Genomic DNA, 56,721 nt, shown 5'->3' on the forward strand with positions numbered 1-56,721 from the left:
ATCTTCGATTCCCTCGCGCACGGGCTTCGCCCTATAGACACAAATGAAAAGGACCCTGACCGAACATAAATGCTCGGCAGGGTTCTTTTATTTGCGTCTGCACGGCTCATTGCCAGCGTGACTATTTATCAGACATTTCTTTCAAGCGTTCGTATTTAGCTTCTGCGTTTGCTTTAGACTCTGCGAACAGCTCTTTAGCTCTTTCTGGGTTCTGACGAGACAGAGCGTTGTAACGAACTTCTCCCATCATGAACTCTTCGTAGTCTGTTGTAGGTGCTTTAGAATCTAAGTGGAATGGATTCTTTCCTTCTTCTGCGAGTGATGGATTGAATCTGAAGAGGTTCCAGTATCCAGATGTTACTGCTTTCTTCTCTTCTGTCTGAGCGATCTTCATTCCGCCCTTGATTCCGTGGTTGATACATGGAGCGTATCCGATGATCAGTGATGGTCCTGGATATGCTTCTGCTTCAGCGATTGCTTTTACAGTCTGGTTGTAATCAGCACCCATAGCAACCTGTGCTACATATACATAACCATAGCTCATTGCCATTGCTGCAAGGTCTTTCTTCTTAGTTCCCTTACCAGCTGCCTGGAACTGAGCGATTGCTCCAAGGTTAGTAGCTTTAGATGCCTGTCCACCTGTGTTAGAGTAAACTTCTGTATCGAATACGAATACGTTTACATCTTCTCCAGATGCTAATACGTGGTCAAGTCCGCCGTAACCGATGTCGTATGCCCATCCGTCACCACCGAAGATCCACTGTGATTTCTTAGACAGGTAATCTTTCATCTTAAGGATTTCTTTTGCTTCATCACATCCGCATGCTTCAAGAGCTGCAACTAATTTTTCTGTAGCTGCTCCGTTCTTGCTTCCATCTGCGTATGTATCAAGATATTCAGCTGCTGCTGCTTTTACATCTTCATTATCTGCAGAATCTGCTAATGCAGCAACTTTTTCTTTTGTCTGTTCTCTTAATGTGTTCTGTCCTGTGAACATACCTAAACCAAACTCAGCATTGTCTTCGAACAGTGAGTTAGCCCAGGCTGGTCCCTGTCCTTTTGCGTTTGTTGTGTATGGTGTAGCAGGTGCAGATCCACCCCAGATAGAAGAACATCCTGTTGCGTTAGCGATGTACATTCTTTCACCGAATAACTGAGTGATCAGTTTAGCATATGGTGTTTCACCACAACCAGCACATGCTCCTGAGAACTCAAGTAATGGCTGTCTGAACTGGCTTCCTTTAACAGATTCAGCTTTGAATTTAGCAAGAACGTCTTCTTTTGCAGGTAATTTCTGACCATAGTCGAATACTTCCTGCTGATCTCTCTGGCTGTCTAATGACTGCATAGAAAGCGCTTTCTCGCCTTTCTTTCCAGGACATACATTGACACAAGATCCACATCCAAGACAGTCAAGAACTGTAACTGTCATAGCGAATTTGTAGCCAGGCATTCCTGTCATATCAGCTGTCTTTGCAGCTGCAGGAGCTGCTGCTGCTTCTTCTTCTGTCATTACAACCGGACGAATTGTTGCATGAGGACATACATATGAACAGAAGTTACACTGGATACAGTTATCTGGATTCCAAGAAGGAACGTCTACTGCAACTCCACGTTTTTCAAATGCAGATGCTCCAAGAGGCATATGTCCGTCTGCATATGGAAGAAGGTCGCTGACTTTCAGTGAGTTACCAACCTGTCCGTTAACCGGATTCTGGATGTTGTTGATGTAGTCAACCAGTTTCTTATCGCCTTCTTTAGCTTCAACGAATAAGCTTTCTTCTTCACAGTCAGCCCATTCTGCTGGAACTGGCACTTCTACGATTGCTTTTGCACCAGCATCGATAGCTTCATGGTTCATCTTAACGATGTGATCACCCTTCTTGCTGTAAGAAGCTGTTGCCGCATCTTTCATATATTTGATTGCATCTTCCTCAGGGATGATTCCTGATAATTTGAAGAATGCTGACTGAAGGACTGTATTGATACGTCCGCCAAGTCCGATTTCTTTACCGATCTTAATACCATCAATGATGTAGAATTTGATGTTGTGTTTTGCAAGGTAAGCTTTTACCTGTCCTGGCAGGTGATCGCCAACTTCTTCCGGAGACCAGCTGCAGTTAAGCAGGAATGTTCCGCCGTCTTTCAAATCCTGAACCATGTTGTATTTTGTTACATATGGTGCACAGTGGCATGCAACAAAGTCAGCCTTGTTGATCAGGTATGTAGATTTGATCGGGTCATCTCCGAAACGTAAGTGGGACATTGTAACACCACCGGATTTCTTAGAATCATAATCAAAGTATGCCTGAGCGTATTTGTCTGTGTGGTCACCAATGATCTTGATAGAGTTCTTGTTGGCACCAACTGTACCATCGGCTCCAAGCCCCCAGAATTTGCAGGATACGATGCTGTCTGGAGCTGTTACAGGAGCTTCTCCTCTTTCAAGAGACAGATTTGTAACATCATCCACGATACCGATTGTAAATTCGTTCTTGTCAACATTATCAAATGTTGCAATGATATCTGCTGGAGTTGTATCGTTGGAACCTAATCCGTAACGTCCTCCGTTGATTGTGCAGCTTTCGAATTTTGTTCCTCTTAATGCGTTAACAACATCAAGGTATAATGGCTCTCTTGCACCAGGCTCTTTGGATCTGTCTAATACGTTGATCACTTTTGCAGTTTCAGGGATTGCTTCTACTAATTTTTCAGCAACGAATGGTCTGTAAAGACGAACTTTAACAACACCGACTTTCTTGCCCTGTTTCATTAAGTAATCGATTGTTTCGTCAATTGTTTCACAAACAGATCCCATAGCGATGATGATGCTTTCTGCATCTTCAGCACCATAGTAGTTAAACAGTTTGTAGTCTGTACCGATCTTAGCGTTTACCTGGTTCATGTAATCTTCAACGATTGCCGGGAATGCGTTGTAAGCTGAGTTACAAGCTTCTCTTGCCTGGAAGAAGATATCTGGGTTCTGTGCGGAACCACGGAGAACCGGATGTTCTGGATTTAATGCTTCTGCTCTGAATTTCTCAACAGCGTCGAAATCAACCATATCTGCAAGATCTTCATTATCCCACATTTCAATCTTCTGGATTTCATGAGAAGTTCTGAAACCATCAAAGAAATGAAGTACTGGAACTCTTCCTTTGATTGTTGATAAATGAGCAACTGCTCCTAAGTCCATAACTTCCTGAACGCTGGAACTGCAAAGCATTGCGAAACCTGTCTGACGACAAGCGTAAACGTCGGAATGATCTCCGAAGATGTTCAGTGCATGAGATGCAAGCGCACGAGCAGATACATCAAATACACAAGGCATCATTTCACCAGCAATCTTGTACATGTTAGGGATCATAAGCAGCAGACCCTGAGATGCTGTGTAAGTAGTTGTTAATGCACCAGCTGCTAAAGCACCGTGAACTGTTCCGGCAGCTCCTGCTTCAGACTGCATTTCAACTAATTTTACAGGATGTCCGAAGATATTCTTCTTACCCTGTGTTGCCCACTGGTCAGTAACTTCTGCCATTGGTGAGGATGGTGTAATCGGATAGATCGCAGCTGTTTCTGTAAACGCATAGGATACGTGAGCAGCGGCTGTGTTACCATCCATGGTTTTCATTTTTCTTGCCATGTTTCTCTTCCTCCTAAAAAATCTCGTATGACGTTTATCACACATTGGTTAATCTCTGCTTCGATACCTCGCATATTTCCGCAGAAAATATTATAACAACTACACAAGTTGCATAAAACATAAACAAAGCTGTATACACTAATTACTGTATACAGCTTTTATTTTACAATATTTGCACAACTTTTTAAAGGTGTTTTTCATATTTTTAGGTATTTTTTTTCGTACGTTATAAAAATAACAATCCCTGGAAACCAAAGAATTATCAGGACTTATCGTCTGTTATGATTCTTGTGTCCTGGTGTTCCTGATAAGTTTTTGTAAATATGTGCGTCTTCTTATTTCCATCTGTATGATAGTAAAGATAATCATTCTTCTGCGGATTCATCGCAGCGCTCAGAGACTCATTGCCCGGATTACAGATTGCTCCCACCGGAAGTCCGCTGTTTCTGTAAGTATTATATGGTGATTTTACTTTCAGATCCTTATAGTATACCTTATTTGCATCATACATTCCATCTGTAGTCACATAAAGCACCGTCGGACACATCTGCAGGCGCATCTTCTTTGCCAAGCGATTTTCAATTACCCCAGCTATAGTTGGTCTTTCGCTGGCAACTGCGGCCTCTCGTTCTACGATAGACGCAATGGTTACGATATCATACATGGAACGTTTTCCTTTATAATTCTTAGCCAGAGCCTGATATTTCTGTTCGAAATTATCCAGCATCTTCTGCACCAGATCCTCCGGATCCGCATTTCGATAAATCTCATAGGTATCCGGATACAGGAATCCTTCCAGCTGATACTTCACACCATCTTTTTTCGGAAGATCCTTAATCCAGCTGTTGGTATACTTACTGGTGTCCTTCACAGCAGCTATAAAATCATCCGCTTTGAAAATATTTTCATCTTCCAGATGTTTGGCCATCATATCAACTGAGTAGCCTTCCGGAAATGTCACATCCACAATCTGCTTTTCCAGCGCCCGCTGTCTTGCTTCTTCTGCTTTCTGCGCTCTGTACTGCCGGAAAAAATGAATGCCGACAGCTGCCGCAGCGGCAATTATGATAAGGATGATCAATCCAATGATCAGCGGTTTCTTTGATCCTCTCCTGTGATTTCTCTTCCAGCCTTTCCTTCCATGTCCGGGCTTCTTATTAAAATCTAAATATAGGTCGTTCATTCTACTCCTCCAGTTTTCGACAAAATTCGTTTATTGCCATTATACTAGTATTTTGTAAAAAAAACACCCTTTTTATTAAATTTTGTTCATATTTTTAATACATTTGTAATTTTATTTATATGAAACAGAAGTTTTCCTTCTATGCAAGAACACCACAAATAAAAAGGGGTTATTTTCTTTTCCAAAGCCTCCGCCTGTACTTTTCCCGGACTTTCGATTATAATCAAATCATGGCCGGAATCTGCCCGGCAGACAATAAATTTGTAAAAGAAAGGAAAGAATATCATGGCAAATCCAATCGTTACGATTACAATGGAAAACGGCGATGTAATGAAGGCGGAATTATATCCGGATATCGCCCCGATTACAGTAGAAAATTTCGTAAATCTTGTAAAGGACGGTTTTTATGACGGACTTACATTCCATCGTGTGATCGAAGGCTTTATGATCCAGGGCGGGTGCCCGAACGGTGACGGAACCGGCGGCCCAGGTCACACAATCAAAGGGGAATTTACAGGAAACGGCGTTCCAAATCATTTAAAACACACAGCCGGGGTTTTATCTATGGCTCGTTCTATGATGCCTGACTCCGCCGGATCTCAGTTCTTTATCATGCACAAAACTTCTCCGCATCTTGACGGACAGTATGCTGCTTTTGGAAAGATCATTGAGGGAATGGATGTTGTGAATAAGATTGCAGAAACACCAACGGATTATTCTGACAAACCTCTGACACCTCAGGTTATGAAGAGTGTTACTGTAGAAGAGTAATTTCCATCTGATATACAAAGGAAAGTTGATATGAGTGTAAAATTAATTTTTGTTGATGTGGATGACACCCTGTACAGCAAACGGACCCGTCATGTACCGGATTCTGCCCGGGCAGCGCTTCAGGAAGCCCAAAGAAACGGCCATAAGATCTTTGTAAATACCGGCCGTCCTCTGGCATATTTTGAACAGGAAATCCTTGACATTGGTTTTGACGGAATGATTTGTTCCAATGGTGTATATATTTTAATCGAAGACAAACTGATCTATCACAAGACGGTTCCGAAAGATGTGCAGAAAGCCGTGATGGACGCCTGCGTCCGCCACCATATTTTTGGAACTCTGGAAGGAGAGAAATGTTCCTATTTTCGAAACCATGATGTAAACTTCCATCCTCATTATGGTTTTATGATCCAGGCCTTTGACCTGGCGCCGGATATGCCGCATGAATTTTCCTGGGATCATGCGGATACCTGCGAAAAGATCATTGTTTTCAGCGGAGAAGGCAGTGATATGCCAGGATTTCTGAAAGAACTGGATCGGTTAAATGATGTGCTTGATTATATCCGCATAACCGATGATCAGTATGAGATTCTTTTAAAAGGTCACAGCAAGGGAACCGGACTTTTGAATGCTGCACAGTATTATCACACTTCAGCAGCCAACTGCTATGCCTTTGGAGACAGCAATAATGATGCCGAAATGATCAAAGCTGCCGGACACGGTATTGCCATGGGCAACGCCTGTAATGAACTAAAAGCGATTGCAGACTATGTTACCACGGATATTGATGAAGATGGTATCATGAATGCTCTAAAGCATTTTGAGTTGATTTAATAACAGCAAGACCCGGAAATTCAAAAAATTTCCGGGTCTTTTTCTTTTCCTGCGATATCACTTTTACTATGCGGTCTCCAAAGTTCCACCGATCCTTTTCTTCATGCGGAACCGATAGAGAAGAATTGTTAAAGCCGTAAACACAATCAAAATTCCTGCAAACACAGCCACATCCTGTCCGATTGCTCCATCCATGGAAAGCGTATGCCGGAATGCATGAACTGTGTAGGTAAACGGCATAAAGTTATGAAGGATTTTATAGAATTTTGGCGCCATGTCCAGCGGATAGGTTCCTGCCGCTGCTCCCAGCTGGAGCACCATAAATACCAGCACCAAATAACTTCCAATCCGATTAATGAACATTTCAAAGAAACAGATCATCGCCATAAATGCCATAGATGCAAGAATTGCCATTCCAAAGGTTTTTCCCACATAATCCGGCCGCATTCCATTGACTCCCATTAATACGCCTACCATAACGACCGCCTGTAAAACAGAGATGACTGCCATCACTCCGGCTTTGCTAAGCCACCACTGAAAACCATTTTTTACCTCTTCATTTTTTTCCATTAAAGGATACATGACAGTAAAAGCGATACAAGCCACAAAAAGTCCTACAGACATCATATACGGTGCCATGGCATGACCATTGTTTTGAACATGAGAATATTCAACATTCTCAGTTTTAACCGGCGCCGCCATCATCTCATTCGTTTTTTCACTGGTCTTTGTATGATTGATCTGATCTGCCCCGTCTTTTAGACTGTCACTGAGTGTTTTGCTTCCATCCGCAAGTTTCGTAATCCCTGTTCCAAGTGTCTGGGAACCTGACGCCAGCTGGCCGGCTCCGCTGCTGATCTGTCCGGCTCCGGACGATAACTGGGCAGCACCGCTGTTCAGCGTCTGATTATTGGATATAAGAGTCTGCAGACCGCTTCCCAGAGAATTTGTTCCCTGATACATCTGATTCATACCGGAAATAAAAATCGGCAGGTTTCCGCTGACACGGGAAATTCCCTGATTCAGCTGTGTGGCTCCACTGTTTAAAGCACCAGAACGGCTCTGCAGTGTCCCCAGACCTGTATTTACCTGTGAAACACCAGAGATATATGTTTTCACGCCATTTTTCAGTCCATTGGTTCCATCAATGCCATTCTGGAGACTTTCAATTCCCTTTTCCATAGTCTCAAGGCCCTGAATCAGACCCATATCAGAAGCCGTTGTTCCGTTCCGGTCAAGACCATTCTGGATTTTCTCCAATCCAGAGTACATCTGACTGACAGCGGTTTCACTCTGAGGAAGCAGCTGAGCAGAAGACTTCGCCAGTGCTGCTGTCTGCTGCTTCAGCTGTGCGATCATCTCGTCAGAAGATGTATTTTTTAAATTGTCATCTTCTGTATCCTTTGCGGAAGCATAAACTGCATCCACATCATTTTTCACATCACCTGCTGCTGTCTCGACCTCTCCAATTTCTTCCATCAGCTGATTCTGCTCCTCTTCCGAAAGGCTTTCAAAAACAGAAGATTGTTTTAACTGACGGATTTTCTCCTGAAGCTGTGCAGTATCTGTTTTGGCCGAAGCCGCCTGCTGTGCTGTCTTTTCATTCTGACCGCTTTCAGATGTACTTTTACCTGCGGAGTCTGCCTGTGAAACCGCCTGGTTCAATGCCTGGATTCCCTGGTTTAGCTGTTCCATTCCCTTAGTCAGCTGATCAATCTGTGACTGTGACGGCATAGTCTTATCAATCTGAGATGACATTTCCTGCGCTCCGTTTAAAACCTGACTTGCTGCCGTTTTAAGCTCCTTTGTGCCGGAAGAAAGAGCCTGAACTCCCTGGTTTAGCTGACCGCTTCCTGCAGCGATCGTTCCGGTTCCTGCAGCCGCCTGACTAACTCCTGCAGTATACTGAGAAATTCCAGAAGCCAGAGATTTAGAACCATCCTGGAGCTGTCCTGCACCCTTTTGCAGAGAAGCAGCCCCATCCTTCAGGCTGACAGCACCGGATTCCAGCTGCGCCGCTCCTGACGCTGCCGCCTCTGTACCGTTCGTATACTGCTTTAATCCAACTTTCAGAGTCTCCGCTCCATTTTGAAATACCAGAGAACTGGACGATAATTTTTCCAGATTCTTCTCAATTTCTGTGTTTCCGTCACTCAGAGCCTGGGTGCCGTCTTTTATCTGTTTGGCTCCATCTGCCGCCTGAGCCATTCCGCTGCCGGCTTTTTTGATTTGGGCGAAGATTGTCTGTGCATAAGTTTCTGTTACTTGTTCTGACACAGACTTCTCAATCTTTGCCATAGCACTTTCATCCATTTTGGAAGCAATATAATTGGTTCCAGGATTGGTCTTATATATCAGTTTCATCTGTTTTGGATTCTCATCCATCAGCGTTGCCGCATTTTTCGAAAAATCTTTTGGAATGGAAATGATCATATAATAGGTCCCATCTTTCAATCCATCTTCTGCTTTCTTATCGCTGACAAAATGGAAATCCAAAGAACCTGATTTTTTTAAATTATCTGCCAGAGCATCTCCCACTGCCAGTTCCTTTCCTTGATAGTTCGTTTTCTGATCATGGTTCACCACAGCTACGGGCAGCTCATCCACATCCCCATAAGGATCCCACATAGATCCAAGAAAAATAGATGTATAAACTGCCGGAATCGTAATAATGGCCAGCAGAATCACGATCATCCATTTGTTTTTCATAATTTTCTGCCATTCCCGTTTCAGCATAAAAGTTTCCCTTCTTTCTTCTTATTTATGGATAATAAATATCCACATTTTGTATTCATAGATATTGAATATCCACGATTAAAGTCATTATAAACTTTTTTTCTCAAATGTCAATGATATCTTTTGTTTTCTTTCGGAAATTTTTACTGCTCTCATATTGAATCCTATGAAACATCTAACGTATAATATACTTAAATTGAACAGAAATGGAGAAATAAAATGAAAAGCAAAAAGAGCCTGGAACAGGGAATCTGCATTCTCCTGATCATTGCACATGCGCCGGCTGATCAGTGTATTACCAGTGAACATTTAAGCCGCCGCCTGGGAGTATCCGATTCCTATTTAAAAAAAATTACCCGCCGTCTGGTTCTGGCAGGACTGATTCAGTCTAATTTTGGGAAAAAAGGTGGATTTACGATGAACCGTACGCCAAAAAAAATATCTCTTTTGGATATTTTTAATGCCATTGAGGGGGACGAGCCATTTGTCAATGCCACCGGGCTGGTAGAAAAAGTTTTTTATCATAACCCGCCGCTGGCTCAAAAAAGAGAAAAAGAAGTCCTGAACATTTTTAAAAATGCAGAACTTCTTTATAAAAATCATTTAAAACAATATACACTGGATCAGTTTCTGGAGGACATTAAAACTAATTATCCTCTCTGATCCCTCTTTAAAATTTATAAGCACACTTTCAGCATCGCTTCTACTTTTTCCGGAGAGACATGTCCATAAGACAGATTCTCTCCTCCATCAGCAGCAAAAGATACCTTCTCTCCCGCTGTCGTTGGATCTTCTGAAATTCCTTTGCAGGAACTGTGCACCTGGCTGACGCCGGCTTCCTGCATGATGCGCACAGCGTTTTCCTCGTTAATCCCGGATCCCGGCAGAATCTCAATTCTTCCTCCATACCGGCTCTGGAGTTCCCGAAGCAGCGGAAGTCCTTCTTCCGCGGTCTTTTCCATTCCGCTGGTCAGCACCCGGTCCACACCAAGATCGATCAGCGTTTCCATTGCCTGATATGGATCCTTTACACAATCAAATGCCCGGTGAAAGACTGCCTTTGCACCTTCATCATGAATAATCTGGACAAATTCTTTTGTCCGCTGCTCATCAATTTCTCTGTCTTCCGTCAGAAATCCAAAAACTGCTCCATCGGTTCCGTATGCCAGAAGAAGTTTCAGATCTTCCAGCATCTGTTCATACTGATACGGACGGTAGCAGAATCCTGCCTCTCTGGCCCGCACCATAGATACCACTTCCAGATCCGTGTACTGTTTTACCAGGATCAGGCTTCCAAGAGACGGCGTCAGCCCGCCCAGAGGCAGGGCGCTGTTCAATTCGATTCTTTTGCCGCCGCATTCGTGAACAATCAGAGCATCTTCAAAACTTCCGCAACATACTTCCAGCATTTGCTTATCCTCCTGTTAGAAATTAAATCCTCTTAATGTAGCGAAATAATCTTCCGGTGTCTCTGCACGGCGGATCATCTCTGTGGTTCCGTCTTCTTTCAGAAGAATCTCGGCAGATTTCAGTTTTCCATTATAGTTATATCCCATTGCGAATCCATGAGCTCCTGTATCGTGGATTACAAGCAGGTCTCCCATATCAATCTTCGGAAGCTTACGGTCAATGGCGAATTTATCATTGTTCTCACACAGAGATCCTGTAACATCATATACATGATCTGCCGGCTCATTTTCTTTTCCCATCACGGTGATATGATGATATGCTCCGTACATTGCAGGACGCATTAAGTTCACTGCGCAGGCATCTACACCAATGTACTCTTTATAGGTATGTTTTTCATGGATTGCTTTTGTTACAAGATGTCCATTTGGAGCCAGCATGTAGCGTCCCAGCTCTGTATAAATGCTGACATCACCCATTCCTGCCGGAACTAAGACTTCATCAAAGACTTTGTGAACGCCTTCTCCGATCACTGCAATGTCATTTCCTTCCTGATCTGGAAGATAAGGAACTCCAATTCCTCCGGACAGGTTGATAAATCCGATATGAACTCCTGTCTTTTCTTTCAATTCAACAGCCAGTTCAAACAGCTGTTTTGCCAGTGTAGGATAGTACTCATTGGTTACTGTGTTGCTTGCCAGGAATGCATGGATTCCAAATTCTTTTACACCAAGCTCCTTCAGAATTTTAAAGGCTTCAAAAATCTGCTCTGTTGTCATTCCATATTTGGCGTCACCTGGGTTATCCATGATATCTGTTCCAAGAGCAAACACTCCGCCCGGATTATAACGACAGGAAATCTTCTCCGGAATCCCTGCGGTTTCTTTCAAAAATTCAATATGTGTAATATCATCCAGATTGATCGTAGCTCCCAGCTCTTTTGCCATAATAAATTCTTCTGCCGGTGTGTCATTGGAAGAGAACATGATCTCATCTCCGGAAAATCCACATCTTTCAGACATCATCAGCTCTGTCTTGGAAGAGCAGTCTGTTCCGCATCCCTCTTCTTTTAAAATCTTAAGAATCGTCGGGTTTGGGGTTGCCTTTACTGCAAAATATTCTTTAAATCCTTTGTTCCATGAAAATGCTTTGTATAATCCTCTTGCAGTCTCACGGATTCCTTTTTCATCGTACAGATGAAACGGTGTCGGATATTTCTTTACAATCTCATCTAATTGTTCCTTCGTTACAAATGGTACCTTTGCCATGTTACTTAATTCCTTTCTTCATATTTAATAGTTGTATTTCATTCGCCAGGGCATCTTTAAATACCTCGACGAGATTACTGTTGCTTGAATACAGGCATGTGGCCTCATACCGGTTGGTAATCTCTCCGGTCAGAACATCATTGGAGTCTGTGATCAGACGAATCTGCTCCTTCCTGCATTCCGTCAGATACACTGTCGCTCCCGGAAGATCAAATGGTTCATTGGTAATGATCACTACCTTCTTTCCCTGAGCGGCCATCTGCTCTAAGTATTCCCGAAACGTTTCCAGCCTTTCATTGTATATGGAAACATATGCCCGTTCTCTGGCATGGGTCAGCATCTCAATGATCTTATCACAAATATGTTCTTCCCCTTTGATGGTAAGATATCCGCCCTCATTCTTCCTCTTGGCCGGCAGCTGCTCCATCAGCTCTTTCTTCTTCTTTTCCATATGACGGATCTTGCTGCTGCAAAACTCTTCCACAGGAACCGGAGTATATCTTATCGTATCTTCTTCCTGCATATAGGCCGCTCCCTTCTCCACCAGTCCGGCCAGCGCGCTATACGCATTGGATCTGGATATGCCGCTTTGCTTAGCTGCTTCGTAGCCGTTCAAGCTGCCTTCCAGCACCAGCAGAACATAAAGGCTGGCTTCATGCCTGGTCAGACCGAATTCCATCAGCCTCTCTACATTGTCCATTCCATCACCTCGTGTTCCTATCTAGGAATACTATAGTTTAGAAAAAAAAGAATGTCAAGATGATCCTGACATTCTTCATGAGAAAAAATCTCCCTGCTGGCTTGTTTTTCTGTTTATAAAAAATATGCCGACAAACTATATCATTGTTTCAAATCCTTCCCACTGATCACGTTCTATAATATATCAATCTCTGCCCCTGTTGTCCTGCCGGCACATTTTCCTTCTATTCCCGCTGTCATTTCTGACAACATAAACATTATAGCAAAGAGATTTTTTCCTTTCCTATCATTGCCATTACTTTTCTGTTACAAAAACAAAAACTTTTTTCTCAAATCATCTGAATTATGACAAAATTTTAACATTTTGTTTTCTTTTCACCTTTTCTTTGCACCACAATCCCTCCGATCCATAAGACAAGCGCCAGCAGACCAAGGATCATCCCTGCCTCAAACCGATTGATCAGCAAAAGTAAAATCCAGCATAAGAATCCTGCTGCATAAAGACATAATCCCACTTTCTTTTCCTGGATGTATAAAATAAGCGCCCATAAAAAACTGCATGCAGAGAATATCAGAAGCGCTCTTATCTGTATCTGTTGATGAAGAAGCAGGGCTGCCGCAAAACTAATCGCACCGGCTGTATAAATAATCCGCTTCATACTATGTACCTCCTTTCATCAATCTCATTCTTAAATTCTGATTCTCCTGCCATTGATCTGGATGATCCCATTGGACATCCACTTCATCCGCACATCCAGATTCTTCTGTTCCTCCTGATAAATATTCTTCTCTCTTCCACTTTTCTTATCTGTCAGTCGGACAAACACAGTATAGCTGTCTCCTGCATTTTCATACATAAAAGACCGGGCTGTATATTCCCAATCAGGAGATTCTGTACTCCCGATCTCATATACACTCTTATAGTCCTGGCTGCTTCTCCCATACAGTAAATAACAGTTGCAGCTTATTATCATTGCAAGAATTCCGATACATAACACTGTCCGCGGCAGAATCCTTCTGCGTTCTTTCCTGATATTATCCAGAACCTTCCATATCATCCCATTCAGGATCAGGCTCAGTAAAAACGCTTTTATAAAGACAAAATCCCATTGACAAACCGATACGATTCCAAAACATAAAATCAGGAGCGCAGCTCTGTAAATTACATATTTCCTGTTCTTCGTCTTCAAGTGCACCAGTCCCCATATTATAAAGAGAAAGACTCCTATTCCTGCCGCTGCTTCTTCTGATGTCATCTGATTATGGATGCTCTGTATTTTTATGAAAAAGAATACTGTCAGTATTCCCGGTATCCACCCGGCTGTCAGTTGTATCATTTTTTCTTTTGTTATTTTCATTTTCTATCCCCTTTATCTGCTCTGTTTCTCCTGCTGCTTTTTCCCGCCCTCCTTTGTTTTTGTCCGCTGTATGAATTTCCACTGTTTCTTTTTTGATGCTCCCACAACATATCCGCTGTGAATTCGGTACTGCCGGTTCTGATCCACATTTCCCGCGGTAAAAGAATACAATGTCCCTGCGGATATCATCAGCATGACCCCAATTAAAAGTTCTGCTATGTATATTTTTCTCATTTCCATTCTCCCTTCTCAGCATACGCTGACTCCTTATTGTTTTTATCTCTTCACTTATATATCCTTAAACCACCCCCAAAAGTAACGCGGCCTTTTCAATTTTTTCATTTTTGTTAGTATTGTACAAAATAAGGCAGTTGTTTTTGGTTGTTTTGTCCATCTATTTCCTGCTTACCACTGGATTTTGCTGCATATTTCTCTAATTCGTTTACTCTCACTGTTCTCTAAAGCTTCTTTTGCATCCCTGGATTTTGCGCCTTTTTCCTGCAGAAACTCTGTCATTTCCAAGTCTCCCTTCTGAATGGCTATTGCCAGCGCTGACTGCGACCGAGATCCACCTCCATAGGATTCCGTCTGATCCACACCGACTCCCTGCTCCAAAATATATTCTGCCATCTCCATGTCACTGTTATATACCGCATATTCCAGCGTGACTCCGTCCGGTTTCATACCCTTCTCTGTCAGATACCTTACAAGATCCATTCTCCGATACTCAGCCGCCACATTCAAAATTGTCTCTGTGCTCTCCACTGCACTCTTATCGCTAAAAGCATCTATCTGCTTTGCCAAATATAAAATCGTACTTTGAGGGGCACATTCCATCGCTTCGCAAATGCAGTCATATATTTCTTCTCCAGATGGTTTTAGTTTTTCTATAAGATATTCCAATGTTTCCAGATTGTCTGTTCCCGCCGCCAGCACCAGAATATTATCTCCATGAACATCCTCTTCTTTTAAGGAAGCTCCTTTGGCAGCTGCCCATTTCAGCATTTCGATATGCCCATTCTTTGCTGCTGTCATAGCGATATTTTCTCCACTTACATGATATAAGTCCCGCACATCGTATTTTTTCTGCAATTCTTTCAAATCGATATTTTCTCCCGCAGCAATTTTATAAAAATACTGTTGCTTCTGTGATAAATCTGCCTCCTCCACAATGCCTTTTTCGATAGCCCACTGAGTCATCTTTTCCCAGCTTTTAGAAACTTCTCCTTCGAATCCATATCCCCGTTTCAAAAATCGTTTCGTTACTGTAGTTACAGGTACTCCTGCTTTATAGAGATATTCTGCCAGCTGTTGTTGTTTTTCTGCATCCGTAATATCTTCAGATGTAATAGCATAATCCAGAGCGGATGCTCCTTTTCGTTTATAGCCTGGATCTGCACCGTTCTCTATCAGCAATTTACAAAAATCCAGATTTCCCATCTTTGCCGCCAGCATCAAAAGTGAAATTCCATCTTTATCTTTATAATTCGGATTTGCCCCACTTTGGATCAGATATCCGGCAATTTCATTATCGTTTCTCAGGATTGTATCTGCATAGACTGGATTCCGATCATCCTTTCCTGATAAGGACTCCATCACCAGGAGAAAAGAGTTAAAAGAATCTTTTCCGGCACCTTCTTCCACCGCTTCTATCCCTGACGCTGCATCTCCCGATTCGATTGCATTATATAATTTCAAATTTTTCCGATACTCATCGATCTGCCATTTTCCCCACATAATTCCTGCACAGACTATCACACATAAAAACAATACCTTATATTTCTTCTTAATCTTCACCCTATCCTGATCATTTTCATCACAAAATAGACTGACAATTGTATGTTTATTCTTCCAGTCGGTTAATAATTGTCTCATCTTATCATTCCTCCCTCAAAGTTTCTGCTTATTCTTTTATTGTTTCTGTTATCCTTTTCATTTAAACACCCGGTTTCTTTACAGAAATTGATCTTGCAATCGTTATCAGAACCAGCACTCCCAGAATTCCTATATTTATTATAACTGCCGGTAATTCCTGCCTGTTCCACGCATATTGGGATAGAATATATGCCCAATAGAAAATCAGTAAAATCGTCAGAATCCAGCATCCAGTTTTTCTTTTCCAGCATTGATATAGAATATTTTCTATGCAGAAAAATACAATCGGCATTACTATCGTATCTGTAACTGCATAAACGATATAGTCTGCCGGCTGCTCTCCTAATTGAAAGAACAATCCAAGATTCCGTAATTCTTTGTTTCCTTCATATTAAATCTCCCCCTTTTTCTCTCTGCCTTTCTGCATTTTTACCGTTTCTTTTAGCATCCAAAGTAAGTTAAAATTAATGATTGCTGCTTCTCTCTTTTAAATATTCTGCCTCTGTATCCATTCCTTTTTTCTGACAGTATTCGACGAGAGTCAGATTTGTTCCTCCATTTTCTTCGAACCCATTATACTCTGCATCAAAATTCCTGATTGTAATATCAGGTGAAGCTCCTTTTTCCATATAGAACTCTAAAATCTTAAGATTATCTTCACTGCTTCTGGTCTCGTATTCATCATAAACGGTATAAAACAAAACATTGGCTCCATGCGAATCTTCCTGCCTTGCATCTGCATCATATTTCAATAATAATTTTGACATTTTCATAACATCCTCATATTCCGGAAGCGTTGCCGCCAGCATTAACGGCGTTTTTTGAGATTCTTTCAGCAGCTGGTTAACATCTGTTTTCTTATCTAAGTATTCCTGGACTTTGTTATAGTCGCACTTCATGACCGCATACTCGAATGTATCCTCTTTCCCTCCATAACTCACCATTTCCAGACTCGCCTTATCATTATCAAGATAATCATCCGTATCCTTCAGCAAAACATGGAAGCATATGAATGTTAAGATGCCATATAATAGAACAAACAATCCTATTACCGTTATAAATAATTTTTTCACTTTCTTCTCCTCCTGTATCTCTCATCTTCTTGGTTTTATTTTTTCTCTCCTTATCTGTCTTCCTTCATAATCATATACGAACAAATACCGTTCTTCTTTATCTGCTGCCAATGTTGTAATATCAACAGTCAGATAATCTCTGCAGTAATATACATCTGCTTCATATTCTCCCAAAAACAAATTTCCTGTCTCTGCTTCCTTCCTGAAAGAAAGATAACATTCCATGACCTTAGTTTTTAAATCGATCCAATAAAAATTCATCTCCATATCACTGCAGTACAACCTTTCTTTTTCTTTGTCGTATTTTGCTGTACAGGAAAATTTTCTTCCTTCTGCTATGTACTCTTTTTCTTTTTTCTCTTTGTCATAGCAAATGACTTTATCTGTTTCAATGATCAGATAATGCTCAGAGTCTTTGTATCCGATCCAGACTGGATCTTCAATCTCCGGGCATCTTGTAATACTGCTTCCATTTTTCATCATCTCTATTGCTTCTTTTGAACGATTGTTCCATGTATATAGTCTGTCATGATCCAGACGAAGGATTTCTTCCATGCTGCCTTCCAACAGTATCTCAGGCTCTATATTTTTTTGTTCCTTTAAATAATCCTCCCCCGTATACAGTCTGCCATGATCCCAAAAAAGGATTTCTTTCAGCGACATCTCCGGCTCTGCATTTTTTCGTTCTTTCTGATACAGGATCCCACCATCATCCATAGTCATCCGGCATGTCAGATAGTATATTTTCCCAGCATCCAATGTATAGCTTTCAGCCCGTTTCAGAATTCTCTTTCGTTTTACTGCATCTCCTATTTCTTTTTCATAAATCTGACTTTCTCCATCCGCCCTTTCCTCGCAGTAATAAATCCTGTCTCCTGCCAGCGTCAATGTTGTTCCAAAATCATCATATACTCCGATCCTTTTATTGATCAGATATTTTTTCTGTTTTTCCAGATCATACAAATAGAGTTTTTCACCCAAAATGAAAGGGATGTCCAATATTCCATTCGGAACACAGATCAGGATCTGATTGCCATTCACATATTCATTTCTGTTAAATTCCTGTACTATCCTTCCAGCCGGATTCCTGCCTCTCCTGAGCTGGATGAATGAAAGAATACCATGATACGATTATGATATTTTTGCGTTTTTCTCTGCTTCTTCTCATATCCCACTTAAACTTTCTTTAAAATCATCATCCTGCCTCTCTTCGATTTTTCCATTTAGGAAGCAATATGACTGTTATCTATATTGATATTTCCTCTTACCAATATTTTAAACTCATTACAAAACCGAAGCTTTATATTGTAATAAAAATCTCTCTCACTGCCTGTCCTTTTTTTCTTTCTTACTGTTACAGATTTTAATTGCAATTTCCTTCTTTTCTTCCCTTTTATAAGGGCTTCTTCAATATCACAAATACGTATTTTTTCTTTTCCACCTTCCAATTCTATCGTTATCATTCCATATAGTGGATTATAATGAAACGCTGAGACTTCCCTTCTGCCCCGAAATAACACGCTCTCCTTTTTCAATACAAAATCTCCTTTCCATCTACATAGAATTTATCCGATTTACATAGAAAATTAATTTCATCCGCATCAAAATATATATTAAAATCTCTGCTATGCTCCATCCAGGAGTCCTTAAAAATGCGTCTTTTTTTATAATTAATTTTTCCGGTTCCAAAATCTTCTACTATACATTTATATTGATCCGGATCTATACATAGCTCAAACCGATCATCATGAAAAGAACTCTTTATTCCCGCACTGTTTGTTGTTTTATCACCGTAATTTCCTATAATGATATATTCTATATCTTTGATTACTATTTCATGTTTTTCATTTGTTTCTGCATTTACTATACGGCAGATGATTGTTTCTTTTTCCATGTTATATTTCATATAATTCAAATAATATATATATTTATTAAAATTTATCATGCCTGTCCCTCTTTACAAATTCTTTCATTTTATCTATTCCAGCTGCAACACAGAATAGACATTTAAAAAATCGCCCTCCATCCTTTTTGTTTTTCACCGAAAGCATCATCATAGTTGCAAGAGTTGTAAACTATAAAACACGACTCATCCTATATTTTCAGTCATAGAAATAGTAATCATCCTCATTTACCCTGATCTTCTTTATGGAAAACTCCTTTGGATAATCTTTGAATCCGGGAAGAGATGACCGGTATTCTTTCATCACACTCCTTGCCTTTTTCCAGCTTCCAAAATATCCGATGGTCTTTTCATTATTTTCTTCTTCACACCCATGAGATAAACGATAAATATACATAATATGCTTCTCCTTCCCTATCTTTCAAAATACAAAACCTTTGATTTTTTTATTGGAATTCTAGCACCATCCAGGCAAGTCTTTTTTTAATACGTATTGTTCTATTTCTGTCCATGCACAGGAATCCATGCCATAATTCTGTTTTAAATAAGCCGAAAATTCCTCTTTATCTTTGGTCTCAATCCTTATTTTCTTTGTCTTATGATCCGGATCAATGCAGTAAAATTTCCCCGTTTTTTCGCTTTTCAGCAGGATAATCCTGCCTGATACTGCATAAAATTCTACTTCTCCTTCGAAAATGTAATATTTGTTCGTTCCATCATCTAATTTTATTCGCACATCATTGTCGTCTATTTTTTTCATGATTAGATCATCTGTCAACTGTGCAACAAAATACTCATACAATCCCTGGCGGAATCCTTCCGGCCATCCTTTGTCATTGACCTCATATTCCCAAATTTCCAATGCTTCTTCTTTTCCTTTAAATCTCGGCTGTTTTGCAAACTTTTTGCGGCCGCGTTCTGCAAGTTCATAACTAGAATACACCGCTATAAAAATAGTATCATCCTTGTTCGGATCATCTTCATCCCAATAATCAAAGATTAATTCATATAACACTGTTCTCTCCTTCCTTATCCTCAAATTGCCGCCGCTGATTATCTTTGCACATCAGTGTCTGTAATCATAAACATCTCTGAATATATTCATCTTTTTATGATCAATCTCTACCTCCTCTTCTGATATCCACTTCAGTTTTACATCTTCACAATGATATTGAAAATAAATATTTTTCTTTTTCTCTGAATCTTTCTTCTCGATTTCAACAATCGTTGAAAAATCAACGGTAGCCCCGCCAGTGCCATGATATATATTCGCTATGTAATTCCCCTCCGGCGACTCTACCGATCTTAATTGTTCTCCCTTTTTCACACTCTGTGTATCCCACATAAAATAGTAAAATATATATCCTATTCCGGCTCCGATGCAGATACATACAATCAGAACGATCTTTATGATTTTTTTCATTTCCATTTCCCTCTTTTCTTAAAATTTTTCTTCATCCCACGCCGTATTTCGCAGCGTAAAATTTTCCGGTTCCTCTGTTCTGCGGAGAATCGTCATCTCCAGAAATGTATCGAAACTATACAGCTTTTCCAGCGGCCATTCTTCCATCTCCTTTAATGTTATCCTTCGTTTCTGTTTTCTCCGCAAATTTCAAAGCTTTGTGATTGATATAATCTTCCGGAACTTTCTCCATTTCCCAGATGGCCTGAAGCAGAAAAACAATGGCTTTTTGTTCCGCCTGCTTCGTTTCCGTCAATTTTTTCAAAAATATATTCTCTGCTTTCTCCCCATAGACACTTTCCATATAAGCCGCAAAGATCAAAAATCTGTTGTCATTCCAGCACTCCCGGGCCTGATATAAAATTTTTAAAACCTCGTCGACACCATCATCTATCGGATAATACACTCGGAAAACACAGTATGCAATAAGAACTTCCGGCGTTATCTGATCACGGCACATTGGGGAAATCCTCTCATAAAAGGCTGCCTCTTCCGGGTAGATCCACTCTTCCCGGCTTCGGTTCAGCTGCTGATTCACAACACGTAATATTCTTTCCCTGTAAATCCTGCAATACCGGACTTCACATTTTGAATTGGCATACAGCCGCTTCCGGATTTCCTCCAGATGTTTCCTTTCCAGCGCCCGGGTCTCTAACATACCGTCTATGACATACATGGCATGGTATCTCATTTCATGATTTTTATGTTCTATCCCGTCCAGAATCTTTGTAAAATATGTTTCGTCTTCTGAAACAAGAAACATCCAGCGATAACTATAGAACGGTACATACCCTGATTCCTGACTGCTTTCCGCCAGATATTCCATACGCTCCATGAAAATTTCATTCCTGATATCTCTTGTCCATCCGATATGCCCCGTTATCATGACAATCCAGGACTTTACAAATCCATTGGCGTCTGCCGCCTCCTCAAACATCCTCTGAAAATCTATTTCTCTTTGAAATACCCCAATGGTATCCACGGCTTTCTCTGCCACTTTTTCATCCGGATCATGAATCAATGATTTTAAAATACGATAGCTCCAATTTTCCCTTTCCAGGGCAAGAATATCTATCAATCTGCTCTTATACAGGCTGCTGGAACATTTGCTGATGATTTCTGCCATGTTCCTTTCTTCTTCCCGGAAAACAATTCCTTTTCGCTGCTTTTCTTTCAGCACATTGATTTGAGATAATAATTTCATACATCCTCCCACCTCAAGACAATTTCATTTTTCTATATTATCAGCAGCGATTTCTCTGATCTTCCGCGCAATTTCTTCTTTATCTTGTACATTCGTCATAATCTCATTAATAGAATCCTCCACCTGCAGTCTTACATTTTCATCTTCATCCTGTCTGTGCCGGCATATGGCTTTCAGATAGCGGTCCTCTTCAGTATCCAGAAACAATTTTGCATCTATGACCAAATGGACTTATACAAGAGAATCCGGCACTTTCTCTTTAATCTCCAGCAGTCTTCGGATTCTGATTCCCTGATCTATTTCCTTTTCAATTCCTATGTAATCCACTGCGGCGGCCGCCGCAGTCACAAATGGAGTATCGTCAGAGAACTCTTCGTACAACGTCCAAAAATCCTGTGTTTTCAGAAACTGCGATAATTTGGTGATCGCATGGACACGTACCGTTTCATTGGAATCTTTCGACAACATCCTCAAAATCTCATAACTCCAGTCTTCGATGTATTCCTCCAGTAAAAAAATCAAATCTATCTTTCCAGATGGACTGCCGCTCACCGCAATCTGCTTTACCAATGCGATATCTTCTTCCATAAACGGCACCGCCCTGTTCTTTTTATCGTATAATACCTTTATCATTTTGTTCATGCTTATCCTCCCTCTTTGAGGTTTTCCCGAAGCCTATTTTCCAAAATCTTCAAAATATTTTCTTGCACGGATCCATTTCATCGTTTTGATTCCATATGTTTTTTTCAGATATTCCTGAAATTCATCTTTGTCCTGTGTCCGCATTTGAATCTGATCATTCTCTGTATTGATCAGCAGGTATTCTCCATTGTTCACACCAATCAACGCCTTCTCTTTCTGTACAAAATAATATTTTACATTTTCGCACACTGCATATCCTATTCCCGGTTCATATGCCTGATCCTGTTTTTCCCGCACATGTTCATCCTGCTTATTTATAATAATGTTATTCCAGTTCACATCTCTGGCATATAATTCATATCCTTCTGTCAGCTCGACTGGCGGAATGCCGTCCAGGTTCGTACTTCCCATTTCTGTCAATGCATATACAAACAACAGCAGAAGCAATGTCAGAATAACTCCAATTATGATACACAACTTTTTCTTCATAAATCCCATCCTCTTTTTAAATTATTTCTTCACTACATATATCCGTAAAAACCCCCTGAAAGTAACGCTGGCAGATAAAATTTTTTCATTTTGTGAAATATTAACAAATACATCGTCATTTTTTGTTTATAATTACTATAGAAAAAAAACGCTACCAGCTTATAAATTTCTGCTGATAACGTTTTCTATTATTGTAATCCATATTGATTTAACAGATCTTTGCAGTATTGCTCATCCGCACAAACTTCTCTAATATACAATTACAGAGGTTGTTTTGTTCTTTGTGTATGTTTTGCCTTTGATGACTGCAAAATGTTTTGCCGTCACCCGGTATTTCTTTTTGGCTGCTTTTTTTGAAATTTTGAACCCGCCTTTGCAGATTCCTGTTTTGGACTTACTATAGATATAAGTTCCTTTTGCCGGATAAATCGTCTTCCAGAATGATCTCTCATATGTCTGCAGTTTTAAATCTCTGATTCCAATCCTGCTTGCGGTTCCTCCCGCGGTTGTCTGAAATGCTACTTTCAGATATCCTCCCCCTGATGTAATAGCCAGCTTACAAGTCGTGAGGCCATTTCCCAGACTGGAACTTCGCATAACGGCTACAGATACATCCCCAGCGGATTCCCGAAATACCTGATCAACCTCCTTCTGAGACAATGCTCTGACCTGCTCCCTTTTCTGAGGACGATATGCTTTTCCTTTTGCAAGAACAGGATCTGCACTGTATCCCAGCGCTAAAAGCAGGCATAAAAGCCCTGTTAAAACTCTTTTCATACGATTTCATTCCTCCTTATTTCTTGTAAAATCATTCTATTTTTCCATTGATATGACAAACTTTCTGACCATTTCAAAATCATCATTGCTTGTTATTTCGTAAACTTCTTTTTCTCCTGTTCCTATCGCAATAATCTCCTCTTCTGTCTGATAGTAAACAACCTTCATTTTCGCAATTCTCTCAGTCTTTATTTCTTCTGCGTCATCCGGTATGCTGTAATCCGCAGTTCCCTGTTCATTTTCATAATGATCCACAGTAAAGATATAATAAATTCCGTTTTCTTTTTCATATTCGGCAGTGACAGAAACAACCTTTCCTTCATCTGTAATGGCATACAGCTGGCTGCGGGTGATGCCAGAACCTTCTTCTTTTGGATAACGAAGATCCCAGGAACATTTTTCTTCTATTTCTCTCCATGACGACGCTTCTTTCTCCTGGTACTGTGTAACGTTTCCTTCTTCTATTTCTTTGTCAGCCGGATTGATTCTGTCCTGAATTTCAATCCGAAATTCCTGTACCTGCTGCCCCGCTTCCTTTATATAATGCAGAATGGAATTCCCGGTAGCCGCCTCACAGACTCCGTTGCCGCCGATTCCCACTGCAACCGCTGCCACTGCAGCTTTTACCAGCATCTCTTTTCGTCTGCGGTTTTCCTCTGCATGAATTTTTCCCAGCAGATTTTTGTAAAACTCATCCTTCTGAAACTGCTCTGGAAGGCGAATCGGGCAAATACGTTCGATCCATTCATCCAGCTGTGCCAGTTTCTCCTCATCACTTCCACCCGGCCTCAAAAACTCCCGGATATATTCTTTTCCCAGGCTTTCCACCACTTTGTCCATGTCCTTTTCCTTCTCCTTCTTTTTCTATACTAGCTAAAAATCAGACAAACTGCTATTCCTCTCCTGATCTTTTTAACCACCCGGTGGATCCTCATCTTTAATGCAGGCTTGCTGATCCTGTATTCCTGAGCCAGCTCATCCAGAGAGTACCCTTCCTCGTAATATCTTCGTATGAGTTTTAATTCTTTCTCTGTCAAAAACTTTCGGAGATCTTCATATTCATCCAGCAGTTTCTCTGGACTGACCGCTGTGTCTGCCTGATACTGAGATAATATCTCTTCTACGGCATGATTTCTTTCCAGTACATGATATGTTACATATTTGGCGGTCATTTTAATCCAGCCCGTTGGATTCTCATGGCGCATGACTTCCGTAATCTTACGATACAAAATCAGATAAGTCTCCTGGAGGATATCTTCTACCATGGCCGCATCATACCAATAGAGTTTGCTGACATAGCGAAGGAGCTCATCGTATGTCTCTTCATACAATTTTTGAAAATACTCTTCCTTCTTCTTGCGCATACCTATCTCCTTTGATATGTTCCTTACCTTAATCCCATTGTATCATACGACAGCCGGCAAGTCTTTACCTCTGTGCATTTTTATTTCCGGATGTTTTCTCTCTGCATAAAAAACCAAAAAACCTGCAGGCAGCCGCCTGCAGGTTTCTATATTTGATATGAAATTCTGAATCAGAAAATCTTATTCGTCTGCTTTTCCGTCAGATCCGAATAATTTGATCTTTGTAATAACCATATCTTTGATTGCTTCTGCTCCAGGAGCCAGTAATTTACGAGGGTCAAATCCTTTACCCTGCTGGTCTTTTCCTTCTTCGATATACTTACGTGTAGCTTCAGCAAACGCGATCTGGCATTCTGTGTTAACGTTGATCTTAGCTACTCCAAGAGAGATTGCTTTCTTGATCATATCATCCGGAATACCTGTACCTCCGTGTAATACTAAAGGCATATCTCCTGTTAACTTCTGGATTGCGTCTAATGTTTCGAAGCTTAATCCTTCCCAGTTTTCCGGATATTTTCCATGGATATTTCCGATTCCTGCTGCAAGCATTGTTACTCCTAAGTCTGCAACTGCTTTGCATTCTTCAGGATCAGCGCATTCACCTCTTCCGATGACTCCATCTTCTTCTCCGCCGATAGATCCTACTTCAGCTTCGATAGACATTCCTTTTCCTCTTGTTACTGCTACCAGTTCTTTTGTCTTCGCAACATTCTCTTCGATTGGATAGTGAGATCCGTCAAACATTACAGAAGAGAATCCTGCTTCGATACATTTGTAGCATCCTTCATAAGAACCGTGGTCTAAGTGCAGTGCAACTGGTACGGAAATGTTCAGTTCTTCCAGCATTCCGTTTACCATTCCAACAACTGTCTTGTATCCTGTCATGTATTTTCCAGCACCTTCAGATACACCTAAGATAACTGGAGATCTTGTCTCTTCTGCTGCTAACAGAATTGATTTTGTCCACTCAAGGTTGTTGATGTTGAACTGTCCAACTGCGTAATGTCCGGCTTTCGCCTTGTTTAACATTTCTTTTGCTGATACTAACATAGTTTGTCCTCCATATAATTCGTTAACTTTTTCACATCAAGTTTATTATACTCTATTCCATTCCTGGTTGCAAGCACTGGAATCTTCCATAGGCCGATAATCATTGTCTTCTTCCACTTCCAGAATCAGATTTCCTTTAACCGATGATTTCAGAACTCTTCTTACATTGGAGCTGTCGCTGTTTTCATACCATTTCTCTGCTTCTTCTCTGGAAAGCCCGCCTTTTTCTTTTCGCTGAATCAGGCGTTCCTTCAGCATTTTCTCCTCTGCAAGAATGAAAATTGTATCATCCGCCCATTTTTTTCGGAAAACCGTCCATGGTTCCTCGTCCAGCAGCAGCCAGTTTCCTTCCAGCAGTATGATTTCTTTTTCCAGTTTTATGGCATCTTCCACTACATCGTGAATATTTCTGTCATAAACCGGCCATAAAATGGTTTCTTTTTTAATCCGGCACAGTTTCTCTCCCAGCTTCGCTGTATCATATGTTTCCGGACAGCCTTTTACTGCCTTCATCGGCACAGTTTTTCCCTGAACGACAGCATCATGAGAATTGATATAGTCTGAATGATAATGAAATCCATCCAGACCAGCCGCCTGAATTTCTGTCAGTTCCGGAATCTCCCTGGACAAATATTCAAGGAACTGACAAAGCGTTGTCTTTCCTGCGGCCGGAGGCGCTGCCATAAAAACCAGAAGCCGTTCCCCTCGTTCTTTCTGCAGATGAGTCATCCTTCGGAGCAGAGGGAGAAAAATCTCCTGAACTGTCCTTTTATGATAAGACACTTCCATCTTAAACCCATTCACTGTAAACTGATATTTTCCCCAATCTTTCATTCCATACCTCTTTTACATTCTATCGAAGCAGATCCCCCAGATAGTCATATCCAAACTGATAAACCGCAATATTTCGGATCACTGCGTGTCCGAAGAACAATATAATCCCCAGATACAGCATCCACAATCCCGGTCTGCAGATTTGGATAGTTCTGTGAAGAATTTTCCCCGCCAGAAATCCTCCAAGGCACCATAAAACCATAACGACTCCATATAAAACAATAGGATTGCATAGAAACGACCGTGTCAGATCCAGGTGCAGCAGCGCCCGGACCGCTCTGGTTCCCCCGCAGGCCGGGCAGTACAAATGGGTAATCTCCTTAAAAAAGCAGGGCATTTTCCAGAAAATGCTAAAATATATCGTCATGCTCTTCATCATAGCTGTCATACTGGTATTCCTGCCGGTCAATCCCCTGCAGATTTTCATCAAGAAGACTCTGAAATTCATCACTTAAAAGTATATTGAAAATGAAAATGAGAATCAAAATACAGGTTCCTATGATTGAAACAATACCGCATATAAGACCTGCTACTGCTTTCGGTTCTTTTTTCCCATTTCTTTTTGGGGCTACCGCAAATAAAACGATCGCAGCAATTCCGGTAAAGATTGCAAACGGAGAACAGCAGCATGTGAGCATCAGCACAACAGAGACAATTCCCAGAACCAGCGCTGCTACTGTCAGGCCGTGGCTCGGTTCCTGTTCCGTATCCTGGTTTTGATCATTTTCCTGTTTCTGAAATTCTCCTTTCATCTCATATCCTGTATATGGATCATATTGCTTTTCTTCCATATATTAGTATCCTCCTTCTTCTTTCTTTGATTCGGGAGCAGGTTCTTTCCTGATATAACGGATCATTCCCGGTCCCAGGCTGTCCGTCGGTCTGGAAATAAATCCATGTTTATGGTAGAAAGGCTCACGACCGACTGCGCACATCAGATCCAGCATAATCTCAGTTCCTTCTTCACACATGTCTTCTACCTGTTTGATCAGATCCTCAATGATCGCTCCTCCGATTCCATATCTCTGAAAATCCGGATGGATCATAAGATCCTGAATGTAGCAGATAACGGCCCCATCGCCGACCAGTCTCCCCATGCCTACAATCTGCGCGTCAATATAGGCACACACAATATAAAGGCTGTGATCCAGCGCCTTTTTTGCCTGCGTTCTGGAAAGTGGTTTGAACCCGACTGCCTTTCTCAGCTCCAGATACGTATCTACTCCCATATGATTTGATATTAATGTCACCGTAGCCATATTTTCTTTCCTTTACTATGATTCCTATAAGAAACGAGAAGTATTATATCACGATATTTCTCGTTTTAATAGAATTTTTTAGAAGATTTTACAAAAACGGAAACCCTGCCTTGGAAATCCATGATTTCCCGGCAGGGCTCCCGTTTTGTATATTTTTAACTGATTTAATCCTGTAAGGCGTTAATTCCTGTTTCGCCTGTTCTGATCTTAATTACATTTTTTACTTCATAACTAAAGATCTTTCCATCTCCGACTTCGCCGGTAAATGCGGCATCCTGAATGGCTTTGATGGTTTTTTCCGCCCATTCTTCGGATGATACCACAATCTCAAATTTGATTTTCGGACGCAGCATAACATCTACTTTCGTTCCTCTGACCACTTCCGTAAATCCTTTCTGCGCTCCGCATCCCATAACCTGGGAAATCGTAATTCCGTTGACTTCAACTTTGTTCAATGCTTCTTTTACATCTTCCAGCTTTTCTTCCCTTACAAAAGCCTCTACTTTCATTATCATATCTCAATTCCCCCGTTCTTTCTAATCCAAACCATTAAAGGACGGATATGCATTTTCATTATGTTCAGAAATATCGAGTCCGACCTTCTCTTCTTTTTCACTTACACGAAGCGGTCCGAAGAGCTTCGCAATGCCTGCGCAGATCAGAGTTCCCACAACGGCTACTGCGATAGAAACAACGATTCCGATGATCTGTGCTACGAATAATCTGGAATCTCCGAATACAAGACCATCCCACTGTGCTACATCGTTGATGGAACTAAGTCCGAATAATCCGGTTGCGATACCTCCCCAGATACCACCAATACCGTGGCATCCAAAAGCATCCAGCGCGTCATCGATTCCAAGTTTGCCTTTTACAAGTTTCACTCCGAAGAAGCAGATCGGGCTTACCAGAAGTCCAATGATCAAAGATGCCCATACCGGCACAAATCCTGCGCCCGGTGTGATCGCAACCAGTCCGATTACAAGACCGGTAGATGCTCCTACCAGAGTTGGCTTTCCAGATGTAATTGTCTCGATTACCATCCAGGAAACAAGAGCTGCTGCAGCAGAAAGAGATGTTGTCATGAATGCGTGTGCTGCCAGTCCGTTTGCTGCCAATGCGCTTCCTGCGTTAAATCCATACCATCCGAACCATAACATTGCGGCTCCTAAAAATACGAACGGTGTGTTGTGTACATGATATGCTCCCTGGTCGTATCCTCTTCGTTTTCCTAACAGAATTGCGAGAACCAGTCCGCTGACACCTGATGTGATATGTACAACGTTTCCTCCTGCGAAGTCAACAGAACCGATGCTTGCGAGGAATCCGCCTTCGCCCCATACCATATGAGCCATTGGATAGTAAACGATCAGTGACCATAAAATAATAAAAATAACAAGAGATTTAAATCTCATTCTTCCAACGACAGATCCTGTGATCAGTGCCGGTGTAATCATTGCGAACATCATCTGAAACGCTGCAAAGGCCAGGTTTGGAATGGTATCAGCATATGGTCCGGGATCCATTCCGACTCCCTGGAACAGGAACCATTTAGCTCCTCCGATGATTCCGCCGTGGTCTCCTCCGAAGGCCAGTGCGTATCCGAACAGTACCCACATAACGATGGATACGCCCATGATAAATACACATTGCATCATTGTATTTCCAACATTTTTTCTCCGTACAAGGCCCCCATAAAAGAATGCAAGCCCAGGCGTCATGAAAAACACAAGCGCTGCACAGAGCAAAATAAATCCAGTATCTCCTGCGTTCATAATCTATTCCTCCATTCATTCTTTTCATTTGACGCCGCTGCCGCGGCCAGCCTCTCGAGAGAAAAAAAAGAGGTCCAAAGCACATTCCTTCATATGCTTTAGACCTCTTTGTCGGTTTTTATAATAGCAGACTATTTTTATTTATGCAAGGGCTTTTTTCAAAATTTTTTGTATTTTTAGCCGGACAATTCATTTTCCAGCATCCGGTATCCCACGCCAACTTCTGTAAAAATATACTTGGGAACTGCCGGATTTTTCTCGATTTTCCGACGAATATTGGCCATATTCACCCTGAGGATCTGATTGTTTGTATCTGCATGAGGCCCCCAGATATCGCGGATGATCGCCTCATAGGTGATAACTCTTCCGGCGTTTTCAGCCAGCAGGGAAACCAGTTTGTATTCAATCTGCGTCAGCCGGACCTCTTTTCCTTCCAGAAAAACTCTGCGTTTGTCAAAATCAATTTTTAATTCCTGTGCCTTATATGCCGGAATTCCGGTAGATGTCTCCACAGGCTGTCTCCGGTGCCGCAGCGCAGTCCGGATTCTTGCCAGCAGTTCCTGATTTCCAAAAGGTTTGGTAATATAGTCATCTGCTCCTCCGTCCAGAGCCCGCACCTTTTCTTCTTCATTATTTCTGGCAGAAATGATAATAATCGGCGTAACCGTCCATTCCCTGATTTTCTTCAGGACTTCCATTCCATCAATATCCGGGAGTCCAAGGTCCAGCAGGATGACATCCGGACAGTAAGATTCCGCACACTGCATTCCCTGTTCTCCTGTCGTACAAAGAATGGTCTTATAACCATTGGCTTTCAAGATTGCAGACATAAAATTCCCGATATTTTCTTCATCTTCAATGATCAGCGCGGTCCTTTTAAACTCCATCATTACTCATTCCTCCATTTTCTTCTTCCAGCGGAAGGCTGAAATAAAATTCTGCTCCATTTTCATGATTTCTCGCATGGATTTCTCCCTGATGAGCCTGGATGATCGTCTTGCAGATCGTTAATCCGATGCCCATGCCTTTACGGCTCTCGTTATCTTTCGATCCTGCGCATCCGTCAAAAAGATGTTCCATGCGCTCTGGCTCAATCCCATCCCCATAATCCTTTACATAAAATACTACATTTCGCCCTTCCTGTCGAGCGTAAAAATCAATCTCCTCGTGCTTTCCAGAATGAATCCAGGCATTTTCCAGAAGGTTCATGATCACCTGCTCGATCAGTGTCGGATCCATCGGAACCATAAGGAATTCCTTCGGAACTTTTACATTCACTTTCCCCTCCGGATATCTTTTCTGAAACCGGATGACAGCTGATGACACAACTTCTTCCAAAGGCTCCGGCGTTTTCTTGACATGGGCCGCTTCCCCGTCATTATCATTCTGAATTCTTGTAATACTCAGCAGATTCTCCACCATATTCAGGAGCCAGTGGGCATCTTCCTGAATTCCCATGATCAGCTTATCTTTTGCTTCCTCATCCAGATAATCTTTTGCTTCCAGATAGGTAGCGCTGGCTCCGATCATTCCTGTCAATGGTGTTCGAAGATCATGGGAAATGGCCCGCAGAAGATTCGACCTCATGGCCTCTTTTTCCCTCTCAATTGTCAGCTTGTTGATCTGCTGGTTGTATTCATTCAGTTTTTCCAGCTTTTTTTCTCTTTCAATGGCTTCCTGGCGCTGAACATTCAGACTGGTAGTGGTCATATTGGTAATGACCGCAATTACCAGAATGCTGATAAATGTCATAGGATATCCATCAATCATAAAATTAATCCGAAAATAAGGATACGTAAAACGCCAGTTGATCAGCAGTACACTGATGAAAGAAGAAATGATTCCCCACCAGTACCCTCGTGTAAATCTGGAAATCAGAAAAGTCGCAAGAACATAAATCATGGGAATATTGTTTCCTGAATGGACATTCTGATAGAAAAAAATATGTGATACAAAAGTAGCTGCTGCCAGAAGTCCGGCCGATATCCCTAAATCCTTCCAATACTTCATCATACAAAACCCTCCCGGAAAGAAAGCGTAAAGCGGAGCACGTTCCCTGAAAAAACTCCTTTCAGGGAACTTGTCCGCTTTGCTTTTATCCTTCATTTGATTTAATATTCACATCAATCCTGCACTTTGATATGTGATCCGAATTGATGGACAGATCATAATCTACCTGCAGGTTCATATGATCTTCCTTTTCCATCCAGCGGATATCACTGGTGCTGACTCCCAGCAGAAGACTTCCAAAAGGAGTATCATAGTAAGACAGATTCTCTTTTCCCTTCTCAAATACCATATGAGAATTCCTTCCGCCTTTTTTGGAAATCTCTACTGTCTTTGGCCCAATCTTCAGGATATTCTTCACCACCTGATGATCGTCCTCAATCTCATCATACAAAATAAAATGTTTTCCATTCTTCAGATAATAATCTCCTGTCGTCATCATCTCAACAGGCTCCCCGTCATCCAGTTCCATCTGAAGCCCTGAGATATTGATCAATACATCTTTTGTCATATGCCGCTCCTAATATTTCTCTATCTCTACTGTCTGAACGGAATCCACCCTGCATGGAAGCACCCGGTCTGCAAAGGTAAGGAACTGATCCGCGAGGTCACTGACATAATACTCATACCTGGCCACATGTCCTTTCTCCGCCTGCATTCCATCTTCTTTGAGCAGCTGCTTTAAGCACTTCGCCACCTCAAACGCCGGATTGACCAGTGTCACGCCATCTCCCATAAAACGCTGGATCGGATTGATCAGCAGCGGATAATGGGTGCATCCAAGAATCAGCGAATCAATATCATACTGACGAAATTCCCGCAGATACCTGGATACCATATCTTCTGTAATCCGGTCATCGATAAGCCCCTCTTCCACAAGAGGCACAAACAGGGGACATGCCTTAGTCACCACGGTCACTTTCGGATCCATCTTCCGCAGATAGGTCCCATACTGACCGCTTTTGATCGTAGCGTTGGTTCCAATGATTCCGATATTTTTATTCTTTGTAGCCTTCATCGCCGCTACAGCTCCCGGCTGTACCATACCGATGATCGGCACGATGTATTCCCGCTGCAGTTCCGTCAGAGCCAGCGCACTGGCCGTATTACAGGCAACAACAACCGCTTTAACTCCTTTACTCAAAAGGAAATTGACGATCTGTCTGGAATAACGGATGATCGTATCCTTCGACTTGCTTCCATACGGAACCCGTGCTGTATCTCCAAAATAAATCATGCTCTCTTCCGGAAGCTGACGCATGATTTCTCTGGCCACTGTCAGACCGCCGACTCCGGAATCAAATACTCCTATTGGCTCATTCATATGGCTCCTCCTAGCGGTATCTTGTCATCGCCAGATCCAGCAACCGGTCGATCAGCTGAGGAGTGTCAATTCCACAGGCTTTCCAGAGCATCGGATACATGCTGATGGATGTAAATCCAGGCATCGTATTGATCTCATTAAATACAACTCTTCCGGATTCTTCCAGGAAGAAATCAACTCTTGCGCATCCAAATCCATCCACTGCGTGGAAGATTTCCAGAGCGTCTTTTCTGATCTGCTCTTTGATCTCCTGCGGCATATCCGGATCAATCACAGTTTTAGATTCCTGATTATTATATTTGGCATCAAAATCATAGAAATCTGCTGCCGCAAGGATTTCTCCAACACAGGTTGCCTCAGCTTCGCTGCGGTCTCCGAGAACCGCACATTCAATTTCCCGTCCGATGATTGTCTCTTCTACCAGGATATTTCTGTCATGTTTGATCGCTTCATAGAGCGCCTCTCTCAGTTCTTTTCGATCGCGGGCTTTGGAAACTCCCTTGGAAGATCCCGCACAGGACGGCTTTACAAATACCGGATAAGACAAAGCTGCTTCCACCCGGTCCATGGCGTCCGTCAGATCATCATCTTTAAAATCACTCTCTCTTACATGTACAAATTTTGCCTGATCGATTCCCAGCCGGTCTACAATGATTTTTGTATAAACTTTATCCATGGAAACCGCAGAAGATAACACTCCGCAGCCTACATACGGAATCTTGGACAGTTCAAACAAGCCCTGTATCGTTCCATCTTCTCCATTCATTCCATGGAGAACAGGAAAGATCACATCAACTTTCTGCATCTTATAGGTCCCTTCTGCCAGGATGATCAGAGACCGGGAATCAGTATCCGGTGAAATCAGAGCCCTTACTTCACCTTCTCTCCAGCTCCCGTCTTCAATATCTTTTACATGATCCACCAACAACCATTTACCCTCTTTTGTAATTCCAACTTTAATTACATTGTACTTCTCCCGGTCCATGTTGTTGATGACCGTCTGCGCTGAAAGGCAGGAAATATCATGTTCTGAGGAATCCCCTCCAAAAATTACTACTACATTCTTCTTCATGATTATCTCATCTCCTTAAGTGGATCTGTTTTTCTCGTTTATCGTGTGCCATGCCTGCTTTCTCATTTTCCATGGAGCCAGGCGTGCCATAGAGACATTATAGCATAAATCTTTCAAAAATAAATCCATGAAAACACTTTTGATTCTCTTCATAGTCTTCTTTGCTCCGAAACGTCCATCCATAGACTGGAATCCGGTATAATTTCCGGCAGATTTTCAGCGGAAGACAGTCTTTATATTTATAATGATACGCAATAAAATCCGGTTTTGTTATAAAATTTGTCAGAAGGTTTTTCATCACAAAATACGCCGGTATATGTTTCCATTCCTTTTCCTTAAAGAACTGCTCGCTTAATTGTCCGCGGATAACCTGAGGCCGGTGCTTTTTAAACCAGTACAAAGCATACGGATGAAAACTTTCCATACAGTAAAGTCCGTGATAATGATCCAGGACTTCTGCAGCAAGACGACACAGCTTCGTATTAAAAGTCTCCATCTTTAATTCGATCAGCAGAGGAACTTTTCCATCAATTTCTCTCAAAACATCCACAAATCTCGGGATCCTCTCCTCGGTTCCCATCAGCCGGTACCGGCATAACTGTTCATAGGTAAGATCTCTGATATATTTTCCAGTTCCACAGGTTCTTTTCAAATCATAATCATGGTGTACGACCAGCACATCATCTTTTGTAAGCTGTACATCCAGTTCGATCCCATACCCAAGCTCCCTGGCTCTTCGAAAAGCTGCCATGGAATTTTCCGGGATTCCCGCCTCTCCATGAAACCCTCTGTGGGCAAAATGCTTCACTTTAAGAATCGGATGTTCCCTTTTCCTGCCTGGGCAGATCATCGCTGTATATAACAGCGGAATCAATGCAATCGCTGTTTTCTTCATTGTTCCCTTTCCCTCTTTTCTTTGACAAGCCTCATCAGTATTTCCTTTTTATTCAGTTCCGGCGTCTCCAGCACCTGATCCAAAAGCCAGGAAAGCATCTGTCCTACTTCTCTGCCCTGAGGCACTCCTGCCTCAATCAGATCTGTGCCTCCAACGGCAAGATCCCTGACCGACAGACAATCCTGTGCCTCCAGCACCTGCCGGAACAGTTCCTTTGTCCTGGCCAGCACTTCTTCCTTTTCTTCTCTGTGATACTCACTCTGAGCCGCTATATCCGCTGCCTGGATTTTCATCAGTTTTTCAAACATTTCCGGTCCGATCTGAGAAACCCACCGGCGTACGGTTTTCAAACTGGCTTCTTCCGGTGAGGCAAATCTCCTGTCATGCCACAGGACCAGAGTTTTAACCTGTTTTAAAGTCTGATTATCAAACTTCAGCCTGCGAATGATCTTTTCGGCTATCTTCTCCCCGATGACCGGATGCATCTTAAAATGATCTTTATCTTTGCCCTCTACCCGCGCTTCTGGTTTGCCTGCGTCATGCAGAAGCATAGTCCATCGAAGGATTGAATCCGGTTCAATGTGTTTTAATGCCTCTATCGTATGCATTCCCACATTGTACTTATGATGAGGATTATTCTGCGGCGTCTCCATCATTGTATCAAACTCCGGAAGGATAACCTCTGTCACTCCCAGTTTATACGCATCCGCCAGCACTTCCGGATGATCCGATACCAGCAGCTTATCCAGTTCTACCCGGATCCGTTCTGCACTGATATCTTTCAGAAATCTGGCCTGTCTCCGAATCGCTGCCTTGGTCTCTTCTTCGATCTGAAATCCCAGCTGTGCCTGAAACCTCAGCGCTCTCAAAATCCTCAGAGCATCTTCATCAAATCTCTCGGAAGCATTTCCTACACAGCGGATGATCCCTTCTTCCAGATCCGCTCTTCCGCCGTAAAGATCTACCAGACCTTTTGTATCACTGTATGCCATGGCATTGATCGTAAAATCCCTCCGAAGCAGATCTTCTTCCAGAGACTTCGTAAAATGTACTTCTTTGGGTCTGCGGTGATCCTCATACTTTCCATCCACACGGTATGTGGTAACTTCAAACGGCTGATGATCTGCCATAACTGTAACTGTCCCATGCTCGATTCCTGTGTCGATCGTATAGGAAAACAGTTCTTTGATCTCCACAGGAGACGCTGAAGTCGTAATATCCCAATCCGCCGGATGTTTCCCTAAAATGGAGTCCCTGACGCATCCGCCTACAATATAGGCCTCGTGGCCGGCTTCTTCCAGCCGTTTTATGATCTTTTGTGCCTGGACCGGCATTTTTATCTTCATCATAGGCTGCTCCTTTTTTATTATGATTCTAACCGAAGACGGCACTTTCAAATCATTGAAAGTGCCGGTGCTTCTGTCTAATATGCTTTTCCAAAGTAAACTAATTTTTTCGCCGGTTTTCCACAATGGACACATACATCACTGATGTGTTCCTGATGGAACGGCATACATCGTGTGGTCGCTGTCGTTTCTTCCTTGATCGCTTCCTCACATTCCGTCTCTCCACACCACATGGCTTTGACAAATCCATCCTGTTTCTCGATGTGCTCTTTGAATTCATCCCATGTCGTTGCTTCTACAATGTGCTCATTCAAATGTTTCTTTGCTCTCTCAAACATATCTTTCTGCATCTGATCCAGCACTTCTGCCAGTTTCGTTTCCAGTTCATCCAGGGAAACGATGGTTTTTTCTCTTGTATCTCTTCTGACGATCACGGCCTGATTCTTCTCAATATCTTTCGGTCCGATCTCTACTCTTGTCGGAATTCCCTGAACTTCCTGCTCACTGAACTTCCATCCAGGACTCTTGTCAGAATCATCTACTTTTACTTTGAATCCTGCTTCTGCCAGCTTCTGGCGAATTTCTTCTGCTTTCTCAAGAACTCCTGCTTTCTTCTGCATGATTGGGATGATCATCGTCTGTACCGGCGCGATTTTCGGAGGAAGCACCAGTCCGGAATCATCTCCGTGTACCATGATGATCGCTCCGATGATTCTTGTAGACATTCCCCAGGATGTCTGATGCACATACTGCAGTTTATTATCTTTATCTGTATACTGAATATCAAATGCTTTGGCGAATCCATCCCCAAAGTTATGGCTGGTACCAGACTGAAGCGCTTTTCCATCATGCATCAGCGCTTCGATCGTATAAGTGGAATTCGCTCCGGCAAATTTTTCCTTATCTGTCTTCTGTCCCTTGATCACTGGGATTGCCAGATATTCCGCACAGAAATCCGCGTAAATGTTCAGCATCTGAATAGTACGCTCTTCTGCCTCTTCTTCTGTGGCATGGGCGGTATGTCCTTCCTGCCAGTAGAACTCAGATGTACGCAGAAATGGTCTTGTAGTCTTTTCCCATCTGCAGACAGACACCCACTGATTATATAATTTCGGAAGATCTCTGTGAGAGTGGATGATCTTGGAATAAAAATCACAGAACAGCGTCTCAGAAGTCGGTCTTACACAAAGACGTTCCTGAAGCTTTTTATTTCCTCCATGGGTTACCCATGCAACCTCAGGAGCAAACCCCTCTACATGATCTTTTTCTTTTTGTAAAAGGCTTTCCGGAATGAACATCGGCATTGCTACATTCTCTACGCCTGTTTCTTTAAATTTAGCATCCAGCACTTTCTGAATGTTTTCCCAGATGGCATACCCGTTGGGGCGCAGGATCATACATCCCCTTACGCTGGAATATTCAACTAATTCTGCTTTTTTGACGACGTCCGTATACCACTGGGCAAAATCGTCTTCCATCGCAGTGATCGCTTCAACTAATTTCTTCTCTTTTGCCATGAAAACTATTCTCCTTTTTCTATCTTTCATGGACTGCATCCTGTACAGCCATACTATTTTTAATATTACTGTAAAATCAGGAAGATTTCAAGATGTATCCAACAAAACCCGCCTTTGGCAACGGCTTCGGCCCTGCGGGCCTGCAGATTGATTGCCCGCAGGTGGGTTTTGTTTCCTGGTTTCTTCTATCCCCACGATTATACTTCCGCCATTTGAGGCTGCATAGAGAGAAAAGACCGGTCCCTGCCCATACAGACCGATCTTTTCTTTTACCCGAAACTTTTATTTTTTTGTTTCAAATCCTTATTCCTCTGTACTGTCTGCCCTGGCCGCAGCTTTATCGCCCTGCTTTAATGTGATATTATAATCATCCATATCTCCAGTAACCTTATAAAATGTCTTTTCCCCGGAATCATTTTCCAAGGTTTCATCTGTAATATTCAGCTGAATCGTTCCAACTGCTTTGCCATCGGCAAAGTCGTCTGTAATATCCGCAGCCCGTCTGCCGTCAATCATCAGATAAACTTTTCCGTCTTCCTGCACCAGCTCGGCTTCCTGCCCGGATTTATTGTTTAAATCAACTGCTGCGTCCAGCTTTTTTCCATTTTTGTCCTGAAAATGCACAACTGACTGTCTGACCCATGTTTTCCCTGTTGCAGCATAACAAATCCCGTTCGATAATGTGAAAACCATTGTCAGCACCGCTGCCAGCCCTGCGGCCCGGCAGATCCCCTGATTCCATTTTATCGGCCTTCTCTTCGCTTCCAGACGTTTTACTTTTTCCTTCAGTTTATCCGGAGCGTGAATCTCTTTGAACATTTCCTGTATGCGCCTCTCACTCTTCACTTGTCCATGCCTCCCTTAATAACTTCCTTGCCCGGGTCAGCCTCGTTCTCACGGTGGCGTCCCTGATATGTAACAATTTCGCAATTTCTTTTGAAGAATACCCTTCATAATAAAACAGGTACACTACAATCCTGCATTTGCCAGGAAGGGCCATAACCGCTTCATATAGTTCTTTATTTTCTTCTGTTTGGAAGGCCGGTCCTTCCGTCATCTCAAGTGAATCGACCTTCTTATGCCAGAAGGATGAAACCATACGATTGCATTCATTTACACATACGCGGATCAGCCACCGGCGTATATGCTCCTCATCCCGAAAATTCACATTTTTCGTAAGCAGTTTCAAAAATGTCTGCTGTACAATATCATCTGCATCAGCCGGCGATTTTGTAAAACTCAGGGCGATTCTGTAAACAGTATCTATATATTTCGCAATGATTCCCTCGTACTCCTTACTGTCCAATCGAGGATCCCCCTTCCCAGTATATATTCTTCTTGCGCGCAAATTCAGATTCATCTCCCGCAGGGCAGGAAACTCTCTATTCCCCCTCTTGAAAAGGCCTTCATTAAAAGAACACCTGAGGAAAGCAAAATGTGCGATGAAAAATAAAAAAACTTGCGAAGATACAGACTGTATAAGGCTGGAAACAAGACAAACTTCCTTGATTTCCTCCTCTCCTGACTTTTCTGCATCACAGGAGGAGTCTGCTTCCTCCTGGCTTGTATTTTTATCCTCTGGGAGGTCTTCCTCCACAAGATACCTCCTCCCCTCCTGGCTTTCCTGCATCACAGGAGGAAGCTTCTTATCTCCCAGGACATCCAAAATCCCTGGTTTCTCCCCACAGGAGGAATTTCTCTAACCCTCAGAGCCTCCGAAATCCCTGGTCCCTCCTCCCAGGAGGAGCCTGCTTCCTCCTGGCTTGTATTTTTATCCCCTGGGAGGTCTTCCGCCACAAGATACCTCCTCCCCTCCTGGCTTTTTTGCATCACAGGAGGAGATTACTTCTTTCTTAAAGTCCTCTCTGCATACAACATCCAGCAAACTACTCTCTCCGCACCGGGAAATCACTCCCTGACGGACATCCTTCCCCTTCTGTTCCTCTTCTCCAAATTAAAAAACCCTCCCGCAAGCAGCATTCTGCAGACCCACAGGGTCGAAGCCGTTGCTCAGGGAGGGTTTTCACTCTACCAATGGTACTTATGCAGTTGTCCTTCTGTTTGGAATTCTTTAAATCCCTGATGTCTTAATACCTCATATGCTACAATGGCGACTGAGTTTGACAAGTTTAATGACCGTATTTTCGGAAGCATCGGTATCCGAATGCAGGTTGCTTCATAATCCAGAAGTATCTCTTCCGGGATTCCTGCACTTTCTTTTCCGAACATTACATATACATCTTCCTCTTTTTCATAAGCCGGTTCTGAATACATATGTCTTGCCTTGGTTGTTGCCATATAAATTTTAGGATTTCTGTTCTTCTCCAGAAAATCTTCAAAATTCAGATATGTACGCACATCCAGATGTTCCCAGTAATCCAGGCCCGCGCGTTTTATCATCTTCTCATTCAGCCGGAATCCCAGCGGTTCGATCAGGTGCAGCACTGCTCCGCAGGCTACGCATGTCCTTCCGATATTTCCAGTGTTCGCCGGCATCTCCGGCTCATGCAATACAATGTGCAGCATTTATTTCTCCAATCTACTGATAAATCTTTTCAGGCGTCCCAGAGCTTCTTTCAGTTCCTCAATCGAATACGCGTAGGAAACTCTCAGATATCCTTCTCCGCACTCACCGAATGCGGATCCTGGGACAATTGCTATTTTCTCTTCATTCAGCAGCCTTGTTGCAAATTCCTCCGAAGACATGCCGAATTTTTTAATAGAAGGGAAAATGTAAAAAGCTCCTTCCGGTTCAAAGCATTCCAGTCCCATTTCTTTGAAAGCATGAACCAGATATCTCCTTCTTTGATTATATGCCGTACGCATTTCTTCCACTTCATCATCACAAGAGCGCAAAGCCTCAATTGCCGCATACTGACTGGTGGTCGGAGCCGCCATAATACAGAACTGATGCACCTTGGTCATCTGTTCCATGATGGCTCTCGGACCGGCTACGTAGCCCAGGCGCCATCCGGTCATGGCAAATGCTTTGGAAAATCCATTGATGACCAGCGTACGATCCTTCATTCCCGGAAGGGATCCGATGCTGACATGCTTTCTTCCATAGGTCAGTTCAGAATAAATTTCGTCTGAAATCACCATCAGGTCATGTTCCTCCGCAAATTCCGCGATCGGCTCCAGATCTTCTTTCGTCATAACAGCGCCTGTCGGATTATTAGGATATGAAATAAAAACTGCCTTTGTTTTATCTGTCAGTTTTTCTTCCAGCTGCTCTTTCTTTAACTTAAACTTATCTTCTTCCTTCAGGTTCACAACAACCGGTGTCCCTCCGGCCATAATGATGCATGGCAGATAAGAAACAAAACATGGCTGCGCCACAATAACCTCATCTCCCGGGTTCAGAATAGACCTCATGGCAGCGTCAATTCCTTCACTTCCTCCTACCGTTACAAGGATTTCATGATCCGGGTGGTAAACCAGCTGATATTTTCTCTCCAGATACTGGCTGATCTCATAACGCAGTTCTTTTAATCCCGCATTGGAAGTGTAAAAGGTCTTTCCTTTTTCCAGAGAGGTAATTCCGGCTTCGCGGACTCTCCATGGTGTGTCGAAATCCGGTTCTCCCACACCCAGGGAAATTGCCTCTGGCATCTCACTTACAATATCAAAAAACTTACGGATGCCGGATGGTTCCAGAGCGGTTACTTTCTCAGATAAAAAATTTCTCATTATGGAGTCACCGCCTGTCTCTCATCCACTTTTTTCGCTTCCAATATTGTTCCATGGTCTTTGTATTTCTTCAGAACAAAATGTGTTACTGTGCTGACTACAGATTCCAGCGGCGCCAGCTTGGAAGATGTAAACAAGGAAATTTCTTTCATTGTCTTGCCTTCCAGCATGACCATAAAATCATAGCCTCCGGACATCAGATAGACTGCTTTTACTTCCGGGAAATTATAAATGCGTTCTGCAATCTTATCAAATCCCTGACCACTCTGAGGTGTTACTTTTACCTCGATCATGGCAGTCAGCTGATCCTTGCTGGTGTTGTCCCAGTTGATTACTGTGTGATATCCGCAGATAATGTGCTCTTTTTCCATTTCCGCGATCTCATTGGCCACTTCCGTTTCCTGTACATCCAGCATAACCGCCAGGTCATGAACCTCCAGGCGGCTGTTTTTCTCAATCAGCTTCAAAATCAGTTCTCTTAGTTCCGTATTCATGCCTCATCCTCCATTCTTTTTTATTTTATCTTATAGAATTCATCGTTCCTCGTAATCTCCAGATTTGCTGCCTTTCCCTGCCGGTAGATCAATTTCTCTCTGGAGTCTGATGTCCGTCCAATCACTGCTGCCTGAATTCCATTTGTCTGCAGTTCTCTTACCAGTTCCTGTCCCTGATCCGATGCAATCAGCATGGCTCCTGTCGACATCAGCTGATAAGGATTTAAATCAAAATATTCACAAATTTCTATCGTATGCTGTTTTATGGGAATTTTCTCAATTTCCACCTCAAGACCAGTTCCGGATTTTTCTGCCGTCTCCCAGAGAGCTCCATAAATCCCCAGTTCCCCCAGCGCCATTCTGAAAGTATCCGACCGGTTCAGGATTTCTGCCTCTTTTTCAATGGACAGCCTCTCTGAACATGCCTCTGCTTCCCTTAAAAACATGGACGGGAATCTCCGGCTCAGTTCTTCTTTCTTCAGATCTGCGATCATTCCGGTTCCCGCAAGTCCGATAGCCCCGGTGACGATCAATTCCTGACCAGGTTTTGCTTTCCCCGGCCTTTGATTCTGCGGCAGGATTTTCCCCACTCCATGAACAGACAGAAGCGGCTGATTCACCGCTTCTGTCACCTCTGTATGCCCTTCTATGATCACCATGGACAGGCTGGCGCATGTTCCATGAATCTGTCGGATTACCCGTTCAATCTGATGCTTTTTTGTATCTGGCGGAAACAGTGCCGTCATTGTGATCCCTACAGGGATCCCTCCTTCTGCGGCTATGTGGTCTGCGGCTGTATATGCCGCCATCTTTCCCATGTAATTCTCTGGAATTGTCTGCATCAGATCATGCGTTATGACAAATGTGTCCTCATCTTCTGCCTGCAGAGCCGCACAGTCTTTCCCAATTCCAAATCCATCCGGCAGTTCTTTTATTTTCCCGGCCGGATGCCTTCCTTTCCCTGCCATATTGCAGAGTATGGATTCCGGTAATCTTCCTGTTTTCATATCATTCCTTACCTTTTCAGGATTCGTTCCTTTCAGCTATTGCTTCGTTCCTGCTGTATCTTTTGATGCTTTTTCCGTTGTCTTCGGCGCAGCTGTCGTTGCTTTCTGCGTTGTCTTTGGCGCGGCTGCTGTTGTCTTCTGCGTTGTCTTCGCGCCTTTTTCTGTCGTCGCTTTCTGCGTTGTCTTATCTTTGTTCTTATCTTCTTTGGCAGTCGTTGCTTCCTGTTTCTTTGTACCTACCCGGTAAGTCGGTGATGTTGCCATATAAGTGGAATTGTTAAAGACAGTTCTTTCTGTCTCTTTTCCATTTACTTTAACGATCTTCCAAAGTCTTGCTGTATATCCGGTATGTCCGGACTGTTCCAGAATTTTTGTTCCTTCTGCCAGTGTCGGATCCTGGATTGTTTTTTCTCCGCTGCTTTGTTTTACAGAAGTCGTCTCAGATTCAAATTCCACGGTCCGGTCCGGATCTTCTTTTACGCCATACACGGTGAATGTAATCGTTGATCCATTGGCATTTCCTTCAATATAAATCGGAAAATCATTCTGATTTTCAAATTTCAGATCTTTATAAGTTCCCGCAATTGCCGCATCTGCGGATCTTGGAACATATGCCACGGTCATGGAATGCGGATGACGCTCTGTCACCTTCAGTTCCGCACGGATAATGGCATTATACAAAGTCGTGGATACCTGACAGATTCCTCCTCCATAGGTCTGGACTGTCTGTCCGTTTTCGTAAGATCCTGCCAGTTCATAACCATTTTCCTTTGTAAATGGTGATACCTGTTTATATACAGAAAATGTCTCTCCTGGATAGATCACGGTTCCATTGATCTTCTTTGCTCCATTTGCCACGTTGACCTTACGTCCATAAGCAGATGAACTGTAATTTGTCGTATAGGTGCCCATGACATCTTTGATCTTCTCTACATCTTTCGTGGTATATTCTGCCTTCTTTTTAGTAACGACCAGTTCACATTTTGTTCTTCCGGCATCTACCGCTTCTTTGAATTTGTCAAATGAATCATCAACATTTAATGTATATCCGGATTTTTCCTTCGTTACTGTAAACTCTCCATTTTCCCGTTTCACAGAAGCATTTTCCGGAGCGGTAATGATATCCGCCGTTGCCTTCTTCATCTGCTTTTTAAAAATAGATTCGTCATATGTGCGGTAAACTGCCACTTCGTGTTTTTCTTTGTTTACATCGGAATACTTCTTAAAAATACTTCCGGTACGTCCGATATCATAAGCTTCCTGTGCGGTTTTTTTCGCATTCGGAGCGGCTCCCAGAGTTTCCAGTGACACTTCCACCTTTTTGTCATCTACTGTAAACGTCATGTTTCCCTTATGCAGTCCGGAAATATGTTTTTCCAGCGCTTTTTCCGCTTCCGCTTTTGTCATGCCGCCAAGATCCACGCCGTCGCATTCTACGCCGTCCATAATTTTTCCTTCTGTCAGTTTGCTGTTTATCGCACTGTTTAAATACATAAAGACCCCTGCAGCTAAAAGAGCCAGAACAATCACGATACCTGCTGCAATTCCAATTCTCTTCTTCATGTCTTTTTTACCTTCATTTCCTACTTATATCATTCTTATTTCGTTTACATTACATATCCTGCTACCATAGTAACAACCATGATGATTACAAGCAGCAGTGCTATAATCATCACTGCGATCCGCTGTTTCTTCATTTTCTCATCACTCCATATTTTGAAATTATGCGGTCGATCTCTCTGGATGCCTCACTCTGAGACATCTGATCCACATTTACATTATCTTTTATTGTATGATATTTCATCAATTCCTTCAAGTATCGTTTCTGTTTTTCTGTGATCGGACGCTGCTTCCGCACCCGGTACTGAAGCTGTCTTGGGCGAAACGCTTCTTCTTCCTGAGGGAACTCTTTCTTCATTTGTTCAAAGACCACTGCCGTTGCGAGAGCATCATCATAGGCTCTGTGGGCGGATTCATTCACATAATGATAATGGGCGCACAGCGTCTCCAGTTTCTTATTCTTCAGCCCGCGCAGCAGTTTCCTTGCCGCAGCCAGCGTATCCACTCCGTCCCTCTCAAAAGGCTTTCTGCAGGCGTTCGCTGCTGTTTTCATAAAGCTGTAGTCAAACATAAGATTATGTCCCAAAACCGGAAACCCTTCACTGAACGCAAGAAATTCTTCCACTCCCTTTCTCAGCGGTATCCCGTTTTGGAGCATCTGCCTCGTAATGCCGGTCAGTTCAATAATAAAATCACTGACCGGAACCTCCGGACGTATGATGCAGTTATATTTTCCTATGATTTTCTCATCCTGGATCTTAACGGCTCCGATCTCGATCATCTGGTCGCTTTCCGGTGACAATCCGGTCGTCTCCAGGTCAAACGCTACATATCTTTTCATTTGTTCACACCTCACAGGACGGACATACTGTCTGCAGCGGACATTCTCCGCATTTCGGTCTTCTCGCAATACAAATACTGCGCCCATGGGTTATGATCTGGATATTATATAAAATCCACTGTTCCCTGGGCAGTACTTTCATCAGATCCTGTTCGATTTTCACAGGATCCTCATTCTTCGTAAGATAAAGAAGCCTGGATATCCTCTTCACATGGGTATCCACAACGATGCTGGGCTCGTGGAAAATATTCCCCCGGATCACATTTGCCGTCTTCCTTCCCACACCCGCCAGCTGTACCAGATCTTCCAGCCGGTCCGGCACCTGTCCCTGATGTCTTTCCAGCAGCTGTCCCGCGCACAGAATCAGATTCTTTGCTTTATTTTTATAAAAACCGGTGGAATAAATATCCTGTTCCATCTCTTTCAAATCCGCATGTGCAAAGGCTTCCAGCGTCGGATATTTCACAAACAGCTTTTCCGTTACCTGATTGACCCGCTCATCTGTACACTGTGCACTCAGAATCGTCGCAAACAACAGCTGCCACGGCGTCTCATAATTCAGATAACATTTATATTCTGTTGAGTATGTCTGATTCAGAATCCCACAGATCTTATGTACCCTTTCTTTTGTAATCCGTTTGGATGCCCGCTTCATCTTTCCACTCCTTTTCTGCCTCCGAAGGTCATAGAAAGCGGCTTTTTCTCTGCCTTCTATGGTATTTATCCATTATACACAAATGGTGCGCCCCTCTCAAGAGACTTTCTACTATATTTTTTGTATCTTTTATGATACGATGAATATATCAATACGACAGAAATGCCGCTGGCATTTTTAAGATCATAAAAGGAGGAAGAAATGATTCAATTAATCGTCTCTGACCTGGACGGAACCCTGCTGAACGAAAACAAGCAGATGACACCACGGACAGCCGATGCAATCAAACAACTTCAGCAGAAAGGGATTCGTTTCCTTTTAAATACGGAACGGGAATATTTCGACGCAAAATCCGTACTGGATTCTGCGGGAATCTGTTGTGATATGATCTGTTCCGGCGGAGCTTACACCATTTGTGAAAACGGGGACAGCAGCCATGCTGCTTACATTTCCCGGCATATGATTGACCAGATGCTTTCTTTATTTGGTAAATATCACGTATTTTTTGAAATTTACAGTACAAAAGGCCGCTGTATCCTGGGAACGCAGGAGGCCTATGAAACATATCTGACCGGAGAATATTTCCCATCCCTGCTGGAAGAGGATAAGAATTTTTCCATGACGCAGGAAAACTACGATCAAATCCTGTCAGAAACACATTTTTATGATACCGGCGACCTGCTTTTGGAAGATAATCCACAGATTCTGCGGATTATTTCCCGGTCCAATGATACCTGGAAGCTTGACCAGCTCCGCAATGAAATGCGTCACAGCATCCATGAACTGGCTGTCTCTGAAGATTCAGCATATTGTATCCAGGTTACTGCCATTGAGGCTCAAAAGGGAGCCGCCCTTCTGGCATATATGAGAGACCACCGGCTTTCCCTCAAGAATACCCTTATCATAGGAGACGGTCATGAAGACTATTCTATGCTGGGCCTCCCTTACATTAAAAGTGTCGCCATGGGAAACGCCATTGATGAAATTAAGGAAATCTGCGAATATCAGACCAGCAGCAATGACGCATCCGGTGCCGCCGCGGTTTTTGAAATTCTTCTCTCCTCATTATCCTAGGCAGTTGATTCGGACAAACTACAAAAAAAGCAGAGAACCGGCTTCTCTGCTTTTTTTCGTCTTCTTGTTCACTTTTTAATCGTCATCATCATCGTCGTCATCGTCGTCATCGTCGTCATCATCGTCGTCATCATCGTCGTCATCTGCCGTCGTCGTCGCCGGCGCACGGGTTGTTGTCTGAGGCCTGGATTCTGTTGATGCATCCTCTCTGCTTTCATCCAGAAGTTCCGTCAGTTCTTTCAGCGAAAGCTGAGTGAGATCCTCTATTTTAAGATTTTTATGTTCTTTCATTACCTTACGAATGAGCGTTAGTTTTCCCAATGAAATTCCATATTTCTCCGCAATTTCCTCTTCTTCTTCATTTTCTGACATTTCCTGGTCCGTCACATAGACAGCAATTCCTTTTTCATTAAGATATTCGCTGACCGCACTGTTCAGACGAATCCGGAGTTCTTCTGCTTTTTCATGATCCGGATGCTCCACAGACAATAAAATATGGTTTTCTAAATTTTCTTTTGACAGATATCCGTGTTCGATCATTTCATCCAGCATCTGCTCTACAACCTGATCCACCTCCCGGTTCTCATAATCAATATCTTCAAGGATTTCTTCTCCTTCATGATTGATCGCTTCCATTCGGATTACTCTGTTTTCTTTATTTAATACGATTTCAATACTTGGATTTACATCAAAATCAACAATTGAACTTGCTCTTCTCTGAAACCGCAGACTGAAAACCAGAAGTATGCACAGGCATATGCCTGCTGCTGCCGCCGCATAGCGCATCCAGACAGGTTTTTGTCCCCTTCCCTTTTCCTGCATGGTGATATCATCATGTTCCTTCATTTTCTGTACGTCTGCACGTTTTAATTCCTCAACGGACACAGAAGGGGCATCTTCTATCGCTCTGGACAATCTTTCTTCTATTCTATTCATTGTCCCACCACCTCCATTTCCGCAAGATATGTTCTTAATTTTTTCAGAGATCTTTTATATTTTGAAAGGACCGTTGACAGTGGTATATTGAGAGAGCTGGCGATTTCTCTGTGTTTCAGTCCCGAAACCGCATGCAGCATGACGATCCGTCTTTCTTCTTCTGTCAGCCGGGTCAATACTGTCTCCAGCACCATCCGGTCTCCTGTATTTTCCACGAAACTGAATTCATCCTGAAATTCCAGTTCGGAAAAGTCCCCGTCATGATATCTCGCATGATGCCGAAGGCGATCCATAGCCAGATTTCTTGTTATGGTAAACATCCATGCCAGAGGCTTCCCCATGGACTTATATAAATGTGCCGCGCTTCGTATTTTCAGAAATGTATCACTGACGATATCCAGGGCATCCTCGTGGTGACGTACAATGGACAGGGCGTATGCGTATATCGTCTTTTCCGTCAATATATAAAGTTCCTCAAAAGCTGCCATATCGTCCTGTCCAATGCGTTGGAATAACCGTTCGTCTATTTTTAATTTTTTCTTTTTAAAATCGGATTCGAAACTCCATGCGATTATCATACTTTTTCTCCCGCTGTGTTTGTAAAATCATTCCTATTTTAGCATGAAGCCGGATGGAGTATTGTTAAATCTACGTGAAATATTTGTTATATTTATGATAATTTCTTCTATTATATCATATTGCCATCTGCTCTTCATTATTTTCAGTCATCTCTGTCGTCGTCATCATCGTCGTCATCTTTTTCATAGCGGTCGTCATCGTCATCATCATCGTCGTCTTTTTCATAGCGGTCATCGTCGTCCCAGTCGTCGTCATCATCATCGTCGTTGTCATCCCAGTCATCGTCTTTTTCATAGCGGTCGTCGTCATCCCAGTCGTCGTCATATACTGCTCTGGTTGTCTTTTTCCCTGCAGCCGCTTTTCTGTCATCGTCATCATCATCATCTTTTTCATAGCGGTCGTCATCATAAACATCGTCATTATCATCATTGTCATAACGGTCATCATCCCAGTCGTCATTGTCATCTGTCTCATAGCGGTCGTCATCATATCTGTCATCTGCGTCATCTATATCATCCCGGTCATCATAATCATCGTCATTCTGTTTCTGTACCGCTGTCGTACCGGAACTGTTCGGTTCCTCTGTTCTTTTTTCCTGCTGCTGTTCCATTCTCTTTGTTCCGTCGTCATCTGCATTGACGCCTGAAAAATGTACGGCTCCGAACACGATACCTGCCAAAACTGCTGCCACTAAACAAACCTTCATAATTACTTTTCTCATATTACTCATCTCCTTTTTTTCTGAAATTTATCTGTTTTCATAATAGTAACGGGATTCCTGTGGGTTTTATTGCACTCATTTTAAAATTTTTTTATTTTTTTCTTTCTCCTTTCTTTTTCACCTTTTTGTCTGTTTTCATAATAGTAACGGAGCTGTTCTTCTTTTTATTGCATTCTTTTTTAAATTTTTTTATTTTTTCCGATATAACTCATTTTTTACATAATCGTCACGAAAATACTCTATTTCGCGTGATACGATATCCCTACATTTTGGAAAGGAGAAGATATATGATTCGATTATTTGCTTCTGATATGGATGGAACTTTATTAAACAGTTCTGGGGTCATTTCCAGATACACGGCAGATTCCATCCGAAGACTACAGACATGTGGAATTGAATTTATTGTAAATACAGGGCGCGATTATACAAGCGCAAAAAAAGAACTGGATGCTGCCGGTATTTCCTGTAATATGATCTGCTGCAGCGGAGCCTGCACCTACGATTCCTATGGAAATCCGAGCAATATTGCATCTCTGCCGAAAAGCACCGCAAAAAAAATACTCAATCTTTTTTTGCGGCATGGTGCTTTTGCAGATATTTATACTGAAATCGGAAAAACCTCCGTGGAAAACCAGTCCCGGTTTTTGAGCTACTACCACGAAGAAGTATTCCCTGCCCTGAAGAAAGAACATAAAATTTATTATCAGACTCCAAAAGATTTTCAGAAAATGATGTCTCAGGTGCATTTTTTTGAAAATGCCGACAGTCTGCTTGGCACCCCGATTCCAATTTACAAAATTTCTACTACTTTTTCTGACCCGGAGAAAATTTCCAGTCTTCGCAAAGAGGTGGAAGCCATCGAAGGGCTGCATATTGCATCCACTTCGTCCACCAACCTGGAAATCACTCAGGAGAAAGCACAGAAAGGCTATGCCCTTCTCCAATACGCAAAACAAAGATCCATTGAACCTTCTGAAATTCTTGCCATCGGCGACAGCGAGAATGATTTCTCCATGCTTTCCCTTAATCTTGGAAGCACGGTTGCCATGGCAAATGCCGCGCCATCCATCAAAAGAATCTGCCGGGCAGAAACTTTGTCCAATGATCAGGACGGTGTTGCTGTTTTAATGGAAGGACTCGTTACGGAACGATGTTTCTATGAGATTAACCGCCGTTATGTATTCGGTCTTTAAAGGAAAATCACTCTGAACTTGATGTTATATTTCTTCCTGTGATAGTATATATAGGAGCATAAAATGCCTGATTTTATATTTTAAGGAGGATCATCAGATGATACGTTTAGTTGCATCAGATTTAGACGGTACCCTGCTGGACAGTTACCGCAGGATTACCGAAGAAAATAGAGAAGCCATTGCCCGGCTTCAGGAAAATGATATCGAATTCATCATTAATACAGGAAGAGAATATCAGAACGTCCTGGATATCGCCGCAGAAGCCAATCTGAAATGCGGCATGATCTGCAGCAATGGAGCCAGCGGCTACGATGAAAATGGAAATCTTTTATTCCAGCATTTTATTCCGATGGAACATGTAAAAGAGATTATCCGCATTTTCCATCAGCTTGACTTTACCCCGAATCTTTTCTCCCAGTTTGGACGTCTTTCCATCCTGTCAGAAGAGAAACTGAGGGAATATACAAAAAATGTGATGATTCCTGCCATGCAGCTGAGCCATCCGAATTTTGTTTATACAGAAAATGCCTTGAATGATCTGGTTAAGAGAGTGATCTATATTGACGGTGAAGAAGCCCTCTATCAGAGTGATCATAAAATCTTAAAGATCACAACCCATTCTCCAAAACCAGAGCGGCTCGCCGAGCTTCGGGAAGCGCTGAAAGAGGTTCCTGATCTGGCAATCGCCAATACATCCATCGCCGATATTGAGATTACCTCTGTTCATGCCCAGAAAGGGATCGGTCTGATGGATTACGCAAAAACCAAAGGCTATCATCCGGATGAAATCGTTGCTGTGGGAGACAGCGGAAATGATTATTCCATGCTTTCTCTCCCTGGTATTCATTCTGTGGCTATGGCAAACGCAACCGAGGAAATCCAAAATATCTGTGTTTACCGCACAAGAGATAATTCCAATGACGGTATTGCCTATATGATCCGCTGCATTCTGGCAGACAGAAATAACTTTGAACTTCGTTAAAAATTTACTCCGGAAAGGCGTTTCGCTTCTCCGGAGTTTTTTACTGTACTTTTTTGAGTTTAATCTGAAGATACTTTTCTGCCTGGCTTCCCGTCTCTGTTAACACTTCCATGGCTTCCACCGGGTATCTTCCCATTGCTGTCTCCCCAGTCAGCATCAGGGCTGACGCTCCCTGCATAACAGCCTGAAAAATATCACTGACTTCTGCTCTGGTAGGATATGAATGATGAATCATAGAATCCAGCAGCTGGGTGACGACCATAAATTTTTTATCCTGACTCCTGCACTCTTCTGCAATCTGATCCTGGATGCATGGAAGTTCTGTCAGCGGAACCGCATTTCCCAGATCTCCCCTTGCAATCACAACGGTATCGCATTCCGGCAGAATCTCTTTTAAATTTCTGACTCCTTCCATATTTTCAATTTTGGCAAAAATCCGGATATCTTCACATCCCTGCTTTTTCAGCTCTTCCTGCAGCTCCTGCAGATCTTCCTTTCCTCTGACGAAAGGCAGCATAACTTCTGTCACACCATACTCCCTGGCGCAGGACAGATTGGCATGATCCATGGAAGTCAGCACAGGCTGACGGATACTGCATCCCGGAAGGACAATGCTCTTTCTGGAGGTGAGTCTTCCTCCTCTCAGGACCCGGCAGACTGCCTTCCCGTTATCTATGGATTCCACTCCTAATTCGATTTTTCCATCATCCAGAGATACTATCTGTCCTTCCTTCAAAAATGGAATCACCGCATTTGGCACTGGTATCTGCCTGCCGCCCAGAATCACTTTCCGTCCGTCTGCCAGCACCATCTCCCCCGGCAGGACTCCAATTCTTAATTCCGGTCCCATCAGATCAATCATGAAATCCGGCTGTATTCCTTCTTTTCCGGCTGCTTCAAAATATGTATCAATCCAATCTCTGCTCTCGCTCAGAGATTTATGAGATAAATTCAGCCGTATCCCGGTCATCCCTGCCTGCATCATCTTTCTCAGGATATCTGCAGATACACATGCAGGTCCCAGAGTTCCGTAATATTTCATTTGCCTCCCTCCTTTTATGACCTATTATAGCATTTTTCAGCTGCTTTGATTCTTTTTTTCCATATTTTGTGAATTGTCCCCCTCTTTTGTCTTTTTACATCCCAGGAGATTTTTCTCCCCTGTCTCCTAATGAGAAACAGAAAAATTCCGAAACCGTGAGATCAATCACAGTTCCGGAACTATTCTGTTATCTTTATTTATATGGTTAAGAAAGAATGACCGTTATCCTAAGCGCAGCATGGCAAACATACAGATTCCTGCAAATGCAAGTACCACAAGGCTTCCTGATATATCACGCAGCAGATGATTTCCTGCCATTCGCTTTACTATTCCTTTTACAGGAATCTGATATGTCCTTACGCATTTATAAGTAAGGAACATCAGCATTAATACATAGATAAAATTCTGTATCATAAGTTCTGCAATGATCATAAGAAACATATTTGAAACTGCGTAATCATAGTCTCCGTCATGCAGGTGATCTTTGATAAACCCAAGGAGATATGCGATAAAAGGGTTCAGCATGGCTACAATAAACATGACCGCAGCACTTGGATTGCTGCTGATGACAGCCTGGATGTTTCCTCCTGCGCCTTCTTTTGCCGCATCCATGCTGAGATATCCCAAAGCGATGAACGGACTCACAGTCAGCAGCACTCTGATGATCATAAAAATCCGATCTGCCGTACCAGATTGTACCCTTGTATTTACTAACTTCATCATTCCTTACTTACTCCTTCCATTTGCTTTCTTTGGTCCTGTTTATTTTAATTCCGGCCAGTAGTCCTTGTTTGCCTCGATCAGGTCGTCTAAGATCTGTTTTGCTACCTTCGCGCTCGGTACTGTCTTGGATAATGTCAGTGCCTGCCATAACTTCTGATAGCTTCCTTCGATCCATGCTTCTACTGTCAGTTTCTCTACGCTTACCTGCTGCTCCATCAGTCCTTTCTGGAACTGTGGGATCGCTCCCTGGCAGATCTTCTCATATCCATTGCTTCCTACGATACATGGGATCTCTACCATTGCAGTACGATCGAAGTTCTCTACCGCTCCTTCGTTCGGTACGATCAGCAGGAATCTTTCCTGTGTGTTCTCTGCGATGGCGCATGCCAGGTCTACGATATAGGTCGCGTGTGCGTCCGGCTCAAATGCGCTTCCCTCTGCTGTTCCGCTCTCGATGATCTTCCGGCACTCTCCGAAGATGAACTTCTCTCTTCCGTCCATGACTTCGTTCGCTCTTGTATATTCCGGATTGGATGTCTCCACGACATAATCAGGGAACAGATAATATTTTAAGTATGTGTTCGGGATCGTTTCCGGATCCACTGCGTATACGTCTCTTGCTTTCTGGAATGTATGTACCCAGCTCTCATCTACATGCTGGTTGGAATCAGAAAGGGCGTCTGCGTATCCATTGGCTGCCATATGCTCTTTGATCTGCGGCATCAGGTCATTTCCTTCTGAATCATAGATCTTGTTCCACCATCCGAAGTGGTTCAGTCCATAGTATCCGTAAGTCATTTCTTTTCTGGATTTTAATCCGACCATGTTTGCCATCTTTTCCATCAGGTCGATCGGCATATCACAGATATTTAAGATCTTGGAGTCTGGTCTCAGTCTCCTGGTTGCTTCCGCTACGATCGCTGCCGGATTGGAGTAGTTTAACATCCATGCGTTTGGTGAATATTTCTCCATGTAATCCAGGATCTCGATGACTCCTCCGATGGAACGCATTCCATAAGCGATCCCTCCTGGTCCGCATGTCTCCTGTCCCACTACGCCATATTTTAACGGGATCTTCTCGTCTTTTTCACGCATTGCATATTTTCCGACACGGATGTGGGCCAATACGAAATCGATGTCTGTGAACGCGGTTTCCGGATCTGTCGTATACGCGAATTCTACTTCCGGAGCATTTTCTTTCAGATAGATCTCACATGCTTTTGCCACGATCTCCTGTCTCTCTGCGTCATTATCATAAAACTTGATGGAGCGGATCGGGAATCTGTCCATGTGGTCTAACAGCATCAGTACGATACCTGGTGTAAAAGTACTTCCGCCGCCTGCGACTGTGATTGAATATTTTTTCTTTGCCATCTCTTATTTCCCTCCTGAAAGATTAAAGCAATGATTCAAATACTTCTCTGATTTTTGGTACTTTCAAACCGATGATAACCTGGAATGCTTTTCCGTTAACAGAACATCCGTGGGTTCCGATCGCTTTGAAGTAAGCGTCATTTTTACAAATCGTTTCATCTTTTACATTGACACGAAGTCTTGTTGCACAGTTTGTGACATCTGCAATATTATCTTTTCCTCCGAGGCCTTCCAGAATCATCTGGCACAGTTCAACATCAGGATCATCAGATACTGCCTGTCCTTTTGCCGCCTGTTTTTCCCTGAATTTCTCTTTGGAACCAAATTCGATTTCCTCATCATCTTCACGTCCTGGTGTTTTAAAATCAAATTTCAAAATCAGGAAACGGAATACTACAAACCAGATTCCTGTGAAGATCAGACCGATCACAAGCATCAAGATGTACTGCTGCCAGTGGTTTCTCATCAATGGAATCAGGTTCAGAGATGCGATCTCAATCAATCCGCCTGAGTTGATACCTACGATTCCCGCCAACCACATGGTCGTTGCCAGAGTTGCTGCCAGTAATGCATGTACTACAAACAGTCCCGGCGCTACGAACAGGAATGTGAACTCGATTGGCTCTGTTACACCGCAGACAATCGCTGTCAGTGTGATAGGAAGCAATAATGCGAAAACTTTCTTTTTCTTTTCAGGTTTTGCTGTATTATAGAATGCTAAAGCTGCACCTGTACATCCGAACATTTTTGCAAATCCGCTGGCTGTAAAACCGGCTTCCGGACAGAAAGATTTTAAAGATGCGGTAGATGCTGCGATCTGTGGAAGCAGTTTTGCCCAGTATGCATATAATCCGCCCGGTACAACAACGTTATCATAGTAAAATGGTGAATACATTAAATGATGTAATCCAAATGGAATTAACGCTCTCTCAAGGAAGTTGAATACCCAGATTCCAAGTGCTCCTGCGCTCTTTACAAATCCCTGGAACGCGAAGATTCCTAACTGAACTTTCGGCCATACGGCAACTGCAAGCACTGCAACCGGAATCATAACAAAGAATCCAACCATGAATACGAAAGTTGATCCGCTGAAGGAACCAAGCCATTCCGGAAGTTCTGTATCATAAAATCTGTTATGTAAGTAAATAACAACTCCGGAAACTGCCAGCGCTCCGATCATACCCATATCCAGTGTCTTAATGCTGGCAATCATTGCAAGTCCGCTGCTGCCTCCGACTTCCTGAGACATATCAACGCCGAACACTCCGCCCCACTGTGTAAGAATCGTATTTACGAAATAATGGAATGTCAGATACAATACCAGGGCTTCCATACAGCATCTGGCGTTCTGTTTTTTCGCCATTCCAATTGGAAGTGATACTGCGAACAATAATGGCAGCTGGTTAAATACGGTCCATCCACCCTGAAGGAACACATTCCAGCATTTGTACCACATGCTTGTCGGCGCTGCCAGGCTTCCCATGATTGCTTCTGTTGTAAACAGGGTTCCGATACCTACAGAAACACCTGCGAATGCGAACAGAAGTACCGGTGTGAACATGGCTCCACCGAACTTTTGAATTTTCTGCATCATTTTTCAATTCACTCCTTTTCTTTTCATTGAGTTTTTCCTAACGTGTTAAATACCGGTATTCCTTAACTACAATCGAATCATAGCATGGGGGATTTTTTTTCTCAATAGATTACACCTCTTTAGGCACAACGCCAATTAGTTTATAATTTTTCACATTTCCTGTGATTTCTCACACCCTTTTTTCACAGAAAGATTTTTTGATATTTTCCCGCATAAACAGGAAAGAATCCTGCCTTGCAGGATTCTCCGCCTGCGGCGGGGCGCATAAGCGGCATTTTCCGTTCCGCCGCAGTGCAATCCTCGCGAAGCGTTTTTATTTCATGGGAACGAAATTTCCTATGAACTTTCATGCCGTGGCCACTTGGCACCACCATCAATGAAACATAGCTATAACTTTTCAGTTACTTGCCATGGTTTCAGGTGTATACTAAAGATAACGGCAAAGTTCGATTTTTATTTGAGCCAACAGCTCGCCTATGAAACTGAATG

Annotated in this window: 64 protein-coding genes; 6 read left to right on the forward strand and 58 right to left on the reverse strand. The window is 42.7% G+C overall.

Annotation, left to right across the window (positions count from 1 at the left end; translation table 11 throughout):
* Nucleotides 1-121 precede the first annotated feature (121 nt).
* Nucleotides 122-3,643 (reverse strand): pyruvate:ferredoxin (flavodoxin) oxidoreductase, encoded by a 3,522-nt coding sequence (gene nifJ / locus JMF81_RS03400; protein WP_201310070.1) that lies wholly within the window; start codon nucleotides 3,641-3,643, stop codon nucleotides 122-124.
* Between the two features lie 262 nt (nucleotides 3,644-3,905).
* A complete protein-coding gene (mltG, locus tag JMF81_RS03405) occupies nucleotides 3,906-4,826 on the reverse strand; it encodes an endolytic transglycosylase MltG (protein WP_201310071.1) in 921 nt (306 codons plus the stop codon).
* A gap of 285 nt (nucleotides 4,827-5,111) precedes the next feature.
* Here mltG and JMF81_RS03410 point away from each other — a divergent pair, with 285 nt between their 5' ends.
* Together JMF81_RS03410 and JMF81_RS03415 are read left to right on the forward strand one after the other, a co-directional pair.
* Entirely contained in the window at nucleotides 5,112-5,597 is a 486-nt protein-coding gene (locus JMF81_RS03410) for a peptidylprolyl isomerase (protein WP_201310072.1), read from the forward strand.
* Nucleotides 5,598-5,627: 30 nt separating this feature from the next.
* The gene (locus tag JMF81_RS03415; protein WP_201310073.1) at nucleotides 5,628-6,431 is read left to right on the forward strand and encodes a Cof-type HAD-IIB family hydrolase; all 804 of its coding nucleotides are present in this window, start codon (nucleotides 5,628-5,630) and stop codon (nucleotides 6,429-6,431) included.
* Between the two features lie 66 nt (nucleotides 6,432-6,497).
* Here the strand turns inward: JMF81_RS03415 and JMF81_RS03420 are convergent, their stop codons facing one another.
* A complete protein-coding gene (locus JMF81_RS03420) occupies nucleotides 6,498-9,167 on the reverse strand; it encodes a YhgE/Pip domain-containing protein (protein WP_201310074.1) in 2,670 nt (889 codons plus the stop codon).
* A gap of 219 nt (nucleotides 9,168-9,386) precedes the next feature.
* Between JMF81_RS03420 and JMF81_RS03425 the strand changes: the two genes are divergently transcribed.
* Nucleotides 9,387-9,830, forward strand: a complete 444-nt coding sequence (locus JMF81_RS03425; protein ID WP_201310075.1) for an RrF2 family transcriptional regulator — start codon at nucleotides 9,387-9,389, stop codon at nucleotides 9,828-9,830.
* Between the two features lie 14 nt (nucleotides 9,831-9,844).
* Here the strand turns inward: JMF81_RS03425 and JMF81_RS03430 are convergent, their stop codons facing one another.
* The 48 genes from JMF81_RS03430 to nth form a co-directional block, all read right to left on the reverse strand.
* On the reverse strand, nucleotides 9,845-10,576 hold the full coding sequence (locus JMF81_RS03430; RefSeq protein WP_201310076.1) for a copper homeostasis protein CutC: 732 nt from the start codon (nucleotides 10,574-10,576) through the stop codon (nucleotides 9,845-9,847).
* 15 nt (nucleotides 10,577-10,591) lie between these two features.
* Complete coding sequence (locus tag JMF81_RS03435; protein WP_201310077.1) at nucleotides 10,592-11,842, reverse strand: diaminopimelate decarboxylase; 1,251 nt, start codon at nucleotides 11,840-11,842, stop codon at nucleotides 10,592-10,594.
* A gap of 1 nt (nucleotide 11,843) precedes the next feature.
* Nucleotides 11,844-12,542 (reverse strand): TrmB family transcriptional regulator, encoded by a 699-nt coding sequence (locus JMF81_RS03440; protein WP_201310078.1) that lies wholly within the window; start codon nucleotides 12,540-12,542, stop codon nucleotides 11,844-11,846.
* 355 nt (nucleotides 12,543-12,897) lie between these two features.
* Nucleotides 12,898-13,200, reverse strand: coding sequence for a hypothetical protein (locus JMF81_RS03445; protein ID WP_201310079.1), 303 nt, complete (start codon nucleotides 13,198-13,200; stop codon nucleotides 12,898-12,900).
* Nucleotides 13,201-13,230: 30 nt separating this feature from the next.
* Entirely contained in the window at nucleotides 13,231-13,899 is a 669-nt protein-coding gene (locus JMF81_RS03450) for a DUF5412 family protein (RefSeq protein ID WP_201310080.1), read from the reverse strand.
* Nucleotides 13,900-13,911: 12 nt separating this feature from the next.
* Nucleotides 13,912-14,133 carry a hypothetical protein gene (locus tag JMF81_RS03455; protein WP_201310081.1) on the reverse strand — a complete coding sequence of 74 codons (222 nt, stop codon included), beginning with the start codon at nucleotides 14,131-14,133 and terminating at the stop codon, nucleotides 13,912-13,914.
* Between the two features lie 171 nt (nucleotides 14,134-14,304).
* Complete coding sequence (locus JMF81_RS03460; protein ID WP_201310082.1) at nucleotides 14,305-15,774, reverse strand: ankyrin repeat domain-containing protein; 1,470 nt, start codon at nucleotides 15,772-15,774, stop codon at nucleotides 14,305-14,307.
* Nucleotides 15,771-16,025, reverse strand: coding sequence for a hypothetical protein (locus JMF81_RS03465; RefSeq protein WP_201310083.1), 255 nt, complete (start codon nucleotides 16,023-16,025; stop codon nucleotides 15,771-15,773). The genes JMF81_RS03460 and JMF81_RS03465 overlap by 4 nt, the downstream gene beginning before the upstream one ends.
* Nucleotides 16,026-16,238: 213 nt before the next feature.
* Nucleotides 16,239-16,847, reverse strand: a complete 609-nt coding sequence (locus JMF81_RS03470; protein ID WP_201310084.1) for an ankyrin repeat domain-containing protein — start codon at nucleotides 16,845-16,847, stop codon at nucleotides 16,239-16,241.
* Nucleotides 16,848-16,868: 21 nt separating this feature from the next.
* The gene (locus JMF81_RS03475; protein WP_201310085.1) at nucleotides 16,869-17,888 is read right to left on the reverse strand and encodes a hypothetical protein; all 1,020 of its coding nucleotides are present in this window, start codon (nucleotides 17,886-17,888) and stop codon (nucleotides 16,869-16,871) included.
* 182 nt (nucleotides 17,889-18,070) lie between these two features.
* A complete protein-coding gene (locus JMF81_RS03480; protein ID WP_201310086.1) occupies nucleotides 18,071-18,382 on the reverse strand; it encodes a hypothetical protein in 312 nt (103 codons plus the stop codon).
* Nucleotides 18,379-18,741, reverse strand: a complete 363-nt coding sequence (locus JMF81_RS03485) for a hypothetical protein (protein WP_201310087.1) — start codon at nucleotides 18,739-18,741, stop codon at nucleotides 18,379-18,381. Before JMF81_RS03485 ends, JMF81_RS03480 begins: the two co-directional genes overlap by 4 nt.
* A 208-nt stretch (nucleotides 18,742-18,949) precedes the next feature.
* A complete protein-coding gene (locus JMF81_RS03490; RefSeq protein WP_201310088.1) occupies nucleotides 18,950-19,147 on the reverse strand; it encodes a hypothetical protein in 198 nt (65 codons plus the stop codon).
* Nucleotides 19,148-19,207: 60 nt separating this feature from the next.
* Entirely contained in the window at nucleotides 19,208-19,765 is a 558-nt protein-coding gene (locus JMF81_RS03495; protein WP_201310089.1) for a hypothetical protein, read from the reverse strand.
* Nucleotides 19,766-19,816: 51 nt separating this feature from the next.
* Nucleotides 19,817-20,173 (reverse strand): DUF5412 family protein, encoded by a 357-nt coding sequence (locus JMF81_RS03500; RefSeq protein ID WP_201310090.1) that lies wholly within the window; start codon nucleotides 20,171-20,173, stop codon nucleotides 19,817-19,819.
* An 18-nt stretch (nucleotides 20,174-20,191) separates the two neighbouring features.
* Nucleotides 20,192-20,320: a hypothetical protein gene (locus tag JMF81_RS16500; RefSeq protein WP_279323881.1), complete on the reverse strand. Its 129-nt coding sequence runs from the start codon at nucleotides 20,318-20,320 to the stop codon at nucleotides 20,192-20,194.
* The gene (locus tag JMF81_RS03505) at nucleotides 20,289-21,416 is read right to left on the reverse strand and encodes a hypothetical protein (protein ID WP_201310091.1); all 1,128 of its coding nucleotides are present in this window, start codon (nucleotides 21,414-21,416) and stop codon (nucleotides 20,289-20,291) included. Before JMF81_RS03505 ends, JMF81_RS16500 begins: the two co-directional genes overlap by 32 nt.
* A 24-nt stretch (nucleotides 21,417-21,440) precedes the next feature.
* Nucleotides 21,441-21,623, reverse strand: a complete 183-nt coding sequence (locus JMF81_RS03510) for a hypothetical protein (RefSeq protein ID WP_201310092.1) — start codon at nucleotides 21,621-21,623, stop codon at nucleotides 21,441-21,443.
* Between the two features lie 24 nt (nucleotides 21,624-21,647).
* Nucleotides 21,648-22,058 carry a hypothetical protein gene (locus JMF81_RS03515; RefSeq protein WP_201310093.1) on the reverse strand — a complete coding sequence of 137 codons (411 nt, stop codon included), beginning with the start codon at nucleotides 22,056-22,058 and terminating at the stop codon, nucleotides 21,648-21,650.
* Nucleotides 22,059-22,091: 33 nt separating this feature from the next.
* Nucleotides 22,092-22,547 (reverse strand): hypothetical protein, encoded by a 456-nt coding sequence (locus JMF81_RS03520; RefSeq protein WP_201310094.1) that lies wholly within the window; start codon nucleotides 22,545-22,547, stop codon nucleotides 22,092-22,094.
* 249 nt (nucleotides 22,548-22,796) lie between these two features.
* A complete protein-coding gene (locus tag JMF81_RS03525; protein WP_201310095.1) occupies nucleotides 22,797-23,324 on the reverse strand; it encodes a hypothetical protein in 528 nt (175 codons plus the stop codon).
* A gap of 36 nt (nucleotides 23,325-23,360) precedes the next feature.
* The gene (locus JMF81_RS03530; RefSeq protein WP_201310096.1) at nucleotides 23,361-24,164 is read right to left on the reverse strand and encodes a hypothetical protein; all 804 of its coding nucleotides are present in this window, start codon (nucleotides 24,162-24,164) and stop codon (nucleotides 23,361-23,363) included.
* A gap of 29 nt (nucleotides 24,165-24,193) precedes the next feature.
* Complete coding sequence (locus JMF81_RS03535) at nucleotides 24,194-24,688, reverse strand: RNA polymerase sigma factor (protein ID WP_201310097.1); 495 nt, start codon at nucleotides 24,686-24,688, stop codon at nucleotides 24,194-24,196.
* A gap of 180 nt (nucleotides 24,689-24,868) precedes the next feature.
* A complete protein-coding gene (gene fba, locus JMF81_RS03540; protein ID WP_201310098.1) occupies nucleotides 24,869-25,738 on the reverse strand; it encodes a class II fructose-1,6-bisphosphate aldolase in 870 nt (289 codons plus the stop codon).
* 45 nt (nucleotides 25,739-25,783) lie between these two features.
* Nucleotides 25,784-26,572 (reverse strand): nucleoside/nucleotide kinase family protein, encoded by a 789-nt coding sequence (locus JMF81_RS03545; RefSeq protein WP_201310099.1) that lies wholly within the window; start codon nucleotides 26,570-26,572, stop codon nucleotides 25,784-25,786.
* A gap of 19 nt (nucleotides 26,573-26,591) precedes the next feature.
* Nucleotides 26,592-26,960, reverse strand: a complete 369-nt coding sequence (locus tag JMF81_RS03550) for a DUF2752 domain-containing protein (RefSeq protein WP_243282528.1) — start codon at nucleotides 26,958-26,960, stop codon at nucleotides 26,592-26,594.
* A complete protein-coding gene (locus JMF81_RS03555) occupies nucleotides 26,923-27,363 on the reverse strand; it encodes a DUF4190 domain-containing protein (protein ID WP_201310100.1) in 441 nt (146 codons plus the stop codon). The genes JMF81_RS03550 and JMF81_RS03555 overlap by 38 nt, the downstream gene beginning before the upstream one ends.
* A gap of 3 nt (nucleotides 27,364-27,366) precedes the next feature.
* Nucleotides 27,367-27,831 carry a GNAT family N-acetyltransferase gene (locus tag JMF81_RS03560; RefSeq protein WP_201310101.1) on the reverse strand — a complete coding sequence of 155 codons (465 nt, stop codon included), beginning with the start codon at nucleotides 27,829-27,831 and terminating at the stop codon, nucleotides 27,367-27,369.
* Nucleotides 27,832-27,995: 164 nt separating this feature from the next.
* Nucleotides 27,996-28,346: a P-II family nitrogen regulator gene (locus JMF81_RS03565; protein ID WP_201310102.1), complete on the reverse strand. Its 351-nt coding sequence runs from the start codon at nucleotides 28,344-28,346 to the stop codon at nucleotides 27,996-27,998.
* Between the two features lie 21 nt (nucleotides 28,347-28,367).
* Nucleotides 28,368-29,606, reverse strand: coding sequence for an ammonium transporter (locus tag JMF81_RS03570; RefSeq protein WP_201310103.1), 1,239 nt, complete (start codon nucleotides 29,604-29,606; stop codon nucleotides 28,368-28,370).
* A gap of 176 nt (nucleotides 29,607-29,782) precedes the next feature.
* A complete protein-coding gene (locus JMF81_RS03575) occupies nucleotides 29,783-30,493 on the reverse strand; it encodes a response regulator transcription factor (RefSeq protein ID WP_334297463.1) in 711 nt (236 codons plus the stop codon).
* Nucleotides 30,483-31,619 (reverse strand): sensor histidine kinase, encoded by a 1,137-nt coding sequence (locus tag JMF81_RS03580; RefSeq protein WP_201310105.1) that lies wholly within the window; start codon nucleotides 31,617-31,619, stop codon nucleotides 30,483-30,485. The genes JMF81_RS03575 and JMF81_RS03580 overlap by 11 nt, the downstream gene beginning before the upstream one ends.
* Nucleotides 31,620-31,701: 82 nt before the next feature.
* Nucleotides 31,702-32,124, reverse strand: coding sequence for a DUF1934 domain-containing protein (locus JMF81_RS03585; protein ID WP_201310106.1), 423 nt, complete (start codon nucleotides 32,122-32,124; stop codon nucleotides 31,702-31,704).
* Nucleotides 32,125-32,133: 9 nt separating this feature from the next.
* The gene (gene murI, locus JMF81_RS03590; RefSeq protein ID WP_201310107.1) at nucleotides 32,134-32,937 is read right to left on the reverse strand and encodes a glutamate racemase; all 804 of its coding nucleotides are present in this window, start codon (nucleotides 32,935-32,937) and stop codon (nucleotides 32,134-32,136) included.
* Between the two features lie 10 nt (nucleotides 32,938-32,947).
* Nucleotides 32,948-34,009, reverse strand: coding sequence for a D-alanine--D-alanine ligase family protein (locus tag JMF81_RS03595; protein ID WP_201310108.1), 1,062 nt, complete (start codon nucleotides 34,007-34,009; stop codon nucleotides 32,948-32,950).
* A 97-nt stretch (nucleotides 34,010-34,106) separates the two neighbouring features.
* Entirely contained in the window at nucleotides 34,107-34,904 is a 798-nt protein-coding gene (locus tag JMF81_RS03600; RefSeq protein ID WP_201310109.1) for a glycerophosphodiester phosphodiesterase family protein, read from the reverse strand.
* Nucleotides 34,901-36,250, reverse strand: a complete 1,350-nt coding sequence (locus JMF81_RS03605) for a CCA tRNA nucleotidyltransferase (protein WP_201310132.1) — start codon at nucleotides 36,248-36,250, stop codon at nucleotides 34,901-34,903. Before JMF81_RS03605 ends, JMF81_RS03600 begins: the two co-directional genes overlap by 4 nt.
* Nucleotides 36,251-36,327: 77 nt before the next feature.
* Nucleotides 36,328-37,767: a proline--tRNA ligase gene (gene proS, locus JMF81_RS03610; protein ID WP_201310110.1), complete on the reverse strand. Its 1,440-nt coding sequence runs from the start codon at nucleotides 37,765-37,767 to the stop codon at nucleotides 36,328-36,330.
* A gap of 303 nt (nucleotides 37,768-38,070) precedes the next feature.
* Nucleotides 38,071-38,613 (reverse strand): hypothetical protein, encoded by a 543-nt coding sequence (locus tag JMF81_RS03615; protein WP_201310111.1) that lies wholly within the window; start codon nucleotides 38,611-38,613, stop codon nucleotides 38,071-38,073.
* Nucleotides 38,603-39,073: an RNA polymerase sigma factor gene (locus JMF81_RS03620; RefSeq protein ID WP_201310112.1), complete on the reverse strand. Its 471-nt coding sequence runs from the start codon at nucleotides 39,071-39,073 to the stop codon at nucleotides 38,603-38,605. The genes JMF81_RS03615 and JMF81_RS03620 overlap by 11 nt, the downstream gene beginning before the upstream one ends.
* Before the next feature lie 323 nt (nucleotides 39,074-39,396).
* On the reverse strand, nucleotides 39,397-39,564 hold the full coding sequence (locus tag JMF81_RS03625) for a hypothetical protein (RefSeq protein WP_201310113.1): 168 nt from the start codon (nucleotides 39,562-39,564) through the stop codon (nucleotides 39,397-39,399).
* A 231-nt stretch (nucleotides 39,565-39,795) separates the two neighbouring features.
* The gene (locus JMF81_RS03630) at nucleotides 39,796-40,293 is read right to left on the reverse strand and encodes a tRNA (cytidine(34)-2'-O)-methyltransferase (RefSeq protein ID WP_201310114.1); all 498 of its coding nucleotides are present in this window, start codon (nucleotides 40,291-40,293) and stop codon (nucleotides 39,796-39,798) included.
* Entirely contained in the window at nucleotides 40,294-41,457 is a 1,164-nt protein-coding gene (locus JMF81_RS03635) for an aminotransferase class I/II-fold pyridoxal phosphate-dependent enzyme (RefSeq protein ID WP_201310115.1), read from the reverse strand.
* Entirely contained in the window at nucleotides 41,457-41,951 is a 495-nt protein-coding gene (locus tag JMF81_RS03640; RefSeq protein ID WP_201310116.1) for an Lrp/AsnC family transcriptional regulator, read from the reverse strand. Before JMF81_RS03640 ends, JMF81_RS03635 begins: the two co-directional genes overlap by 1 nt.
* Nucleotides 41,952-41,971: 20 nt before the next feature.
* Nucleotides 41,972-42,958, reverse strand: coding sequence for an AIR synthase related protein (locus JMF81_RS03645; protein ID WP_201310117.1), 987 nt, complete (start codon nucleotides 42,956-42,958; stop codon nucleotides 41,972-41,974).
* Between the two features lie 36 nt (nucleotides 42,959-42,994).
* Entirely contained in the window at nucleotides 42,995-44,521 is a 1,527-nt protein-coding gene (locus JMF81_RS03650) for a VanW family protein (RefSeq protein ID WP_201310118.1), read from the reverse strand.
* Between the two features lie 130 nt (nucleotides 44,522-44,651).
* A complete protein-coding gene (locus tag JMF81_RS03655; RefSeq protein ID WP_201310119.1) occupies nucleotides 44,652-45,359 on the reverse strand; it encodes a 3'-5' exonuclease in 708 nt (235 codons plus the stop codon).
* Between the two features lie 4 nt (nucleotides 45,360-45,363).
* Entirely contained in the window at nucleotides 45,364-46,014 is a 651-nt protein-coding gene (gene nth / locus JMF81_RS03660; RefSeq protein WP_201310120.1) for an endonuclease III, read from the reverse strand.
* 201 nt (nucleotides 46,015-46,215) lie between these two features.
* Between nth and JMF81_RS03665 the strand changes: the two genes are divergently transcribed.
* Nucleotides 46,216-47,088 carry a Cof-type HAD-IIB family hydrolase gene (locus JMF81_RS03665; RefSeq protein WP_201310121.1) on the forward strand — a complete coding sequence of 291 codons (873 nt, stop codon included), beginning with the start codon at nucleotides 46,216-46,218 and terminating at the stop codon, nucleotides 47,086-47,088.
* 75 nt (nucleotides 47,089-47,163) lie between these two features.
* Here the strand turns inward: JMF81_RS03665 and JMF81_RS03670 are convergent, their stop codons facing one another.
* The 3 genes from JMF81_RS03670 to JMF81_RS03680 all read right to left on the reverse strand — a co-directional run bounded on the left by JMF81_RS03670 (nucleotide 47,164) and on the right by JMF81_RS03680 (nucleotide 49,324).
* Nucleotides 47,164-48,024, reverse strand: a complete 861-nt coding sequence (locus JMF81_RS03670; RefSeq protein ID WP_201310122.1) for an anti-sigma-I factor RsgI family protein — start codon at nucleotides 48,022-48,024, stop codon at nucleotides 47,164-47,166.
* Nucleotides 48,021-48,602: an RNA polymerase sigma factor gene (locus tag JMF81_RS03675; RefSeq protein ID WP_201310123.1), complete on the reverse strand. Its 582-nt coding sequence runs from the start codon at nucleotides 48,600-48,602 to the stop codon at nucleotides 48,021-48,023. Before JMF81_RS03675 ends, JMF81_RS03670 begins: the two co-directional genes overlap by 4 nt.
* Before the next feature lie 143 nt (nucleotides 48,603-48,745).
* On the reverse strand, nucleotides 48,746-49,324 hold the full coding sequence (locus JMF81_RS03680; RefSeq protein WP_201310124.1) for a hypothetical protein: 579 nt from the start codon (nucleotides 49,322-49,324) through the stop codon (nucleotides 48,746-48,748).
* Between the two features lie 287 nt (nucleotides 49,325-49,611).
* Here JMF81_RS03680 and JMF81_RS03685 point away from each other — a divergent pair, with 287 nt between their 5' ends.
* Together JMF81_RS03685 and JMF81_RS03690 are read left to right on the forward strand one after the other, a co-directional pair.
* On the forward strand, nucleotides 49,612-50,517 hold the full coding sequence (locus JMF81_RS03685; RefSeq protein ID WP_201310125.1) for a Cof-type HAD-IIB family hydrolase: 906 nt from the start codon (nucleotides 49,612-49,614) through the stop codon (nucleotides 50,515-50,517).
* Between the two features lie 97 nt (nucleotides 50,518-50,614).
* A complete protein-coding gene (locus tag JMF81_RS03690; RefSeq protein WP_201310126.1) occupies nucleotides 50,615-51,499 on the forward strand; it encodes a Cof-type HAD-IIB family hydrolase in 885 nt (294 codons plus the stop codon).
* 40 nt (nucleotides 51,500-51,539) lie between these two features.
* Here JMF81_RS03690 and pyk read toward each other — a convergent pair whose 3' ends face one another.
* The 4 genes from pyk to JMF81_RS03710 form a co-directional block, all read right to left on the reverse strand.
* Nucleotides 51,540-52,541 carry a pyruvate kinase gene (gene pyk / locus JMF81_RS03695; protein ID WP_201310127.1) on the reverse strand — a complete coding sequence of 334 codons (1,002 nt, stop codon included), beginning with the start codon at nucleotides 52,539-52,541 and terminating at the stop codon, nucleotides 51,540-51,542.
* A gap of 222 nt (nucleotides 52,542-52,763) precedes the next feature.
* Nucleotides 52,764-53,264: a hypothetical protein gene (locus JMF81_RS03700; protein WP_201310128.1), complete on the reverse strand. Its 501-nt coding sequence runs from the start codon at nucleotides 53,262-53,264 to the stop codon at nucleotides 52,764-52,766.
* A 39-nt stretch (nucleotides 53,265-53,303) separates the two neighbouring features.
* Complete coding sequence (locus JMF81_RS03705; RefSeq protein WP_201310129.1) at nucleotides 53,304-54,638, reverse strand: 6-phospho-alpha-glucosidase; 1,335 nt, start codon at nucleotides 54,636-54,638, stop codon at nucleotides 53,304-53,306.
* A gap of 22 nt (nucleotides 54,639-54,660) precedes the next feature.
* The gene (locus tag JMF81_RS03710) at nucleotides 54,661-56,232 is read right to left on the reverse strand and encodes an alpha-glucoside-specific PTS transporter subunit IIBC (protein ID WP_201310130.1); all 1,572 of its coding nucleotides are present in this window, start codon (nucleotides 56,230-56,232) and stop codon (nucleotides 54,661-54,663) included.
* Between the last annotated feature and the right edge of the window lie 489 nt (nucleotides 56,233-56,721).

The organism is Anaerostipes butyraticus (assembly GCF_016586355.1).
Lineage (GTDB): Bacteria > Bacillota > Clostridia > Lachnospirales > Lachnospiraceae > Anaerostipes > Anaerostipes butyraticus.

Excerpts from the sequence above, each read along its gene's own strand:
- nifJ (WP_201310070.1), bottom strand. The coding sequence starts at position 3,643 with ATGGCAAGAAAAATGAAAACCATGGATGGTAACACAGCCGCTGCTCAC.
- mltG (WP_201310071.1), bottom strand. The coding sequence starts at position 4,826 with ATGAACGACCTATATTTAGATTTTAATAAGAAGCCCGGACATGGAAGG.
- JMF81_RS03410 (WP_201310072.1), top strand. The coding sequence starts at position 5,112 with ATGGCAAATCCAATCGTTACGATTACAATGGAAAACGGCGATGTAATG.
- JMF81_RS03415 (WP_201310073.1), top strand. The coding sequence starts at position 5,628 with ATGAGTGTAAAATTAATTTTTGTTGATGTGGATGACACCCTGTACAGC.
- JMF81_RS03420 (WP_201310074.1), bottom strand. The coding sequence starts at position 9,167 with ATGCTGAAACGGGAATGGCAGAAAATTATGAAAAACAAATGGATGATC.
- JMF81_RS03425 (WP_201310075.1), top strand. The coding sequence starts at position 9,387 with ATGAAAAGCAAAAAGAGCCTGGAACAGGGAATCTGCATTCTCCTGATC.
- JMF81_RS03430 (WP_201310076.1), bottom strand. The coding sequence starts at position 10,576 with ATGCTGGAAGTATGTTGCGGAAGTTTTGAAGATGCTCTGATTGTTCAC.
- JMF81_RS03435 (WP_201310077.1), bottom strand. The coding sequence starts at position 11,842 with ATGGCAAAGGTACCATTTGTAACGAAGGAACAATTAGATGAGATTGTA.
- JMF81_RS03440 (WP_201310078.1), bottom strand. The coding sequence starts at position 12,542 with ATGGACAATGTAGAGAGGCTGATGGAATTCGGTCTGACCAGGCATGAA.
- JMF81_RS03445 (WP_201310079.1), bottom strand. The coding sequence starts at position 13,200 with ATGAAGCGGATTATTTATACAGCCGGTGCGATTAGTTTTGCGGCAGCC.
- JMF81_RS03450 (WP_201310080.1), bottom strand. The coding sequence starts at position 13,899 with ATGAAAATAACAAAAGAAAAAATGATACAACTGACAGCCGGGTGGATA.
- JMF81_RS03455 (WP_201310081.1), bottom strand. The coding sequence starts at position 14,133 with ATGAGAAAAATATACATAGCAGAACTTTTAATTGGGGTCATGCTGATG.
- JMF81_RS03460 (WP_201310082.1), bottom strand. The coding sequence starts at position 15,774 with ATGAGACAATTATTAACCGACTGGAAGAATAAACATACAATTGTCAGT.
- JMF81_RS03465 (WP_201310083.1), bottom strand. The coding sequence starts at position 16,025 with ATGCTGGAAAAGAAAAACTGGATGCTGGATTCTGACGATTTTACTGAT.
- JMF81_RS03485 (WP_201310087.1), bottom strand. The coding sequence starts at position 18,741 with ATGGAAAAAGAAACAATCATCTGCCGTATAGTAAATGCAGAAACAAAT.
- JMF81_RS03490 (WP_201310088.1), bottom strand. The coding sequence starts at position 19,147 with ATGTATATTTATCGTTTATCTCATGGGTGTGAAGAAGAAAATAATGAA.
- JMF81_RS03500 (WP_201310090.1), bottom strand. The coding sequence starts at position 20,173 with ATGAAAAAAATCATAAAGATCGTTCTGATTGTATGTATCTGCATCGGA.
- JMF81_RS16500 (WP_279323881.1), bottom strand. The coding sequence starts at position 20,320 with ATGGAAGAATGGCCGCTGGAAAAGCTGTATAGTTTCGATACATTTCTG.
- JMF81_RS03505 (WP_201310091.1), bottom strand. The coding sequence starts at position 21,416 with ATGAAATTATTATCTCAAATCAATGTGCTGAAAGAAAAGCAGCGAAAA.
- JMF81_RS03515 (WP_201310093.1), bottom strand. The coding sequence starts at position 22,058 with ATGAACAAAATGATAAAGGTATTATACGATAAAAAGAACAGGGCGGTG.
- JMF81_RS03520 (WP_201310094.1), bottom strand. The coding sequence starts at position 22,547 with ATGAAGAAAAAGTTGTGTATCATAATTGGAGTTATTCTGACATTGCTT.
- JMF81_RS03525 (WP_201310095.1), bottom strand. The coding sequence starts at position 23,324 with ATGAAAAGAGTTTTAACAGGGCTTTTATGCCTGCTTTTAGCGCTGGGA.
- JMF81_RS03530 (WP_201310096.1), bottom strand. The coding sequence starts at position 24,164 with ATGGACAAAGTGGTGGAAAGCCTGGGAAAAGAATATATCCGGGAGTTT.
- JMF81_RS03535 (WP_201310097.1), bottom strand. The coding sequence starts at position 24,688 with ATGCGCAAGAAGAAGGAAGAGTATTTTCAAAAATTGTATGAAGAGACA.
- fba (WP_201310098.1), bottom strand. The coding sequence starts at position 25,738 with ATGTTAGTATCAGCAAAAGAAATGTTAAACAAGGCGAAAGCCGGACAT.
- JMF81_RS03545 (WP_201310099.1), bottom strand. The coding sequence starts at position 26,572 with ATGAAAGATTGGGGAAAATATCAGTTTACAGTGAATGGGTTTAAGATG.
- JMF81_RS03550 (WP_243282528.1), bottom strand. The coding sequence starts at position 26,960 with ATGACAGCTATGATGAAGAGCATGACGATATATTTTAGCATTTTCTGG.
- JMF81_RS03555 (WP_201310100.1), bottom strand. The coding sequence starts at position 27,363 with ATGGAAGAAAAGCAATATGATCCATATACAGGATATGAGATGAAAGGA.
- JMF81_RS03560 (WP_201310101.1), bottom strand. The coding sequence starts at position 27,831 with ATGGCTACGGTGACATTAATATCAAATCATATGGGAGTAGATACGTAT.
- JMF81_RS03565 (WP_201310102.1), bottom strand. The coding sequence starts at position 28,346 with ATGATAATGAAAGTAGAGGCTTTTGTAAGGGAAGAAAAGCTGGAAGAT.
- JMF81_RS03570 (WP_201310103.1), bottom strand. The coding sequence starts at position 29,606 with ATGAACGCAGGAGATACTGGATTTATTTTGCTCTGTGCAGCGCTTGTG.
- JMF81_RS03575 (WP_334297463.1), bottom strand. The coding sequence starts at position 30,493 with ATGGAGTTTAAAAGGACCGCGCTGATCATTGAAGATGAAGAAAATATC.
- JMF81_RS03580 (WP_201310105.1), bottom strand. The coding sequence starts at position 31,619 with ATGATGAAGTATTGGAAGGATTTAGGGATATCGGCCGGACTTCTGGCA.
- JMF81_RS03585 (WP_201310106.1), bottom strand. The coding sequence starts at position 32,124 with ATGACAAAAGATGTATTGATCAATATCTCAGGGCTTCAGATGGAACTG.
- murI (WP_201310107.1), bottom strand. The coding sequence starts at position 32,937 with ATGAATGAGCCAATAGGAGTATTTGATTCCGGAGTCGGCGGTCTGACA.
- JMF81_RS03595 (WP_201310108.1), bottom strand. The coding sequence starts at position 34,009 with ATGAAGAAGAATGTAGTAGTAATTTTTGGAGGGGATTCCTCAGAACAT.
- JMF81_RS03600 (WP_201310109.1), bottom strand. The coding sequence starts at position 34,904 with ATGAAGAAAACAGCGATTGCATTGATTCCGCTGTTATATACAGCGATG.
- JMF81_RS03605 (WP_201310132.1), bottom strand. The coding sequence starts at position 36,250 with ATGAAGATAAAAATGCCGGTCCAGGCACAAAAGATCATAAAACGGCTG.
- proS (WP_201310110.1), bottom strand. The coding sequence starts at position 37,767 with ATGGCAAAAGAGAAGAAATTAGTTGAAGCGATCACTGCGATGGAAGAC.
- JMF81_RS03630 (WP_201310114.1), bottom strand. The coding sequence starts at position 40,293 with ATGCTGCACATTGTATTGCATGAGCCGGAGATGCCGGCGAACACTGGA.
- JMF81_RS03635 (WP_201310115.1), bottom strand. The coding sequence starts at position 41,457 with ATGAGAAATTTTTTATCTGAGAAAGTAACCGCTCTGGAACCATCCGGC.
- JMF81_RS03640 (WP_201310116.1), bottom strand. The coding sequence starts at position 41,951 with ATGAATACGGAACTAAGAGAACTGATTTTGAAGCTGATTGAGAAAAAC.
- JMF81_RS03645 (WP_201310117.1), bottom strand. The coding sequence starts at position 42,958 with ATGAAAACAGGAAGATTACCGGAATCCATACTCTGCAATATGGCAGGG.
- JMF81_RS03650 (WP_201310118.1), bottom strand. The coding sequence starts at position 44,521 with ATGAAGAAGAGAATTGGAATTGCAGCAGGTATCGTGATTGTTCTGGCT.
- JMF81_RS03655 (WP_201310119.1), bottom strand. The coding sequence starts at position 45,359 with ATGAAAAGATATGTAGCGTTTGACCTGGAGACGACCGGATTGTCACCG.
- nth (WP_201310120.1), bottom strand. The coding sequence starts at position 46,014 with ATGAAGCGGGCATCCAAACGGATTACAAAAGAAAGGGTACATAAGATC.
- JMF81_RS03665 (WP_201310121.1), top strand. The coding sequence starts at position 46,216 with ATGATTCAATTAATCGTCTCTGACCTGGACGGAACCCTGCTGAACGAA.
- JMF81_RS03670 (WP_201310122.1), bottom strand. The coding sequence starts at position 48,024 with ATGAATAGAATAGAAGAAAGATTGTCCAGAGCGATAGAAGATGCCCCT.
- JMF81_RS03675 (WP_201310123.1), bottom strand. The coding sequence starts at position 48,602 with ATGATAATCGCATGGAGTTTCGAATCCGATTTTAAAAAGAAAAAATTA.
- JMF81_RS03680 (WP_201310124.1), bottom strand. The coding sequence starts at position 49,324 with ATGAGAAAAGTAATTATGAAGGTTTGTTTAGTGGCAGCAGTTTTGGCA.
- JMF81_RS03685 (WP_201310125.1), top strand. The coding sequence starts at position 49,612 with ATGATTCGATTATTTGCTTCTGATATGGATGGAACTTTATTAAACAGT.
- JMF81_RS03690 (WP_201310126.1), top strand. The coding sequence starts at position 50,615 with ATGATACGTTTAGTTGCATCAGATTTAGACGGTACCCTGCTGGACAGT.
- pyk (WP_201310127.1), bottom strand. The coding sequence starts at position 52,541 with ATGAAATATTACGGAACTCTGGGACCTGCATGTGTATCTGCAGATATC.
- JMF81_RS03700 (WP_201310128.1), bottom strand. The coding sequence starts at position 53,264 with ATGATGAAGTTAGTAAATACAAGGGTACAATCTGGTACGGCAGATCGG.
- JMF81_RS03705 (WP_201310129.1), bottom strand. The coding sequence starts at position 54,638 with ATGGCAAAGAAAAAATATTCAATCACAGTCGCAGGCGGCGGAAGTACT.
- JMF81_RS03710 (WP_201310130.1), bottom strand. The coding sequence starts at position 56,232 with ATGATGCAGAAAATTCAAAAGTTCGGTGGAGCCATGTTCACACCGGTA.